The organism is Gluconacetobacter sacchari, assembly GCF_014174255.1.
Lineage (GTDB): Bacteria > Pseudomonadota > Alphaproteobacteria > Acetobacterales > Acetobacteraceae > Gluconacetobacter > Gluconacetobacter sacchari.
This window is the reverse complement of record NZ_JABEQJ010000001.1, coordinates 225,996-283,542: the sequence shown is the minus strand read 5'-3', so window position 1 is coordinate 283,542 and position 57,547 is coordinate 225,996. Positions and strand designations below refer to the sequence as shown.

General features: G+C 67.5%; 50 protein-coding genes and 1 pseudogene (2 of these 51 only partly in view). 30 read left to right on the top strand and 21 right to left on the bottom strand.

The features are described 5' to 3' along the window. On the bottom strand, window positions 1-74 hold the 5' portion of the coding sequence (locus HLH48_RS23485; RefSeq protein WP_182995679.1) for an SDR family oxidoreductase. Its footprint begins 229 nt before the window's first position; 74 of the gene's 303 nt are visible here — the first part of the coding sequence; it begins with the start codon at window positions 72-74; its stop codon lies beyond the left edge, outside the window. Beyond that, complete coding sequence (locus HLH48_RS23480) at window positions 71-490, bottom strand: SDR family NAD(P)-dependent oxidoreductase (RefSeq protein ID WP_182995678.1); 420 nt, start codon at window positions 488-490, stop codon at window positions 71-73. The genes HLH48_RS23485 and HLH48_RS23480 overlap by 4 nt, the downstream gene beginning before the upstream one ends. Window positions 491-587: 97 nt before the next feature. Here HLH48_RS23480 and HLH48_RS01295 point away from each other — a divergent pair, with 97 nt between their 5' ends. Continuing rightward, a complete protein-coding gene (locus tag HLH48_RS01295) occupies window positions 588-1,415 on the top strand; it encodes a helix-turn-helix transcriptional regulator (RefSeq protein ID WP_246386639.1) in 828 nt (275 codons plus the stop codon). A 6-nt stretch (window positions 1,416-1,421) separates the two neighbouring features. On the opposite strand, the gene HLH48_RS01290 is transcribed toward HLH48_RS01295, so the two are convergent. Further along, window positions 1,422-2,117: a TetR/AcrR family transcriptional regulator gene (locus tag HLH48_RS01290; protein ID WP_182995676.1), complete on the bottom strand. Its 696-nt coding sequence runs from the start codon at window positions 2,115-2,117 to the stop codon at window positions 1,422-1,424. Window positions 2,118-2,200: 83 nt separating this feature from the next. Here HLH48_RS01290 and HLH48_RS01285 point away from each other — a divergent pair, with 83 nt between their 5' ends. From HLH48_RS01285 to HLH48_RS01270, 4 genes and pseudogenes are all read left to right on the top strand, one after another. Beyond that, window positions 2,201-3,352 (top strand): FAD-dependent oxidoreductase, encoded by a 1,152-nt coding sequence (locus HLH48_RS01285; protein WP_182995675.1) that lies wholly within the window; start codon window positions 2,201-2,203, stop codon window positions 3,350-3,352. A 62-nt stretch (window positions 3,353-3,414) separates the two neighbouring features. Further along, window positions 3,415-5,001: an FAD-dependent monooxygenase gene (locus HLH48_RS01280; protein ID WP_182995674.1), complete on the top strand. Its 1,587-nt coding sequence runs from the start codon at window positions 3,415-3,417 to the stop codon at window positions 4,999-5,001. A 113-nt stretch (window positions 5,002-5,114) separates the two neighbouring features. After that, window positions 5,115-5,777 (top strand): annotated as a pseudogene (locus HLH48_RS01275) (type IV secretory system conjugative DNA transfer family protein); the annotation flags it as partial. A gap of 40 nt (window positions 5,778-5,817) precedes the next feature. Beyond that, window positions 5,818-6,207, top strand: a complete 390-nt coding sequence (locus HLH48_RS01270) for an aminotransferase class I/II-fold pyridoxal phosphate-dependent enzyme (RefSeq protein WP_246386636.1) — start codon at window positions 5,818-5,820, stop codon at window positions 6,205-6,207. A gap of 36 nt (window positions 6,208-6,243) precedes the next feature. On the opposite strand, the gene HLH48_RS01265 is transcribed toward HLH48_RS01270, so the two are convergent. After that, window positions 6,244-7,503: an MFS transporter gene (locus HLH48_RS01265; protein WP_182995673.1), complete on the bottom strand. Its 1,260-nt coding sequence runs from the start codon at window positions 7,501-7,503 to the stop codon at window positions 6,244-6,246. Between the two features lie 280 nt (window positions 7,504-7,783). On the opposite strand from HLH48_RS01265, the gene glgA reads away from it, so the two are divergent. The 12 genes from glgA (at window position 7,784) to HLH48_RS01205 (ending at window position 28,681) form a co-directional block, all read left to right on the top strand. Beyond that, window positions 7,784-9,427: a glycogen synthase GlgA gene (gene glgA / locus HLH48_RS01260; protein WP_182995672.1), complete on the top strand. Its 1,644-nt coding sequence runs from the start codon at window positions 7,784-7,786 to the stop codon at window positions 9,425-9,427. A gap of 62 nt (window positions 9,428-9,489) precedes the next feature. After that, entirely contained in the window at window positions 9,490-11,712 is a 2,223-nt protein-coding gene (glgB, locus tag HLH48_RS01255; RefSeq protein WP_182995671.1) for a 1,4-alpha-glucan branching protein GlgB, read from the top strand. A gap of 3 nt (window positions 11,713-11,715) precedes the next feature. Beyond that, a complete protein-coding gene (glgX, locus tag HLH48_RS01250; protein ID WP_182995670.1) occupies window positions 11,716-13,845 on the top strand; it encodes a glycogen debranching protein GlgX in 2,130 nt (709 codons plus the stop codon). Beyond that, the gene (gene treZ / locus HLH48_RS01245) at window positions 13,838-15,625 is read left to right on the top strand and encodes a malto-oligosyltrehalose trehalohydrolase (protein ID WP_182995669.1); all 1,788 of its coding nucleotides are present in this window, start codon (window positions 13,838-13,840) and stop codon (window positions 15,623-15,625) included. Before glgX ends, treZ begins: the two co-directional genes overlap by 8 nt. After that, entirely contained in the window at window positions 15,618-17,654 is a 2,037-nt protein-coding gene (gene malQ, locus HLH48_RS01240; protein ID WP_182995668.1) for a 4-alpha-glucanotransferase, read from the top strand. Before treZ ends, malQ begins: the two co-directional genes overlap by 8 nt. Next, window positions 17,651-20,266, top strand: a complete 2,616-nt coding sequence (gene treY / locus HLH48_RS01235) for a malto-oligosyltrehalose synthase (RefSeq protein WP_182995667.1) — start codon at window positions 17,651-17,653, stop codon at window positions 20,264-20,266. Before malQ ends, treY begins: the two co-directional genes overlap by 4 nt. 101 nt (window positions 20,267-20,367) lie before the next feature. After that, window positions 20,368-21,978 (top strand): inorganic phosphate transporter, encoded by a 1,611-nt coding sequence (locus HLH48_RS01230; RefSeq protein ID WP_264812477.1) that lies wholly within the window; start codon window positions 20,368-20,370, stop codon window positions 21,976-21,978. Between the two features lie 9 nt (window positions 21,979-21,987). Continuing rightward, complete coding sequence (locus tag HLH48_RS01225) at window positions 21,988-23,460, top strand: carbohydrate porin (RefSeq protein ID WP_246386633.1); 1,473 nt, start codon at window positions 21,988-21,990, stop codon at window positions 23,458-23,460. A gap of 180 nt (window positions 23,461-23,640) precedes the next feature. Beyond that, window positions 23,641-24,504, top strand: coding sequence for a polyphosphate kinase 2 (gene ppk2, locus HLH48_RS01220; RefSeq protein WP_373320214.1), 864 nt, complete (start codon window positions 23,641-23,643; stop codon window positions 24,502-24,504). A 278-nt stretch (window positions 24,505-24,782) separates the two neighbouring features. Then, window positions 24,783-26,321, top strand: coding sequence for a globin-coupled sensor protein (locus HLH48_RS01215; protein WP_182995665.1), 1,539 nt, complete (start codon window positions 24,783-24,785; stop codon window positions 26,319-26,321). A gap of 356 nt (window positions 26,322-26,677) precedes the next feature. After that, window positions 26,678-26,821, top strand: a complete 144-nt coding sequence (locus tag HLH48_RS01210) for a hypothetical protein (protein WP_182995664.1) — start codon at window positions 26,678-26,680, stop codon at window positions 26,819-26,821. 411 nt (window positions 26,822-27,232) lie between these two features. Beyond that, a complete protein-coding gene (locus tag HLH48_RS01205; RefSeq protein WP_373320213.1) occupies window positions 27,233-28,681 on the top strand; it encodes a peptide MFS transporter in 1,449 nt (482 codons plus the stop codon). 24 nt (window positions 28,682-28,705) lie between these two features. Here HLH48_RS01205 and HLH48_RS01200 read toward each other — a convergent pair whose 3' ends face one another. From HLH48_RS01200 to HLH48_RS01180, 5 genes are all read right to left on the bottom strand, one after another. After that, entirely contained in the window at window positions 28,706-29,425 is a 720-nt protein-coding gene (locus HLH48_RS01200) for an LrgB family protein (protein ID WP_182995662.1), read from the bottom strand. Then, a complete protein-coding gene (locus HLH48_RS01195) occupies window positions 29,422-29,817 on the bottom strand; it encodes a CidA/LrgA family protein (protein ID WP_182995779.1) in 396 nt (131 codons plus the stop codon). The genes HLH48_RS01200 and HLH48_RS01195 overlap by 4 nt, the downstream gene beginning before the upstream one ends. Before the next feature lie 105 nt (window positions 29,818-29,922). Next, a complete protein-coding gene (locus tag HLH48_RS01190; RefSeq protein WP_182995661.1) occupies window positions 29,923-30,462 on the bottom strand; it encodes a hypothetical protein in 540 nt (179 codons plus the stop codon). 674 nt (window positions 30,463-31,136) lie between these two features. Then, window positions 31,137-32,333 carry an MFS transporter gene (locus tag HLH48_RS01185; RefSeq protein WP_182995660.1) on the bottom strand — a complete coding sequence of 399 codons (1,197 nt, stop codon included), beginning with the start codon at window positions 32,331-32,333 and terminating at the stop codon, window positions 31,137-31,139. A gap of 70 nt (window positions 32,334-32,403) precedes the next feature. Then, window positions 32,404-33,384 carry a LysR family transcriptional regulator gene (locus HLH48_RS01180; RefSeq protein ID WP_246386630.1) on the bottom strand — a complete coding sequence of 327 codons (981 nt, stop codon included), beginning with the start codon at window positions 33,382-33,384 and terminating at the stop codon, window positions 32,404-32,406. 91 nt (window positions 33,385-33,475) lie between these two features. Here HLH48_RS01180 and hglS point away from each other — a divergent pair, with 91 nt between their 5' ends. The 3 genes from hglS to amaB are packed head-to-tail and all read left to right on the top strand — an operon-like array spanning window position 33,476 to window position 37,699. Next, window positions 33,476-34,849, top strand: a complete 1,374-nt coding sequence (hglS, locus tag HLH48_RS01175) for a 2-oxoadipate dioxygenase/decarboxylase HglS (RefSeq protein ID WP_182995659.1) — start codon at window positions 33,476-33,478, stop codon at window positions 34,847-34,849. Beyond that, complete coding sequence (locus tag HLH48_RS01170; protein ID WP_182995658.1) at window positions 34,846-36,141, top strand: NAD(P)/FAD-dependent oxidoreductase; 1,296 nt, start codon at window positions 34,846-34,848, stop codon at window positions 36,139-36,141. The genes hglS and HLH48_RS01170 overlap by 4 nt, the downstream gene beginning before the upstream one ends. 37 nt (window positions 36,142-36,178) lie before the next feature. After that, a complete protein-coding gene (gene amaB / locus HLH48_RS01165; RefSeq protein WP_182995657.1) occupies window positions 36,179-37,699 on the top strand; it encodes an L-piperidine-6-carboxylate dehydrogenase in 1,521 nt (506 codons plus the stop codon). Here the strand turns inward: amaB and HLH48_RS01160 are convergent. Further along, complete coding sequence (locus HLH48_RS01160) at window positions 37,644-38,147, bottom strand: NUDIX domain-containing protein (protein ID WP_182995656.1); 504 nt, start codon at window positions 38,145-38,147, stop codon at window positions 37,644-37,646. The two genes, amaB and HLH48_RS01160, sit on opposite strands and share 56 nt — an antisense overlap. A gap of 171 nt (window positions 38,148-38,318) precedes the next feature. Here HLH48_RS01160 and HLH48_RS01155 point away from each other — a divergent pair, with 171 nt between their 5' ends. Together HLH48_RS01155 and HLH48_RS01150 are read left to right on the top strand one after the other, a co-directional pair. After that, a complete protein-coding gene (locus tag HLH48_RS01155) occupies window positions 38,319-38,927 on the top strand; it encodes a YceI family protein (protein ID WP_182995655.1) in 609 nt (202 codons plus the stop codon). A gap of 265 nt (window positions 38,928-39,192) precedes the next feature. Continuing rightward, complete coding sequence (locus tag HLH48_RS01150; protein WP_182995654.1) at window positions 39,193-39,351, top strand: hypothetical protein; 159 nt, start codon at window positions 39,193-39,195, stop codon at window positions 39,349-39,351. Window positions 39,352-39,369: 18 nt separating this feature from the next. Here HLH48_RS01150 and HLH48_RS01145 read toward each other — a convergent pair whose 3' ends face one another. Further along, entirely contained in the window at window positions 39,370-39,621 is a 252-nt protein-coding gene (locus HLH48_RS01145) for a hypothetical protein (RefSeq protein ID WP_182995653.1), read from the bottom strand. Between the two features lie 216 nt (window positions 39,622-39,837). Between HLH48_RS01145 and HLH48_RS01140 the strand changes: the two genes are divergently transcribed. Beyond that, entirely contained in the window at window positions 39,838-40,440 is a 603-nt protein-coding gene (locus HLH48_RS01140) for a DNA-3-methyladenine glycosylase I (RefSeq protein ID WP_182995777.1), read from the top strand. Between the two features lie 49 nt (window positions 40,441-40,489). Here the strand turns inward: HLH48_RS01140 and HLH48_RS01135 are convergent, their stop codons facing one another. Beyond that, entirely contained in the window at window positions 40,490-41,605 is a 1,116-nt protein-coding gene (locus HLH48_RS01135) for a THUMP domain-containing class I SAM-dependent RNA methyltransferase (protein WP_182995652.1), read from the bottom strand. Window positions 41,606-41,746: 141 nt separating this feature from the next. On the opposite strand from HLH48_RS01135, the gene HLH48_RS01130 reads away from it, so the two are divergent. The 4 genes from HLH48_RS01130 (at window position 41,747) to HLH48_RS01115 (ending at window position 45,267) form a co-directional block, all read left to right on the top strand. Continuing rightward, window positions 41,747-43,147, top strand: coding sequence for a sensor histidine kinase (locus tag HLH48_RS01130; protein WP_182995651.1), 1,401 nt, complete (start codon window positions 41,747-41,749; stop codon window positions 43,145-43,147). 85 nt (window positions 43,148-43,232) lie between these two features. Continuing rightward, window positions 43,233-43,724, top strand: a complete 492-nt coding sequence (mntR, locus tag HLH48_RS01125) for a manganese-binding transcriptional regulator MntR (RefSeq protein ID WP_246386627.1) — start codon at window positions 43,233-43,235, stop codon at window positions 43,722-43,724. Next, window positions 43,725-44,474, top strand: coding sequence for a YoaK family protein (locus tag HLH48_RS01120; protein ID WP_182995649.1), 750 nt, complete (start codon window positions 43,725-43,727; stop codon window positions 44,472-44,474). 1 nt (window position 44,475) lies between these two features. Continuing rightward, a complete protein-coding gene (locus tag HLH48_RS01115) occupies window positions 44,476-45,267 on the top strand; it encodes a spermidine synthase (RefSeq protein WP_182995648.1) in 792 nt (263 codons plus the stop codon). Window positions 45,268-45,382: 115 nt separating this feature from the next. Here the strand turns inward: HLH48_RS01115 and HLH48_RS01110 are convergent, their stop codons facing one another. Further along, window positions 45,383-46,279 (bottom strand): fructose bisphosphate aldolase, encoded by an 897-nt coding sequence (locus tag HLH48_RS01110; RefSeq protein WP_182995647.1) that lies wholly within the window; start codon window positions 46,277-46,279, stop codon window positions 45,383-45,385. Between the two features lie 169 nt (window positions 46,280-46,448). Continuing rightward, window positions 46,449-47,429 (bottom strand): glycosyltransferase, encoded by a 981-nt coding sequence (locus HLH48_RS01105; RefSeq protein WP_182995646.1) that lies wholly within the window; start codon window positions 47,427-47,429, stop codon window positions 46,449-46,451. Window positions 47,430-47,767: 338 nt separating this feature from the next. Here HLH48_RS01105 and HLH48_RS01100 point away from each other — a divergent pair, with 338 nt between their 5' ends. Further along, the gene (locus HLH48_RS01100; protein WP_182995645.1) at window positions 47,768-48,922 is read left to right on the top strand and encodes a glycosyltransferase; all 1,155 of its coding nucleotides are present in this window, start codon (window positions 47,768-47,770) and stop codon (window positions 48,920-48,922) included. Window positions 48,923-48,971: 49 nt separating this feature from the next. Beyond that, a complete protein-coding gene (locus HLH48_RS01095) occupies window positions 48,972-49,970 on the top strand; it encodes a radical SAM protein (protein ID WP_182995644.1) in 999 nt (332 codons plus the stop codon). 10 nt (window positions 49,971-49,980) lie between these two features. On the opposite strand, the gene HLH48_RS01090 is transcribed toward HLH48_RS01095, so the two are convergent. The 7 genes from HLH48_RS01090 to HLH48_RS01060 all read right to left on the bottom strand — a co-directional run bounded on the left by HLH48_RS01090 (window position 49,981) and on the right by HLH48_RS01060 (window position 56,833). Beyond that, entirely contained in the window at window positions 49,981-51,276 is a 1,296-nt protein-coding gene (locus HLH48_RS01090) for a lipopolysaccharide biosynthesis protein (RefSeq protein WP_182995643.1), read from the bottom strand. Beyond that, a complete protein-coding gene (locus HLH48_RS01085) occupies window positions 51,276-52,247 on the bottom strand; it encodes a peptidoglycan -binding protein (RefSeq protein WP_182995642.1) in 972 nt (323 codons plus the stop codon). Before HLH48_RS01085 ends, HLH48_RS01090 begins: the two co-directional genes overlap by 1 nt. Before the next feature lie 27 nt (window positions 52,248-52,274). After that, window positions 52,275-53,360: a flagellar motor protein MotA gene (locus HLH48_RS01080; RefSeq protein WP_182995641.1), complete on the bottom strand. Its 1,086-nt coding sequence runs from the start codon at window positions 53,358-53,360 to the stop codon at window positions 52,275-52,277. Continuing rightward, on the bottom strand, window positions 53,357-54,163 hold the full coding sequence (locus HLH48_RS01075) for an OmpA family protein (RefSeq protein ID WP_246386625.1): 807 nt from the start codon (window positions 54,161-54,163) through the stop codon (window positions 53,357-53,359). The genes HLH48_RS01080 and HLH48_RS01075 overlap by 4 nt, the downstream gene beginning before the upstream one ends. 65 nt (window positions 54,164-54,228) lie before the next feature. After that, entirely contained in the window at window positions 54,229-55,059 is an 831-nt protein-coding gene (locus tag HLH48_RS01070; RefSeq protein WP_182995776.1) for an inositol monophosphatase family protein, read from the bottom strand. A 57-nt stretch (window positions 55,060-55,116) separates the two neighbouring features. Beyond that, on the bottom strand, window positions 55,117-55,683 hold the full coding sequence (gene efp, locus HLH48_RS01065) for an elongation factor P (RefSeq protein ID WP_114726285.1): 567 nt from the start codon (window positions 55,681-55,683) through the stop codon (window positions 55,117-55,119). A gap of 40 nt (window positions 55,684-55,723) precedes the next feature. Further along, window positions 55,724-56,833: a lysine-2,3-aminomutase-like protein gene (locus HLH48_RS01060; RefSeq protein ID WP_182995640.1), complete on the bottom strand. Its 1,110-nt coding sequence runs from the start codon at window positions 56,831-56,833 to the stop codon at window positions 55,724-55,726. A gap of 47 nt (window positions 56,834-56,880) precedes the next feature. Here HLH48_RS01060 and epmA point away from each other — a divergent pair, with 47 nt between their 5' ends. Further along, on the top strand, window positions 56,881-57,547 hold the 5' portion of the coding sequence (epmA, locus tag HLH48_RS01055; protein ID WP_182995639.1) for an EF-P lysine aminoacylase EpmA. The gene runs 362 nt beyond the window's last position; 667 of the gene's 1,029 nt are visible here — the first part of the coding sequence; its start codon is at window positions 56,881-56,883; its stop codon lies beyond the right edge, outside the window.

Sequence of the window (57,547 nt, the reverse complement as noted above, 5' to 3'; positions counted from 1 at the left end):
AGATCGACTGCGAGGCCAAGCATCAAGCCCTCCACGGCGCAGGCGCTGGCCGTTATGGTGGGCATGCCCTTCATCGGTCATGCGCCAGCATGCCGTTGGTGATGGTGTAGGAGCCGTCGGGCGGCAGCTTGGCCGCGCCGTGCTTGGCCACAGCGACCGCGCCCCAGAACCGCGTGGTCATCCTTGCTGCCGCTTTGACCAGATCGAGGTTGGCAAGCGCGCCGGGCGCGAAGCCATCCCAATCGCCTGCGGTGAAGGCGATGTGATCGAACGCGCCATTATCCTGGAAAAACCGGGCGACGGTGTTTTCATCGCGCACATCGATGAATGCCGATGATGCGCCGATGGTTTGCGCGGCCTCGGCGATCTTCTTCGCATCGCGCGAGGCGATCACGACCTTCGCGTCTTCTTCCGCGGCGCTCCGCGCCACGCCAAATCCGATGCCGGAGCCACCACCGATCACCAGCACACGTTTGTCTTGTAATGTCATCGTAGAGCGCTCTTCAAAACTCGACGCATATTTTGGCCAATGTGCTATGATGGTAAAGTAGTGAGAATATACTGGTATAATTGCTAACAGGATGGCCATGCCTCCCGCGAATGAAAATCTGCTTGGAACCTATTTGAAGGATCGCCGCGCGAAGCTCGATCCGACAGCGTTCGGTTTTCCATCGGCGCGGCGCCGTACGTCTGGCCTCCGCCGCGAGGAGGTAGCGCAACGCGCCAATGTCAGCGCCACCTGGTACACATGGCTGGAGCAGGGACGAGGCGGCGCGCCATCCGCCGATGTGCTCGATCGCATCTCGCAGGCGATGATGCTGACGGATGCCGAACGTGAGCACCTGTTTCTGCTCGGCTTGGGCCGCCCGCCCGAAGTCCGCTATCGCGCGCCCGAAGGCATCACGCCGCGTTTGCAACGTGTGCTCGACACGCTGGAATACAGTCCTGCTTTCATTCGAACGGCGACATGGGATGTGATCGCATGGAATAAAGCCGCCGCGGCGGTTCTGACCGATTACAGCACACTGCCGGAGGGCCAGCGCAATGTACTTCGCATGATGTTCCATGATCCCCGCATCCGCGCGGCACAGCCCAAGTGGGAAAGCGTTGCACGGTACGTTGTGGCATCATTCCGCGCCGACGTGGCGCGCGCCGGGGCGGCGCGGAACGTGCAATCGCTTGTCGATGAACTCTGCGCAACCAGTCCGGAATTCGCGGCGATGTGGCGGGACAACGATGTACAGGCGCATGGCGAGGGCGTGAAAGTCCTGCATCATCGGACTGCCGGACCACTCTCGATGGAATTTTCGTCTTTCGCCGTAGATGGGCGATCCGATCTCAATATGGTGATTTACAATCCGGCAACGCCCGAAGACGCGGACAAGATCAAGGCACTGCTCAACTCCGCTCCATAGCTGCACCTATGGTGCGCCGAGCTTTTGGATACTTTCCATGCCGGCGAGGATAAGATCGATGCCGGCGAGGAATTGTTCGCGGTCATCGTGCTCGGGCAGTACCTTTGCCACCTGTCGCACGAAGGGATGCTCCGCCGGATCGAGTTCCATCCATTTCGCGGCGACCGCCCCGAGATGGGCTTTGCGGACCTCCGCCCGGTCCGCGTCTCGTGGAAAGAGGCGGGCCCCCGCGGCGTACTGGCCGGCCAGACCGAGCATGAAACTCAGGAGCGCAGTGACGACGTTGAATTGCGCACGCTCCGGAACGCCGAGCGCCTGCACCTGACTACCGATGCCTTCCATCAATCTTAAAACCGCATATTGCCATGGATTGCGGGAAAGCTGCCCCCCAACCCAGGGATGGCCATCGATGGCATCGAACAGGCCGTTGGCCATCGCTCGGATCACGTCCCGTGGACTTGACCCTCTCGCCGCATCCGCCATGACGCGGGCAACGATGTGGTCAGTGGCCGCCGCAAGCAGATAGTCCTTGTCGGCGACGTGCCAATAGATGGCCCCGCTTCCGGTCTCCAGGTGTGCCGCAAGCGCGCGGAACGTCAGGGCGTCCTCGCCATTCTTGTCGAGGATCTCGATCGCCGCCTCCACAATCCGCGCCTTCGAGAGTGCATCTGTTCGCCGTTCGGCCCGGATCTTGGCTGTCATGGGTCTATCTTGACATGGATGGAACAATGTTCCAACCATCCAATGATGGAACGGCATTCCATTCATATGGCGGAAGCTCAGTAATGACCCCTGCGACCATTATCGGCGCAGGCCTCGGTGGCCTCGTCCTCGCCCGCATCCTCCATGTTCGCGGTGTCCCCGTGACGATCTATGAGGCGGAGCCCTCGGCGGATGCCCGGACGCAAGGCGGCCAGCTCGACATCCACGAGCACGATGGACAGGCGGCACTCGCGGCGGCTGGTCTCATCGACGAATTCCGCGCCATCATCCACGGAGGCGCCCAGGCTTCGCGCGTCCTCGACCGGCATGGCAAGGTCCTGCCTGAGGAACCTGACGACGGCACGGGCGAGCGACCCGAGGTCCTTCGGGGCGATTTGCGCCGCATCCTCCTCGGTTCCTTGCCGCCAGGGACGATCCGCTGGGGAAAGAGGCTCAGCAGTGTCGCGGCGCTCGGCGACGGCCGACACGAACTGACCTTCGCCGATGGGTCGACCTCCATCAGCCGGCTCCTCGTCGGCGCCGATGGTGCCTGGTCGAAGGTCCGACCGCTGCTTGCCAGGGCAGAACCTGAATATGTCGGCACATCCTTCGTCGAGACCTATCTCTATGATGTCGACCAGCGGCATCCCGCGGCGGCCGAAGCGGTCGGCCGTGGCGCGATGTCCGCGCTCGCTCCGGGAAAGGGAATCATAGCGCACCGCGAGCCAGGGAACGTTCTTCACACATATGTCGCGCTGAACCGCCCCGCAGCTTGGTTTGCCGCCATCGATTTCAGCGACGCCGACGCCGCAACGGCGACAATCGCGGCCGAGTTCGAAGGATGGGCACCCGCGCTTACCGCGCTCATCACTGAGAGCGAAGTCGCGCCGGTCCTGCGCATGCTCCATGCTCTCCCAACTGGACATCGATGGGACCGTATGCCTGGGATGACGCTCCTTGGCGACGCCGCGCATCTGGCGCCGCCGGCCGGTGAGGGCGCGAACCTCGCGATGCTCGATGGCGCCGAACTTGGAGCGGCGATCGCCGCACACCCGGACGATCCCGAGGCAGCGCTCGCGAGCTACGAGGCGGCGATGTTCCCGCGCAGCGAAGCTGCCGCAGCGGACGCGCACCAGATTCTGACCCTGATGCTTGGCGCGCGCGCACCTTTCAGTTTTGTCGACTTCTTCACCAGCGCTCATCGGGGAAACTTCGACAGCGCCGCCCGACCCTGACACCCAACACCGCTACCCTGCCATCACACGGTCGGCATCGAAGCCGCTTGAGGAGATTGCCAATGACCTATGATGTCGTGATCGCCGGAGCCGGCCCTGTCGGTCTGTTTCTCGCCTGTGAACTGCGCCTTGCCGGCGTTTCCGTCCTTGTGCTGGAACAGGCTGAAGACCGGAGCTCCCCATTGAAGGGGCCTCCCTTTGGTCTGCGCGGTCTTTCATTACCCAGCCTTGAGGCATTTTATCGTCGCGGCCTGCTGGACGAGATTCACGCGATATCGGCCACCAGCCCCCTCATCGAAGCCTTCTATCGGCGTGGCCGGCAAAGCGGCATCGCCGCGCCGCATTGGGCGCAAACGCAACACTCACGCAAGCCCGCTGGCCATTTCGCCGGCATCCAGTTCTTCCAGGACGATATCGACGCCTTGAAATGGACCTGGCGCCTGCCAAGCCCCGCCGGAGCCCGCATGGCGGTGTATATGGAGTCCCTTGAATCCCTCCTGGCCGACCGGGCGGTCGCGATGGGAGTCGAGATCAGGCGCGGTCTCGGCGTCGACGGCTTCGATCAATCGAACGAAGACGTGACCGTTCGCGCCGGTGGCGAAACCTTTCGCGGACGCTGGCTCGTCGGCTGTGACGGCGGCCGCAGCGTGGTGCGCAAAGTTGGCGGCTTCGAATTCGTCGGCACCAATCCCGAATTCACCGGCTATTCCGTCGAGGTCGAGCTGGCCGATCCGGACAAGCTTCAGCCGGGCGCCCACTACACGCAAGCGGGCATGTATACCTATGCCGCGCCGGGGACGATTGCCATGGCCGATTTTGACGGCGGTGCTTTCCATCGGACCCAGCCGATCACGTTGGAGCATGTGCAGGCGGTCCTGCGCCGCGTCTCCGCCACCGATGCTACCGTGACGGCGCTCAAGCTCGTCACCACCTGGACGGACAGAGCCTATCAGGCGACGGCCTATCGCAAAGGGCGGGTGCTGCTCGCCGGCGACGCCGCGCATATCCACTCGCCCTTGGGCGGCCAAGGCCTCAATCTCGGGCTCGGCGATGCGATGAACCTCGGCTGGAAGCTGGCCGCCGCCATCCGTGGCGAGGCGCCGGCCGGTTCGCTCGACAGCTATTTCACCGAACGCCATCCCGTCGGAGCGGCCATTCTCGACTGGTCCCGCGCCCAGGTCGCAATTATGCGGCCAAGCTCGAGTTCGCGCGCGCTCGGAGCGATCATTCGCGATCTGATCGCCACACGCGACGGTGCGACTTACTTCGCCGAGCGTGTTTGGGGCGTTTCCCTGGGCTACGATCTCGGCGATGGCCACCCGCAAGGTGTTCACCCCCTTGTCGGCCGCAGCGTTCCTGACTTCGAGCTGGCCGACGGGCGAGCGACCGGAACGCTCTTCAGTGCGGGGAAAGGCCTGCTTCTGGACTTTGACACCCTTCCCGAACTTGAGGCGCTGGCGAAACGTTGGCCCGACCGGATCGCGTATGTCGCTAGTGACGCTAAGGATCGGTTGGGTTTGAATGCCTTGCTCATACGCCCCGACGGCTTCGTGGCCTGGGCCAGCGAGGGCGTTCCCGACCTCGGGGAGGCCACTCATGCTGCGTCGCGATGGTTCGGTGAGCTGAACAAGGCAAATGAATCTGCCTGATGATTCTGCCTGAGATGGGCAATACTGCACTGGCTCGCCTGCCAGCACGCGGCATGGAGAACGGCAATTCTACGATTCAGTCACCATCGGCACGTATACTACGCTAGGCTTTGATGGCGGGCCGGTATGGCAAAGCCTACCTCAGGCATGACGGGCCAGAGCATGTCCTGACCTTCGCGCCAACGCGCAGTGGCAAGGGCGTGGGCATGGTCATCCCCACACTCCTGACCTGGCCCGGCTCAGCGATCGTCCATGACATCAAGGGCGAGAACTGGGAGCTGACGGCGGGATTTCGCTCTCGCTTCGGGCGCGTCGTGCTGTTCGATCCAACCAATGCGACCTCGTCCGCCTATAACCCGCTGCTGGAAATCCGGCGTGGGGAGTGGGAAGTCCGCGATGCCCAGAACGTCGCCGACATCCTCGTGGATCCGGAAGGCAGTCTGGAGAAGCGCAATCATTGGGAGAAAACCTCGCACTCCCTGCTGGTCGGCGCCATCCTGCATGTCCTCTATGCCGAGCCGGACAAGACCCTGGCCAGTGTCGCCAATTTCCTGTCGGATCCGAAGCGCCCCATCGCCACAACGCTGTCGGCGATGATGCGGACGAAGCATCTTGGCGATGCCGGTGCGCATCCCGTCGTGGCCTCGGCTGCGCGCGAACTTCTGAACAAGTCCCCCAACGAACGATCGGGTGTGCTGTCCACCGCCATGTCCTTTCTCGGCCTCTATCGCGATCCCGTGGTTGCGGAGGTGACGCGGCGCTGCGAATGGCGGCTATGTCGCGGGCCGGAAGGAGCTGATCGACGGGCTCGTCGACATGCAGGTCGCGACCAGTTTCGGCGGCCCGAGCCCGGTCGCCACGGAAATGATCGCGATGATCCTGGAGGGGGGCGGCTATCGCAGGCACATGCAGGAGGTCCGGCGGCGCCTGGAACGATCGCGGAAGATGGTCCTGGGCAGACTGGACGCCTTGGGGATCCATCCGTGGATCGTGCCGAAGGGAGGATTCTACCTGTGGTGCAGGTTGCCCGACGGGCAGGATTCAACGGACATCGCGCTGAAGAGCATGGCGGACAGGATCATTCACGCGCCAGGCAACGTCTTCAGTGCCAGCCGGTCGGCCGCCTCCTTCATGCGCTTCAACGTCACGCACTGCGCGGACGAAAGGGTTTTTCATTCCCTCGCCAGGATTATGGCGCTTTCCTGATCCGACGAACCGTCTCCGCCCGCGGCCGGAAGGCCGCTAGTCCGGCGCCCCCGCCAGATGCGCGTGAAAGCGCGGCCCCGCCAGCGTGGCCAGCAGCGCGATCGCGCCGCCCGCGCATCCCACCACGATCATCAGCGCCGGGGCCAGGTCGCCGCCCATGCCAAGGGCGATCCGGTTCTGGATCAGCCCGGTACTGGCGGCGATCAGGTTGCCGCACTGATAGGCCACGCCGGGAAAGGTGGCGCGGATATCCGGCGGCGACAATTCGTTCAGATAGGCGGGCACCACCCCCCAGGCGCCCTGGATGCAGAACTGGATCAGCACCGCCCCGACGCCGATCCATAGCGGCGTGGTGGACAGCGCCCAGAGCGGCAGCAGTGGTAGGGCCAGCGTCGCGGCCAGCGCGATGGTGCGCGCGCGGCCGATCCGCTCGGACAGCGCCCCGAAGCACAGCCCGCCCGCGATGGCGGCGATGGTGTACGCCACCACGATCGCGGTGATGGCCGGGTGCGGCAGGTGCCGTTGCAGCGCCAGGAAGATCTTCGGAAACAGGTCCTGCGACCCGTGGCTGAAGAAATTGAAGGCCGCCATCAGGCACACGGCATACACCGCCGGTCCGCGATAGCGCCGCAGGGTCGCCAGCATGGGCCGCCGCGCGGCGTCGGGCACGGCCCCCGCTCCCTGCCGGCGGGCCAGCCAGACGGGACTTTCCTTGACGTAGAGCGCGACATAGACGACCGACAGCCCGGTCGAGGCACCCAGGATGAACAATCCCTGCCAGCCCAGCGCCGGCAGCAGCAGGAACATCAGCGACGCCAGCAGGTAGCCCGCCGGGTAGCCCGCCTGCAACAGCCCCGACGCCATGCCGCGCCAGTGCGGCGGCACGGTCTCCATGGTCAGCGAGGTGCCGACCCCCCATTCCCCGCCCAGCGCCACGCCGAACAGCAGCCGCAGCGCCAGGAAGACCGTCAGGTTCGGCGCGAACGCCGACAGCAGTTCGATGAGCGAATAGGTCACGATCGTGGCCATCAGAACCGGCCGGCGCCCATGCCGGTCGGCGGCGCGGCCGAACAGATAGGCCCCGATCGGCCGGCTGATCAGCGTCAGGGTCGGCGCCAGCAGGATCGCCTCCAGCGAGGTCGAGAAACTGCGGGCCACATTGTCGAGCGTGAACAGCACGATGAAGAAGTCGCAGGCATCGAGCGTCCAGCCCAGGAAGCACGCGGCGATGATATGCCGGGCGTCGCTCAGGCTGCGCGACGGCGGGGCGGTGCCGGGCGGGGGCGTGGGGGTCATGGTCGGAACGGTTCCCTGGTTGCTGTCCTCCGTTCTAGCGGCAAGTGGCGCCGATGCCATGGGGGGCGGCGACGCGACGGGAAACGGCCCCGCCGGCGGCGCGCGCCGGTCCGGAAAAGTTCGAATCACAAGTTCGAATCTCTGCGTGCCACGGCAGGATTCTTCCGAATCGATCACTTTCCTGTGATAGTTGTTTTCCGGCCGATCAGCGTCGTTAGATTTTTAGCGGGCGCAAGGCCCGGCATCTTTTCTTTCCTCCTGACCATGAAGGGTACGTGGCATGAACCGTCACCAACTGGAACAGGAGCCGTCGGGTCCGATCCATGTGCTGTCCGTCGCGTCGGAAATGTTTCCCTTCGTCAAGACGGGCGGACTGGGCGACGTGGTCGGGTCGCTGCCGGCGGCGCTGCGCCACGAGGGCGTGCTGGTGACGACGCTGCTGCCGGGTTATCCATCGGTGCTGGACGCGCTGGAAGGTCCGGTGCGCGTGGCCGCGATGTCGCCCCTGCCGGGGGTCGAGGTTTCGCTGCTGGAGGGACATGCGGCCGGTCATCACCTGCTGGTCGTCGATTGCCCGTCCCTGTTCCGCCGCAAGGGCAATCCCTATCTGGCGCCCGACGGTGCCGACTGGCCGGATAACGGGGTGCGCTTCGCCTGCCTGTCGCGCGTCGCGGCCAGCATCGCGCAGGGTCAGGTGCCGGGCCACCGGCCGGACCTGGTGATGGCGCATGACTGGCAGGCCGGGCTGACGGCGGCCTATCTGCATTATGACGGCCGCCCGGCGGCGCCGGTCGTGCAGACCATCCACAACCTGGCCTTCCAGGGCCGCTTCCCGGCGGCCGATCTCCATCGGTTCGGCCTGCCGCCGCACGCTTTCACGATCGAGGGCGTCGAATGCTATGGCGAGATCGGGTTCCTGAAGGCCGGTCTGCTCTTTTCCGCGCGGATCATCACCGTCTCGCCGACCTACGCGCGGGAAATCCAGTCCCCGGAATGGGGCATGGGGCTGGACGGGCTGCTGCGCACCCGCTCGGACCGGCTGGCGGGAATCCTCAACGGCATCGACACCGACGACTGGAATCCCGCGACCGACCCGGCGGTGCTGTTTCCCTACCGGGTCGGCGACATCGTGGCGCGCCGGCCCAACAAGCGCGCCTTCCAGGCCGAATTCGGCCTGCGCCAGGACCCGAACGTCTTTCTGCTGGGGCTGGTCAGCCGCCTGACCGGGCAGAAGGGGGTGGATATCCTGGCCGATATCGTGCCCCGGATCCTCGACGACCGGACGCAGCTCGTCGTCATCGGCAGCGGCGAGGTGGCGATGGAGCGGGAACTCGCCCGCCTGGCGCGCCGCTATCCCGACCGTCTGGCCTGCCATATCGGCTATAGCGAGCAACTGGGCCATCGCGTCCAGGCCTCGGCGGACAGCCTGCTGCTGCCGTCGCGGTTCGAACCCTGCGGCCTGACCCAGCTCTGCGCGGTGCGCTATGGCTGCGTGCCCATCGCATCGCGGGTCGGCGGCCTGGCCGACACCATCATCGACGCCAACGCGGCGGCGATGGCCAGCGACGTCGCGACCGGCTTCCTGTTCTCGCCGGTCGACGGTGAAACGCTGGCCGGCGCGATCCGCCGCGCGGCCGCCCTGTTCCGCCAGCCGGCGCGCTGGGCGGGGCTGCAACGCAACGGCGCGCGCTACGATGTCTCCTGGGGGCACAAGGCGCAGGACTATGCCCGGCTTTTCCGCCGCGTCCTCGGCCACGCCGATGCCGGCGCACCGGTGGCCGACCTGCCGTCGGCGCGGCGTCGTCCGCCGGCCGCCGCTTCGGGCGGCTCCGCGCACGCCACGCGCGGGGCGCGGGCCGCCTGCCACACCGCCCGGCGCGGGCGGGTCCGCGCCAATGACTACATGTCCGGCCGGTCGGGCTGACGGCGGCCCGCCAATCCGTTCGGTCGCCCCTGCCTGCTCCTTGCCTGCCGGAATAACACCTCATGAACGTCGCTTCCAATGACAGCGCCTTTTTCCTTCCTCCCCAGACCGAAGACCTGCTGCGGGGCACCTGCCCCGACCCGTTCGCGATCCTGGGCCGGCAGGCCCACGGACGATCGGATATCGTGCGCGCCTTCTGCCCCGACGCGCGGGCGGTCCGGCTGGTGGTCCAGCGCCCGCGTTCCGCGCCCGTCGAGCGCGCCATGCGCCGGCTGGACGAACGCGGCCTGTATGTCGGCACCGTGCCCGCCGGCGCGCGCTACCACCTGAAGATCGGCTGGGCCGACGGGTGGGAGGAAACCGAGGACCCATATTCCTTCGGCCTGCTGCTGGGCGATCTGGACCTGCATCTGTTCGCGCGCGGCGAGCATCGCGACCTGGACCGGATCATGGGCGCCCAGCCCATGGTGGTGGACGGCGTGGCCGGGGTGCGTTTCGCGGTCTGGGCGCCCAACGCCTACCGGGTCTCGATCATCGGCGATTTCAATGTCTGGGACGGGCGCCGCCATCCGATGCGCCTGCGCCACGCGGCCGGAATCTGGGAGCTGTTCATTCCGCGCATCGGGCCGGGCGAGCGCTACAAATACGAGATCATCGACGCCGGGCACCGGCTGCTGCCGCCCAAGGCCGACCCGTTCGCCCTGGCGGCGGAACAGCCGCCGGCCAACGCCTCGGTGGTGGCCGACACCGCCCCCTTCCCCTGGACGGACGAGGAATGGATGCACGGCCGCGCCGGGCGGCAGAGCTACACCGCCCCGCTGTCGATCTACGAGGTGCATCTGGCGTCCTGGCGCCGGCCGGAAGGCGATCCGCACGGCATCCTGCGTTGGGACGAGCTGGAACGGACGCTGATCCCATACGTTGTCGATATGGGGTTCACCCATATCGAACTGATGCCGGTCATGGAGCATCCTTTTGACGGATCATGGGGGTACCAGACACTGGGGCTCTACGCACCCTCCGCCCGTTTCGGGACACCCGCGCAGTTCGCCGCGTTCGTCGATGCCTGCCATCGGGCGGGGCTGGGCGTGATCCTGGACTGGGTACCGGCGCATTTCCCCGCCGACGCGCACGGCCTGGCGCATTTCGACGGGTCATGCCTGTACGAGCACGCGGACCGGCGCGAGGGCTATCATCCCGACTGGCACACGCTGATCTACAATTTCGGCCGCAACGAGGTCCGGGGCTTCCTGATCGGCAGCGCGCTGACCTGGCTGCGGCGCTACCATGTCGACGGGCTGCGGGTCGATGCCGTGGCCTCGATGCTCTATCGCGACTACAGCCGGCGCGAGGGCGAATGGGTGCCGAACGTCCATGGCGGGCGCGAGAACCTGGAAGCCGTGGCCTTCGTGCGCGACCTCAACGCGACCATCGCCGAACTCTGCCCGCACACGCTGATGATCGCCGAGGAATCGACGGCATGGCCGGGCGTGAGCTGGCCGGTGGCCGACGGGGGCCTGGGCTTTTCCTATAAATGGAACATGGGGTGGATGCACGACACCCTGTCCTATGTCGGGCGCGATCCGATCTGGCGCCGCTACCATCATTCCGAAATCATGTTCGGCATGCATTATGCGTTTTCGGAACGCTTCATCCTGCCGCTGTCGCATGACGAAGTCGTGCATGGCAAGGGCTCGCTGCTGGAGCGCATGCCCGGCGACGACTGGCGCAAACATGCCGGGCTGCGCGCCTATTTCGCCTTCATGTGGGCCCATCCGGGCAAGAAGCTGCTGTTCATGGGGGGCGAACTGGCCCAGCCGCACGAATGGCGCGCGGATGGCGAGGTGGCGTGGTACCGCCTGGCCCAGCCGCAGGGGCGCGGCATGCAGGCGCTGGTCCGCGACCTCAACCGCCTGCATCGCGCCATCCCCGCCCTGCATCGCGCCGACTGCACGCCCGACGGGTTCGACTGGCTGATCGGCGACGATGTCGACAACGCGGTCTTCGCCTGGCTGCGCCGGGCGCCCGACGCGGCCCCCGTCCTGGTGGTGTGCAACATGACGCCGGTACCGCACCCGGCCTATCGCGTGGGCCTGCCCTGCGGCGGATACTGGCGCGAACTGCTCAATTCCGACGGGGGGGAATATGCGGGATCCGGCATGGGAAATGGCGGCGGCGTCCTGGCCGAGCCCGAGCCCGCCCATGGTTTCGGCCAGTCGGGCGTCCTGGTCCTGCCGCCGCTCGCGGTGCTGTACCTGTCCCCGGAAGGCGCGTATGGAACCTAGCGCGTGATGCGTTTTCCCACCCGCCTGATGCGCGGCGCCTCGGCGCCCCTGGGGGCGACCTGGGACGGGCAGGGCGTCAATTTCGCCGTGTTTTCGGCCAACGCGCAGCGGATCGATCTCTGCGTGTTCGACCCGTCGGGCCGGCGCGAGGTCGCGCGGTTCGAACTGCCCGAACGCACGGACGAGGTCTGGCACGGCTACCTGCCCGACGCCCGGCCGGGGCTGCTGTACGGCTATCGCGCCTACGGCCCCTACGAGCCGTTGCGCGGCCACCGCTTCAACCCGCACAAGCTGCTGATCGATCCCTACGCCCGCGCGCTGCACGGCACGCTCAGCTGGTCGGACTCGCTGTTCGGCTACCGCGTCAACTCGCCGCGCGCCGACCTGTCGATCGACCGCCGCGACAGCGCGCCGGCGATGCCGAAAAGCGTGGTCGCCAACGACGCGTTCAACTGGGGCGACGACCGGCTGCCCCGCGTGCCGTGGGAACGCACGGTGATCATGGAGGCCCATCTGCGCGGCCTGTCGATGCGGCGCGGCGACCTGCTTTCGGTCGAGCGCGGCACCTTCCAGGCCCTGTCCGACCCACGCCTGATCGACCACCTGCTGCGCCTGGGCATCACGACGCTGGAACTGATGCCGGTCCACGCCTTCGTGCGGGACCGGTTCCTGCTGGAACGGGGGCTGACGAATTACTGGGGCTACAACACGCTGGCCTTCTTCGCGCCGCACGCCGGCTATCTGGCCGAAGGCTCGCCGCACGAAATCCGCACCGCCGTGCGCCGCCTGCACGCGGCCGGGATCGAGGTGATCCTGGACGTGGTCTACAACCACACGTGCGAGGGCAGCGAACTCGGCCCCACCCTGTGCTATCGCGGGCTGGACAACGCCGTCTACTACCGGCTGGTGCCGGAGGACGAGCGCCACCTGATCAACGACACCGGCTGCGGCAACACGCTCAACCTGTCCCACCCGCGCGTGTTGCAGATGGTCATGGATTCCCTGCGCCACTGGGCGCTCGATTACCATATCGACGGATTCCGCTTCGATCTCTGTTCCACCCTGGGGCGCGAAAGCTACGGTTTCGACCCGTTCTGCGGCTTCTTCGACGTGCTGCGCCAGGACCCGGTACTGTCCACGCGCAAGCTGATCGCCGAACCATGGGACCCGGGGCCCGGCGGCTACCAACTCGGCAACCACCCGCCGGGCTTCGCCGAATGGAACGACCGCTACCGCGACACGGTGCGGCGCTTCTGGCGCGGCGACGCGCTGATGCGCGGCGACCTGGCGGCCCGGCTCAGCGGTTCGGCCGACGTGTTCGACCGGCGCGGGCGGCATCCTTGGGCGTCGATCAATTTCATCACCTCGCATGACGGTTTCACGCTGACGGACGTGGTCAGCTACGACCGCAAGCATAACGACGCGAACGGCGAGGACGGGCAGGACGGCCATTCCGAGAATTTCAGCACCGGCTGGGGCGCCGAGGGCCCGACCGACGATCCGGCGATCCGCGCGGTGCGCGACCGGGTGCGGCGCGCCATGCTGGCGACCCTGTTCCTGTCGCAGGGCACGCCGATGCTGCTGGCGGGCGACGAATTCGGCCAGACCCAGGGCGGCAACAACAACGCCTATTGCCAGGACAACCCCACCACATGGCTGGACTGGCCGCTGGCCGCGACACATGCCGGGCACGCGCTGACCGCCTATGTCGCCCGGCTGGCGGCCCTGCGCGCCGCCCACCCGTCGGTGCGCGGTCGCAACTATCTGTACGGCAAGCGCGAAACCCGGCCGGGCCTTCTCGACATCGCGTGGTACGGTCCCGAGGGCCATCCCATGACGCCCGACGCCTGGAACGACGACCACGGCAGAATATTGGGGCTTCTGCGCTCCTGCGCCGATGACGGCGGCGGCGCCGATACCACCTATCTGCTCATGAACGCGGGCGACGCCGACGCGGACTGTATCCTGCCGCCGGTTCCGGGCAAATGGACGTTGCTGCTCGACAGCACCGATCCGGGCCGGACCGCCACCCTGTCTGACAGGCTGGCACACTGGACGGTCGGCGCGCACGGCGTCGTGCTGCTCGGTTTCACTCCGGACGCGCGACATGCGAAGGAAACGGTCGATGCGTAAGACCCATGCTTTCACCGGCAGTTTCGGCGCGACCCTGCTCGCGCCGCAGGAAACCCGCTTTCGCCTCTGGGCCCCGTCCAGCCGCGCGGCCTCGGTCGAGATCGAGGGGCTGGCCCCCGTGCCGATGGACCGCCAGCCCGACGGCTGGTTCCAGGCGGTGGCCCCCTGCGGCGCCGGGGCGCTCTATCGCTACCGCGTCGCCCCGGACCTCGCGGTGCCCGACCCGGCCTCGCGCGCCCAGCCGCGCGACGTGTCGGGGCCAAGCCAGGTGATCGATCCCCGCGCCTATGACTGGCAGGTCGCGGACTGGCGGGGCCTGCCGTGGGAACAGGCGGTGATCTACGAAATCCATGTCGGCGCGGCCGGCGGGTTTCGCGGCGTGCGCGAGCGGCTGGCGGGCCTGGCGGCATTGGGGATCACGGCGGTCGAGCTGATGCCGCTGTCGGAATTCCCCGGCGGGCGCAACTGGGGCTATGACGGCGTGCTGCCCTACGCGCCGGAATCGTCCTACGGCACGCCGGAGGAGCTGAAGGCGCTGGTCGATCACGCCCACGCGCTGGGCATGATGATCTTTCTCGATGTCGTCTATAATCATTTCGGGCCGGAGGGCAATTTCCTCGGCGCCTACGCCGCCCCGTTCTTCCATGCCGGCCGGCCGACCCCGTGGGGCGACGCCATCGATTTCCGCCAGCCCGCCGTGCAGGCCTATTTCATGGAAAATGCCTTGTACTGGCTCATGGAGTATCGTTTCGACGGGCTGCGGCTCGACGCGGTGCAGGCGATCGGCGAGCGCGACTGGCTGGTCGACCTGGCGGCGCATGTCCGCGCGCGGGTCGAATCCGGCCGCCACGTGCATCTGATCCTGGAGAACGAGAACAACGATTCCGGCCTGCTGCGCGCGGGGTTCGACGCGCAATGGAACGATGACGGGCATAATGCCCTGCATGTGCTGCTGACGGGCGAGAGCGAAGGCTATTACGCCAATTTCGCCGCCGATCCCGCCGGCCGCCTGGCGCGCGTCCTGGCCGAGGGCTTCGCCTTCCAGGGCGAGATGTTTCCCACCCTGGGCCGCCCGCGGGGCATGGAAACGGCCGGCCTGCGGGCCAGCGCCTTCATCCTGTTCCTGCAAAATCACGACCAGATCGGCAATCGGGCGCTGGGCGAGCGGCTGACGGTGCTGGCGCCGCCGCAGGCCCTGCGCGCGGCCTACGGGCTGCTGCTGCTGTCGCCGCAGATCCCGATGCTGTTCATGGGCGAGGAATGGGGCTCGCGCCAGCCGTTCCTGTATTTCACCAGCCACCCGCCCGCGCTGGGGCAGATCGTGCGCGACGGCCGCCGGCGCGAATTCGCCGCCTTCGCGCATTTCCGCGACCCGGTCCGGCGCCAGACGATCCCCGACCCCAACCAGCCCGAGACCTTCACCGCCTCGATTCCCCCGGCGCACGAGGCGGAGCAGGCGGAAGGGCGCGCGTGGCATGGCTTTTTCGCCACCCTGCTGCGGCTGCGCCATGCCCGCATCACGCCGCGCCTGCGCGGCGCGCGCGGGCTGGGCGCGCGGGTGGTGGGGCGGGGCGCGGTGGCCGCGCGCTGGCGGATGGGCGACGGGGCAATCCTGTCGATCGGCCTCAATCTGGGGTCCGGCCCGGTCGACCTGCCGGACTGGGTGGCCGGCCCGGTCCTGTTCCAGGACCCGCCCTCGGCCGACATGGCGCGCCGCCTGCCTCCCCACGCCGTGACCGTCCACCTGGCCGAGGCCGGCGACGGAGCCGCCCATGGATGACCGCACCTTGCGCGCGCGGGCAAGCCAGGCGGGCCTGGCCACCGCGTGGCGCGATGCGCGCGGGGTGTCGCACCGTGTCGGGGTCGATACGCTGCGCGGCCTGCTGCGGGTGCTGGAAAATGGGCCGTCCCTGGCGGAGGACGCGCTGCCGCCGATGGTGGTGGGCCAGGCGGGCGTCGCCACCGTGCTGCCGCTGCCGGCCCGGTCCGACCGGGTGGCGTTCCGGCTGGAATGCGAGGATGGCAGCATGCTCTCCGGCCATGCCGGCCGGTCGCGCGACGGCCGCGTGCGGCTGCCCGCGATCGCGCGGGTGGGCTATCACCGGCTGGAGATCGCGGACCGGTCGACGGTGCTGGCCAACGCGCCGGCCCGCTGCCGCACGGTGGCCGAGGCGACGGACGGCGCGCGCGGCTGGGGGCTCGCGGTGCAGATCCACGGCCTGCGCGCCCGGCATGATGGCGGGATCGGGCATTTCGGGGCGCTGGCCGAGCTCGCGCGCCAGGCGGCGGCAGCCGGTGCCGACGCGCTGGCGATCAGTCCGGTCCATGCCATGTTCAGCGCCCGGCCCACGCAGTTCAGCCCCTATTCGCCCTCCAGCCGGCTGTTCCTGAACGTGCTGCTGGCCGACATGCGCAGTTGGTTCTCCACCCATGATATCGGGGCGGTGATCCGCCGGCTGCGCATCCCGCCGCAGGCCACGCGCGCGCTGGAGGACGCGGCGCTGATCGACTGGCCGCAGGCGGCCGCGCTGCGCCTGCGCCTGCTGCGCGGCCTGTATGACGACCATATCCGCCTCACGCCGCCGGCGGAGATGACGGCGTTCCTGGCCGCGCATGGCCGCGCGCTGCATCATCACGGGGTGTTCGAGGCGTTGCAGGCGCACCAGCTCGGCCGCGGCCCGCGTGGCGGCAACTGGCGGGCCTGGCCCGCCGCCCTGCGCAATCCCGCCAGCCCCGAGGTCGCGCGCTTCGCCGAGGAACGCCATCACGAGGTCGGCTTCCACCTGTTCCTGCAATGGCTGGCGGCGCGCGGCCTCGACGGCGCGGCCCAGGCGGCGCGGGACGCGGGCATGCGGATCGGCCTGATCGCGGACCTGGCGGTGGGGACCGATCCGTCAGGCAGCCAGTGCTGGGCGAACCAGGACGATTTCCTGATCGGCGGGTCGGTCGGCGCGCCGCCCGACCCGCTGGGGCCGCTGGGGCAGAACTGGGGGCTGACGACCTTCTCTCCCGGCGCGCTGCGCGCCCATGGCTACCGCGCCTTCATCGACACGCTGCGCGCGGCGCTGACGCGGCAGGGCGGCGTCCGCATCGACCATGTGATGGGGCTGGAACGGCTGTGGGTGATCCCCGAGGGCGCGTCGGCGGCCGACGGCGCCTACCTGTCCTTTCCGGGGCGGGACCTGATGCGGCTGGTGGCGCTGGAATCGCACCGCCATCAGGCGGTGGTGATCGGCGAGGATCTGGGCACCGTGCCGGCGGGCTTTCGCGCCCGCGCGGCCCGGCGGTCGATCATGGGCATGAACGTGCTGTGGTTTCAGCGCGATGCAAAGGGTGCTTTCCTGTCACCCGACAAATGGGGCACGGGCGACGTCGGCATGACCACCACGCATGATCTTCCTACAGTGGCCGGCTGGTGGCAGGCCACCGATATCGGCTGGCGCAAGGCCCTGCGCCAGTTGCCGCGCGGCACCCGCGTCGAGGACGCCCTCGCCGCCCGCGCGCTCGATCGCGCGTCCCTGTGGGCCGCGCTGCGCCCGGAGGAGGCGCCCGAGCCGCCGCCGGTCACGCCCGCCGGCGCGGCGCGGGTGGTCGATGCGGCGGCCAGCTTCGTCGGCGCCGCCGCGTCGCCGCTGGCGATCCTGCCGCTGGAGGATGCGCTGGGCCTGCCCGAGCAGCCCAACCTGCCCGGCACCACCTCCGGCCACCCCAACTGGCAGCAACGCTACCCGGCCGGCCCGCCCCTGCTGGCCCGGCCCGACGCCGCCCGCCGGCTGGACCTCCTGCGCACCGCCCGGAAGCCGGCATGACCGCGGTACGCGCGACCGTCCGGCTGCAATTCCATGCCGGTTTCACGCTGGACGATGCCATTCCCCTGGTCGAATATTTCGCCGGGCTGGGGATCAGCCATCTCTACGCCTCGCCGCTGCTGACCGCCCGGCCGGGCTCGACCCACGGCTACGACACGCTGGATTACAACCACGTCAACCCCGAACTGGGCGGCCGCGAGGCCCTGGTCCGGCTGGTGGCGCGGCTGCGCGCGCACGGCATGGGGCTGATCGTCGACATCGTGCCCAACCACATGGCGGTGGGCGGCAGCGGCAATGCGTGGTGGGAAGACGTTCTGGCCTGGGGGCGTGCCAGCCGGTATGCCGCGATGTTCGACATCGACTGGGCCCCCGCCGACGACAGCCTGCGCGGCCGCGTGCTGCTGCCCTTCCTGGCCAACCCCTACGGCGACTGCCTGGAAAAGGGGGAGCTGGAACTGCGATACGACGCGACGGACGGATCGTTCGCCTGCTGGCATTACGAGCATCGCTTCCCGATCTGTCCCGACCATTATGCCGACCTGCTGGCGGGCGAGTCCGTCGCGCGCGCGCTGGCGCGGATGGCACCGGACCATCCCGAGGGGCGGGCCAGCCTGCATGCCTTGCTGGAGCGCCAGCATTATCGGCTGGCCTGGTGGCGCACGGCATCCGACCTGGTCAACTGGCGGCGCTTCTTCGACATCACCGGCCTGGCGGGACTGCGGATCGAGGATCCCCACGTGTTCGACGCCGTGCATCGCACGGTCATCGATCTCTATGCCGATGGCCTGATCGACGGCGTGCGCATCGACCATATCGACGGGCTGACCGCGCCCCGCGCCTATACCACCCGGCTGCACCGCGCATTGTGTCACGCCGCCGCCCGGCGGCCACCCGACGTCCCACCGGGTGCCCACCTCTATGTCGAGAAGATTCTGGCGGCGGAGGAAACCCTGCCCGCCGACTGGCCGGTCGACGGCACCACCGGCTACGATTTTCTGGAACAGGCGAATCTGGTGCTGCACGACCAGCGCGGCGCGGACGTTCTGGACGATCTCTGGGTGTGGGGGGCAGGGGGCGCCACCAGCTTTCGCGAGCAGGAACAGGCGGCGCGCCAGGACGTGCTGGACGGCACGCTGGCCGCCGACCTGGCCCGGCTGGTCCACGCCCTGGCCCACCTGGCGCGGCGCGACCCATCCGCGCGCGATTTCACGCCCGCCGCGCTGGAGCGTGTCCTGCGCCGCATCCTGATCCAGTTTCCCGTCTACCGGATCTATGAGGACGATACGGTGCTGCGGACGGTCTGCCAGGCCGTGCGGGGCGGGCTGACACCGGCGCAGCAGCCGGTGCTGGACTGGCTGGAGCGGCAACTGGGGTCCGATGCCCCGCCCGGGGCCGCCGGCGCGATCGCCTGTTTCGCGCATCTGACGGCGCCCCTGGCCGCCAAGGCGGTGGAGGATACGGGCTTCTATCGCTACGGCCGGCTGCTGTCGCGCAACGATGTCGGCACGCATCCCGGCCAGTTCGGCGGCACGGTGGCCGCCTTTCACGCCGCCAACAGCGTGCGGCGGCGCGACTGGCCCCGCGCCATGCTCGCCACCGCCACCCACGATCACAAACGCGGCGAGGATGCGCGCGCCCGCCTGGCCGTATTGTCGGAACTGGCTCAGAAATGGGCGCGCTCCGTCGCGCGCTGGAGCGAGGCCAACGCGCCGCTGCGTCGGCGCATCGCCACGCGGTCGGGCCCATGCCTCGCTCCCGACCGCGCCGACGAACTGATTCTCTACCAGACCCTGCTGGGCGCGTGGCCGGCGGGGGAGGGCCCACTTGAGCACAGGATCACGCCGGACTTCCGCGACCGCGTGGCGGCGTGGCAGGTCAAGGCGCTACGCGAGGCCAAGCGGCAGACAAGCTGGATCGACCCGGAACCAGCCTATGAGGAGGCCTGTGCCGCCTTTCTCGACGGTCTGCTGTCCCTGCACGCCGAAAACCGATTTCCGCGGATGCTGGACGCGTTCGTCAGTCAGGTCGCCCCGGCGGGCGCGCTGAACGGGCTGGCGCAGACGCTGCTGCGCGTGACCAGCCCCGGCGTGCCCGACCTGTATCAGGGCTGCGAATTCTGGGATTTCAGCCTGGTCGATCCCGACAATCGCCGGCCGGTCGATTACGCCTCCCGCGTCGCGGCGCACGATGCGGGGGCGGACGTCGGGTCGCTGCTGCCGCACTGGCGCGACGGACGGGTGAAACAGGCGCTGATCGCGGCGGTATTGCGCTTCCGCGCGGCTCAGCCCGACCTGTTCGCCGAAGGAACCTATCAGCCCATCCGCGTGACGGGCACACGGCGGCAGCATCTGGTGGCCTTTGCCCGCATCATGGCGGGGACGACGATGCTGGTGGTCGCGCCGCGCCTCTCCGCCGCCCTGATGCCGGACCCGGCCGACCTGTCCTGCCCGTCCCTGCTCTGGCGCGGCACGGCGCTGGATTGGGACGAAGCCCCGGCCCTGGCGTGGCGTTCGCTGCTTTACCCCGGCCGCGTGCTCGACCGCGTGGCGGTGCTGGACCTGGCAATGCTGGCCGGCGGCGCGCCGCTGGACGTTCTGGTGTCGACCTCGTAGCCCGTGGTTCCTGCCCTTTCAAAATAACTTCACTGTTTTTTTTGCCGGCTTTCTGCCGAGTGTCGCCACGTCACGGGGCCTTTTGGCCATGGAGGGATGCAGTGTCGGACACAACAGCACCGCGCAGTCACTTTCTGCGCCCGAGAATGGGCGGCGGGGAAGCTCCCGCATTCAAGATCTTCTTTCTAGCCGTGCTGGCGTGCGCGCTGGGCTTCGTCGGCTACAGCGTCCTGGCCGACTTGCAGGCGGCGGGCGAGAATGGGCTGGCCATCGGGGCCTTCGTCCTGCTGGCGCTGGCGCTGCTGATCGCGCTGGGCTTCGAATTCGTCAATGGCTTCCACGACACCGCCAACGCGGTCGCGACCGTGATCTACACCAACAGCCTTCCGCCCATGGTGGCCGTCGTGTGGTCGGGCGTGTGGAACCTTCTCGGCGTGCTGGTCTCGTCTGGGGCCGTCGCCTACAGCATGGTCACGCTGCTGCCGGTCGAACTCATCCTTCAGGTGGGCAGCGGCGCGGGATACGCGATGATCTTCGCCCTGCTGATCGCCGCCATCGTGTGGAACCTCGCGACATGGGCGATGGGTGTGCCCAACAGTTCCTCGCACGCCCTGATCGGCTCGATCATGGGTGTCGGCATCGCCAATCAGCTGATGGCGCCCGCCGGTGCGGCGACTTATGGCGTCGACTGGTCGCAGGTGTCGAAGGTCTTCAGCGCGCTGCTGTTCAGTCCGCTCTGCGGCTTCGTGCTGTCGTTGGCGCTGTTCTGGCTGTTCCGCGTGCTGGTGCGCAACCGGGCGCTGTTCGAAGCGCCGCAAGGCCATGAGCCGCCGCCACTCTGGATTCGCGGCCTGCTGATCGGCACCTGCACCGGCGTTTCCTATTTCCACGGCGGCAATGACGGGCAGAAGGGCATGGGCCTGATCATGCTCATCCTCATCGGTGCCGCACCCACCGCCTATGCGCTGAACCGCGCCATGCCGGAATCCGCCATGCCGGCCTTTGTACAGTCGGCAGGCGAGGCCACGGCCATTTTCCGCCATCACATGGCGGATACCGGCGCCGATGACGTCACGGCGGCCCGTGCGCGTGTCATGGCGGCGTTGCGTGACCGTGCGGTGGCCGATGGCCAGGTCTATGGCGCGCTGGCCGTGCTGTCGGACGATATTGCGAACTCGGTCAAGGGGTATCGCAGCCTGAACGCCATCCCCGCCGCCCAGGTGCCGAACGTTCGTACCGACATGTATCTGGTGTCGGACGCGATCCGAATCCTGGGCAAGACCACCGCCTTCGAGGGCACCGAGGCCGCAGGCCTCAAGCGCTTCATGGGGCAGCTCAATGCAGGCACGCGTTTCATTCCCAGTTGGGTCAAGGTGGCTGTCGCGGTGGCACTGGGCCTGGGCACGATGGTCGGCTGGAAGCGTATCGTCGTCACCGTCGGCGAGAAGATCGGCAAGACCCATCTGAACTACGCCCAGGGCGCCTCGGCGGAACTGGTCGCCATGGGGACGATCGGCCTGGCCGAAGGGTACGGGATGCCGGTCTCGACCACCCACATCCTGTCCAGCGGTGTTGCGGGCACCATGGCGGGGGCGGGGTCGGGCCTGCAATGGCGGACACTGCGCACCATGGCGATGGCCTGGGTGATCACCCTGCCGGCCGCGATGCTGATCAGCGGCGTGCTGTTCTTTATTCTGAGGCATGTCTTCTGATCCGAGGCCATGATGGCCGGATCCCCCCTCCGGCTCTGCGCCGTGTGGTGGGTCTTCTGGCCGTCAGTCATCTGTCCCCTGACGGCCGGTGGCGGCGTTCGGGCCGCCACCACGCCGCAGGTGACCGATGTCCTGCCTTCGGGTGTTCCGCTGCCTCCACCCACACCAGTGGAGGTGACGCCTTTCGATGACCCCAACACCGAGCTTCTGGGCCAGGCCTGGGGGGCACGGTCCTGGCTGGCGCGCCACGGCATCCGGATCAACATGCAGGATGTTGAGGAATTATGGGGCCTGGCCTCGGGCGGCCTGCGTCCCGGCCCCACCTATGACGGCATGACCGCCGTGACTTTGATGTTCGACACCGAGCGTGGCGTCGGCTGGCATGGCGGTTTGTTGAATATCAGCGCGTTACAAATCCGCGGCCGATCCCTCACCGGCGAGCGGCTTGGCGCGCTGAATTCCGTCAGTGGCTATGACGCCGGGCGGTCGACCCGGTTGTTCGAACTCTGGTACGGTCAGGGCTTCTTCGCGAACCGACTGGATGTCCGCGTGGGTTCGATCGACCTCGATACCGAGTTCCTGGTCAGCCAGAATGCTTCTTTCTTTCTCAATGCTAGTTTCGGCTGGCCGCTTTCGACCTCCAGCAACCTGTATTCCGGCGGGCCGTCCTGGCCCTTTTCGGCCCTGGGGGCGCGGGTGAAATGGACGCCGGTCGATTCTCTGGTGCTGATGGGCGCCGTCACCGATGATAATCCGACGCGCGGCCCGTTCTACAGCGATATCGTGCCCACGGAGCGCGATCCGACGGGCACCGTGTTTTCGACCAGCGGTGGGACTTTGTTCGTCGGCGAGGCCCAGGTCTCGGGCGACGTCGCGCGATGGATCGCCGGCAAGGACGCGCGCAGCCTGCCGGGGACGTGGAAGGTCGGCGGTCTCTATGATACCGGTCGGTTTCCTGACCAGAGATATGACAATCACGGCGGCCTGCTGGCATCGGCCGACAGTACGGGTCAGCCGCTCTATCATCATGCCGACTGGATGATGTACGTGGTGGCCGACCAGATGATCTGGCGGGCCGCGAAGGGATCGAACAAGACGATCAACATCTTCGTGCGTGCCACCGTTAATGACGGGTCGCGCAATCGGTTTGCCTCGGAAATACAGGGCGGTGTAACCTTCGACGGGTTGGTCCATGGACGTGGCGACGATACGATCGGCATCGCCTGGGGAACCGGCTTCTACGGCAGCCGGGCGATCGGGAACGCACATGATGCGATGCGCCTGGGCACGAGTCTGGCCGGCGATCTGAAGCCCGAGCAGCATATCGAGGCGACCTATCAGGCGGCCGTGACCCCGTATCTGATCATCCAGCCCGATTTTCAGTATTTCTGGCATGTCGGCGGCACATCGTCCGATCCGGAGACCGGCCGGACGATCGGCAATGGCACCGTGCTGGGCGTGAACATGACCACCACATTCTGAGGGAGCGCTCTTGGTGAGGCGTTTCCTGGCACCGGCTGGTTTCATGAAAATTTCAAGGCGTTTGCCGGTAAGAACCCCTATTCCCGCCCATGTGGCGCATGGTGCGTGGCATGGGAGACAGCGACGATGGACGATGAGGATTTGAAGAGCCTGTCGGCGGAAGAACGGGAGCGCACGCAGATGCGTCGCGAACTCATCGACGATCTAGACGAGGAGTTCGAGCTTTCCCTGGAAGAAGAGGCCATCGGGGGACGGCTCGACGCATCCGACCGTGCGTTCCGCCGTGTCTATTTTCGCGAATTGATCCGCCTTCAAGGCGAATTGATCAAGTTGCAGGATTGGGTGAAGGCGACCGGCCACCGCCTGGTCGTGATTTTTGAGGGGCGGGACGCCGCCGGCAAGGGCGGCGCGATCAAGCGGATTACCCAGCGGCTGAATCCACGGCTGTGCCGCATCGCCGCCCTGCCGGCGCCCAACGACCGCGAGCGCACCCAATGGTATTTCCAGCGCTACGTAGCCCATTTGCCGGCAGCGGGCGAAATCGTCCTGTTCGACCGCAGTTGGTACAACCGCGCCGGCGTTGAACGTGTCATGGGGTTCTGCACCGAGGAAGAATACGAGGAATTCTTTCGTTCGGTGCCCGAGTTCGAACGGATGCTTGTCCGCAGCGGCATCCAGATCGTCAAGTTCTGGTTCTCGATCACCGATGACGAGCAGGAAGCCCGCTTCCGCGCGCGGATCGACGACCCGTTGAAGCAGTGGAAGCTCAGCCCGATGGACCTGGAAAGCCGCCGCCGTTGGGAAGAGTATACCCGTACGAAGGAAACGATGCTCGAACGGTCGAGTATCGACGAGGCACCATGGTGGGTGGTACAAGCAGTTGACAAGAAGCGCGCGCGCCTGAACTGCATTGCCCACCTGCTCTCGCTTGTGCCCTATGGACCGGTGCCGAAGCCGGACGTGGTGCTCCCCGAACGGGTCTATCATCCCGACTACGAACGGCAGCAAACGCCGGAAGCCATGATGGTCCCGGCGCGCTACTGACGCGCTCCGTGATGATGGCTTTCCGCAGTGCCCGTCTTCCTGCGTCCTTTCAGGATGCAGGACAGGGTCTTGAGACCAACGGGTTTTGGAGAGAAGCTTATGGCCCATAACATGGTGTTCCCCGCATAATGGGGGGAGGAGGATGCTTTCCAGAAATAGGAAAAAGCAGGGAGGTAAGAATGAAAACGATTTCCGTTATCTGAATATTAAATTCAAGATAATTGTAATGGAATACCACCTTTCGGTAGCTCTCAGACATATATAAGAGATGATTAATCATGAAAAATAATAATATTTCTGAATTTAAATCGAGGCAAGATTTCATCGAAATGAGCGAGGATGATTTTCGTTCTATTCGCTCCGTTCAAGCTCTCATTGATCGAGAGCTTCCGAACGCGCTTGATAAATTCTATGATCAGGTTCGCCGGACACCGAAAGCACGCGGCTTCTTTTCTTCCGAAACGCAGATCGAGCACGCGAAGCAGGCGCAGCAGGCGCATTGGCAACGGATTTCCGGCGCCCGGTTCGATGGCGAGTATGTTGAGAAAGTCCGCGAGATTGGTTCGGTCCATGCCCGCATCGGACTGGATCCGAGCCTGTATATCGACGGCTATGGGATCCTTCTCAGCCACCTCGTTCATTCCGTCATCGACGACATCCTGTCTGGCGGCGGTTTTCTGTCTCGGATCTCGCCACGGATTGCACGCAATCTAGGGGACGTGATTGGCAGCCTCTGCAAGGCCGTGCTGTTGGAGATCGGCCTGACCGTGTCGTCCTATATGGACGACATCAACGAGGCACGCCTTGCGATGCAGGCGGAACAGGATCACCGCGCGCGAGAGGATCGCGAGGCGATCGAAATCATCGGCAGTGCCTTGACGGCGCTGGCCAATGGCGACCTGACATATCGCATCGAAGACGACCGGATCCCGGAGCGCCTGGATGTTCTGAAACAGCATTTCAATCAGACCGCCGAGACGTTGGAACTCAGTTTGGGCAAGATCGCATTGAATGCGGAAGATATCGTGTCCACCGCCGACGGCATTCGTCAAGGGGCTGAAAACCTGTCCCGCCGTAGCGAACAGCAGGCGGCGACGCAGGAGGAAATGTCGGCGGCTCTGAGCCAGATCACGCAGCGGGTTGCGAAGACTGCGGAGGAAACGCGGAAGGCCAACGAGATGGTTAATATGACGCGCGGCGACGCCGAGCATGCTGGCGGTGTCGTCCAGGGCACGATCGAGGCGATTTCGGCGATCGAGACATCCTCTCGCGAAATCGCGGGTATTATCGGAATTATCAACGACATCGCGTTGCAGACCAATATTCTGGCCCTGAATGCGGGTGTCGAGGCTGCTCGGGCGGGGACTGTCGGCCGCGGTTTTGCCGTGGTAGCCAGCGAGGTCCGTGCCCTGGCGCAGCGTTCGGCCGACGCCGGGCGCGAAATCTCCGCTTTGATCAACCTGTCGGGCGGACAGGTGAAGTCCGGCGTGGCCCTGGTGCATGAGGCCGGAGATGCGTTGCGGCGCATCATGTCGCAGGTGCAGCAAATCAATGATGTCGTGTCGACCATTTCGGCGTCGACACAGCAACAGTCCGCCAGCATCAGCCAGTTGAATAGTGCCATGGGCGGCTTGGAGCAGGCGACCCAGAAAAATGCCGCCGTCGCGGAAGAAAGCGCCTCGGCGGTGCGCAACCTGGTGGCGACATCCGATGAACTGACACAGATGGTCACCGGGTTTACCTTGTCTACAAGGGATGTCCGCCGTTCCAGGTTCCAGCGGGAAAAGCCCAGGCTGGCCCTGATCCGGACAGAGTGAGCGGACCGGCGACAGATCGCGGATATCCCTGCCGGCCGCGAAAGCGAGACGACAGAACCAGGCGGTCAGTCGAGTGGTCGGTCCACCATCGTCCGATGCAGGAAAAGGCCGATCTCGTTCGCCATTACGGGCTGGAAGCCGGCACGGTCAAATCCCGGAGGATCTTGCGACGGTGGAAAATCCGAGCGGATCATATCGGGGGGGAGGGGACGGGGCTGAGGAATGAGAAATGCCCTGCGTTGGGCACGCATCGATAATCGACCAGGGCCGGGTCTCGCACGTCCTGCAACACAATGTCGGCCAGCGCCGACGGGGTGATATGATCCTCGGCTGCCATACGCATCAGGATTGGGCAGTTGATCGCCGCCATTGCCATGGGACAGCACAACCAGCGGGCGGTCGTGCCCCGCCACGACTCCTTCAGCGACGGCCAGGTGATAGGCGCCGAATTGGCGTGGGCGCGGCATGCCGGTGGCGGGGTAGAGAACCGCCAATTCTAGCTTCGCGTCCTGCACTGCGTCATGGATCGTCAGGCCACGATAACCGACTACATGTGGCACCGGTTCCTGTTGGTGAACGTGGTTCTGTTCCATTCCTGACCCTTTCCGCCCTTGTCGGGGTCGTTTCGTCCGCTCGGTGCCACCATGTCGATATAGGGGAGCGCCAGTGACGGGTGCATCGCGTGCGTGCCCATTCGGAATGGCGTCATCCATTCCATTCGACTTCGAAACGTATGGCACGCTAGCCTGATGTGCGTGCCGTGTGGATAGGCTTGCCCATCTAGGTAAATAGTTTATTGAAAATAATAATATATCCACTTTCTTGCCTACGTCGGTGAGAGGCTGTCCGTTCTTTTGTCGTTTGTCAGGAAACACATGTTGTCTGCCATTTCCGCTGTTTCGTCGAGATCGATGCGGTCTTCGTCCTTTGTTGTTGTGGTCGCGATCGAATTGTGGGAGCGGTTCGGGTATTACGGCATGCAGGCGGTGCTGCTGCTGTTCATGGTGCGGCAACTTGGGATGGCGGATGCGCAGGCCAACCTGTTGATGGGGGCTTTTTCCGCCTTGGCCTATGCTCTGCCGGTGGTCGGCGGCTGGGTGGGTGACAGGGTGCTGGGGTCGCGCCGGGCGATGCTGCTTGGGGCCACATGCATGATGTGCGGCTATGCCGTGCTGGCGGTGGCGACGGTCCATATCGAGTTGATGACGCTGGCGATGGCGTTGGTCGCGATTGGAAACGGGTTTTTCAAACCTAATGCCGCCAATCTCGTTCGTCGGATCTATGACGGCGATGATGCGGCGCTCGACGCCGCGTTTACGCTCTATTACATGGCCATCAATGTCGGGTCGACGGCGTCGACGCTGCTGACGCCATGGCTACAGGATCGTTTCGGACCGGCGGTGTCGTTCGCCGCGTGTTCCGCAGGGCTGCTGTTTGGCCTCTGCGCCTATACCGTCCGGCGCAGCAGGCTGCGTCATATCGGCTCGGCACCCGATTTCGCGCCGCTGGCGGCTGGACCGCTGGTCTTCCTGCTGCTGGGGACCGTGGGGGCGATCGGGACCGTGCATCTGGTGCTGGACCGCCCGGCGGTGGCGCGGGTTTGCGTGTGGCTGGCGGCGCTGTCGGTCCTGGCCCTGTGGGCGGTGATCTATCGTCGCGCTGCACCGGCGCAGCGGCCGGGGTTGCGGATGGCCTATATGCTGTCGATCCAGGGTATGCTGTATTTTGTGTTCTATCAGCAGACCGTGACATCGCTGACCCTGTTCGCGCTGCGCGCGGTGTGCGGCGACGTCACGCTGGACGGGGCGACGCTGTTTCACATGTCGGCCGGCCAGTTTCAGGCGCTGAACCCGATCTGGATCATGCTGGCAAGTCCGGTGCTGGCTCTTGTCTATCGGCGTCTTGCCCGGCGGGGAGGCGACCTGCCGATCGCACGGAAATTCGTCGTGGGCTTCAGCCTGGTGACCGTCGCCTTCGTGATCTGGTGGCTGGGGGCGCTGGCGGGCGGCATGGGGCGGATATCGCCCTGGATTATGATCGGCGCCTATGGCGCCCTCTCGGTGGGTGAGTTGCTGGTCGGTGGATTGGGCATGGCGGTGATCGCACGCTATGTACCCGCCGCGATGGGTGGATTCATGATGGGCTCGTACCTGCTGTCGATGGGGGTGGCGATGTATATCGGCAGCATGGTCGCCAATCTGGCCGCTGCCAAATCGTCGCAGCAGGCGCTCGGGGCAGGGGCCTATGCCGGCCTGTTCCTGGTTCTGAGTATTGCCGCCGGCACGATCACCGTCCTGTTCGCCATATTGCTGCCGCTGACGCGGCGGTGGGATCGCCAGCATATGCTGGCGGGGGTGTGACCCATGGGCCGGTTTCGTGCCGTCCTACCGCCAGAGGGCTGCGAGGAGCGGGACCAGCAGGGCGGTCAGCAGACCGTTCAGGCCGATGCCCAATGCCGCGAAGGCAGCCCCGATCTCGTCGATCGCGGCGACCTGGGCCGCCGCGATGCCGCTGCCGGCGACGCCGGCGGCCAAGCCGTGGGCGCGCCAATCGTCGATCTGGAAGCGAGCGAGCATATGCCGGCCAATGATTGCCGCCAGGATGCCCCCGAGGATCGCCAGTGATGCGGTCAGAGCGGGCACGCCGCCGATCTGGTGGGAAACCGCCATGGCGATCGGGGTGGTGACGGCCTTCGGTGCCATGGACAGCGCAACGCTGCGCGAACCGCCCAGCAGCCAGACGATGCCGACGCCGCTGATGACAGATGTCAGCGAACCGGCCAGCAGGGCGAGACCGATGCTGGAGATATGGCGGCGGACCAGCGCGAAATTTTCGGCAAGAGGCACGGCCAGGGCCACCGTGACCGGGCCGAGCAGGAAATGGATGAACTGCGCGCCCGCGAAATAGGTGTCATAGGACGTGCCCGTGCTCACCATGATCGTCCCCACGATCAGGATTGCGATCAGGACCGGGCTGGCAAAGGGGGATCCTCCGCAGGCTCTCTGCATCCAGCGGCCACCGGCATAGGCGGCCAGTGTCACGACCAGCCAGAGTAGCGGCGTGGTGGAGAGTGGCGTCCACAGGTGGCGGATCGTGGCGCTCATGATGCGTCTCCCTGGTGGTCGGGGCTGCTCGTGTGGGGCGTGCGCAGCGTCCAGTGCATCACGAGGGCGGTCACGAGCAGGCTGAGGATCGTGGATCCGGCTACCGCCACGACGATCGGCAGCCATTCCCGGCGGATTACCCCGGCCTCGGCGACGATTCCGACGCCCGCAGGCACGAACAGCAGGCCCATGTTGGCGATCAGCCCTTCGGCCGTCGGCTTTAGCAGCGGCGGCGCCCTGTCATTGCCGGTTCTGTTGGCTCGGATGCCGAGGATCACGGCCAGCAGGAACATGCCGATGACCGGGCCGGGGATGGGGAACTGAAATGCGTTGCGCAGCAACTCGCCCACAAGCTGGCATCCGACAAGAATGAGCATCGCCGACGGCATCATGGTCTCCACTGATACAGGTTCCTCCGGAGGAGCCGATCCGGATGGGATAACAACATGATCGTGAAAACGCGACAGCGGAGGCCACCGCATGCATGCTCCGGCATCTTACGGAACCGGTATTACCATAATCTCGATTTCGGGCTTGGGGCTGCCACTGATCTGGACGATGGCGCGCCCGGCGGGAAGTGGAAAATCGACCATCTTGCCGATGCCGCTACAGGCGGGTCCGCGCCCGTGGTGGGTGGAGCCTATGGAGGCGCCGTCACGCACGACGTCCAGCCACGCGCGGGCATCGAGCATTATCCGATAGGTACCTGCCCTGGGTGCGTTGAAGACCATCATGCCGCCCGAACTGACCGTGCCGCCCCGATCGTCAGGACGTAGCGCGTAGCTGACGTCCGGCGTCGGCCGCAGCGCCGCGAGTACGGCCTGGCCTGGCAGGAGGATGGCATGATCGAGTGCGGAAACGGTGTCGGCGGCTGCGAGGTGGGTCGGGGATGCCCATCCATGCAGGTCATCGGGCAGGATCGGCTTGTCCGGCGCACAGTTTGCCTGCGGTGTGTCCGCCAGTGCTGGGGCGGAGACCGTGATTCCAGCCAGCAGGGCGGCCAGAGACAGGATGACGAATGGATTCGCGGTTGCCATGGTGCCTTTCCGCATTGGGATGCGTGACCGGATTCTATACGGAAGTGGCTGAAAGCAGAAATGAACACCTGTCGGCCGCCGGTTGATGGGTGCCGCTGCCGCGTGCCCGCGATCGGCCGTGCGCACTGAGTCAAGCATGAATCGTCATCAAGCTGTGAATTGTTTTGTCTGATGGACTCGTGCGAACCTGTGACGAAATCACGAATATCGGGTCATGTTGCGCTTGACTGCACAAAAATGGCCGAGAACCGGCATTTTTTCGACAGAGGCGTGTAGTGCAAATCGGATGGTTATGCACAGATTCCGTGGGTACCCTTCTGGATAACTCTGTGGATTGCTTGTCTGGGAACAGGTCCGATCGGGACGAAACACGCTTTTCGTGGTTTGTTCCGCCATGGCGTGCCCGATCCATCGGGTCGACTGGCTGTGAATGATTTGCCGATTCGGACAGTCATAAAACTGACATGGAATCAAGACCCTTTTCATCTGCGGGATGAAATCATGCTGAAAATGGCTGAAAACAGCCATTCCCACGATTCGATCCCGCTCCTGTTCCGGTGATGATTATCCACAGATTCCGGGGATACCCCTCTGGATAACTCTGTGGGCGGTTGCCGGTGAGGCTTGAATCCGAGGGACCTTGTCCTGTTCTTCCCGGTTTGTTCTCCAGGATTTCAGTCGTCTCGCGCGGCAGGAGACAGGGCGTGCGGAAAAGCCGCAGGATTGAAGAAACCAAGCAGAATGCCGCCGAGTGCGATGGCGACGGCGAGCGGGGTGAGCACGCCGAAGCCCATATGCGTCAGTACCTGGCCGCCGGCGGCTGAACCCAGCAGGATGCCGACATTGCTGGCGGCATTGATCGCAGCCCCGGCCACGTCGGGGCGGGTCGCGCGTGCGCGGATCGCACCGGACATGACGAAGGGGATGATGGCCGAATAGCCGATGCACCATAATCCGACGGCACCTACGGCCGCCCAGCCGGACAGGATGTGCCCGTTCATCAGCCCCATGCCGATCAGCATGGCGAGGCCGCCGCCCAGCAGGCCGGTGCCGGGGTTGCGGTCGACAAACTGTCCCGCGCCCCACAGGCCCAGTATGCTGAAGGCGCCCGTCAGCAGCAGGGCGATGCTCAGTGTTCCGGCGGTCAGCCCGTGGTCGAGCAACAGCGGGGTGACATAAGTGTACAACAGGTTGTGCGCGAAGAAGAACACCGCATCGACCGCCACCACGACCAGGAAGATCCGCATGATCCTGCGGGAGGCCACGCCGGGCAGGTGGGTACGGATATCCGGCGGGGATGAGACCGGCGGCAGGAAAAACGCGATGCACAGCGTGAGCGCCAGGGCGAGCGCGGTGACGATGAACATTGCGACCCGCCAGCCCGCAAGGTGCCCCACGGCCGCGGTCCCCGGAACGCCCAGGATCGCGCCCAGCGAGGTGCCGCCATAGACAAACGAGATCGCCCGTCCGGTCATGCTCTGTGGCACCAGGCGCGCCGCATAGGCCGAAACGATCGACATCAGCAGGGCATGGGCCAGCCCTCCGACCAGTCGGCCGACGCACAGCAGCAGGAAGGTGGGGGCAGCCGCCATGACCAGGTTGGACAGCACGTAGCCGGAGAGCGAGACGAGCATCAGCCGTTTGCGATCGATGTGTGCTGTCATGATCGTCAGCGGTACGGCCCCGATCGCAACCATCAGGGCAAAGGCGCTGACGGCCAGTCCCGCCTGGCCTTCCGGGATATGGAAGGTGCGGGCCATGTCGATCAGGATACCGACGGGCGCGACTTCGCTGGTCAGTGCCGTGAAGGTACAGGCAAAGAGCGCCCAGAGACCGATGACGGCATCAGTCGGGAGAGTTTTGAAAAACATGTCGACCTGTTGCGAAGACGGCAATGCGAACCGGCGCCGAGTCCTTGAGACCGTTCTGGCATTCCCTCCATCAGAACGGAATAGACAGTTTGGGCATGGCTGGAACTCGTCCGGCGGTCTTCAGCAGCCAGGCGCGAAAGGTCTGAAGGGGGCCGTATCCCCCGTGATTCTGAGGATAGGCGAGGTAGTAGGCGCCGTCACTGTGGAGAGTCCGGCCCGGCAGTTCGACCAGGCGGCCGCTCTCCAGCAGGTCGGATACCAGGAAGCGCGGCAGCAGGGCGACGCCGGCCCCGGCCGCCGCGGCCTGCGCGATGAAGGTGAACTGATCGCACAGCATGCCGTGGACCTTCTGCGCCTCCAGCCCCTGGGCGGCGAACCATCTCTCCCACGCGTCGGGGCGCGAGACCAGGTGCAGGAGCGGTGCCTCCAGCAGGTCGGCCGGCGTGCGGAATGCGTGGCGGGCCAGCAGCGCCGGGCTACAGGTGGCGACGATCTGTTCGGACATCAGGAAATCCATGTCCGCGCCCGTCCATTCGGCCGCGCCGAAATGGATCGCGGCGTGAAGGGTATCGCCCGAAAAATCGAAGGGTAACGGGCGGGACATCAGGTTGATCGTGATGTCGGGGTGTTCGCCCATGAAATCCGGCAGGCGGGGGGCCAGCCAGTGGGCACCGAAGGTCGGCAATACGCCCAGATTGACGGTACCGCCGGTTGGATTGGCGCGAAAACCCAGGGTGGCGGTAGCGATATGGCGCAGGGCGTCGCGGATTTCGCGGGCATAGGCCGCGCCCGCCAGCGTCAGCCGTACCGTCTGCCGGTCGCGGACGAACAGCTCGGCGCCCAGTTGCTGTTCCAGCGCCCGGATGTGCCGGCTGATCGCGCTCTGGGTCAGGTGCAGTTCCCGTGCCGCGGCGGTGAAGCTTTGCAGGCGGGCTGCCGCCTCGAACGAATGCAGCAGCAGGGTGGGGGGCAGGAAACGTCGCGGGGTCGCCATGTCAGCCGTGGATGCGAAGGAGGAATGGCGCGGCGACGGGTCATTCCGGATCCGCATGATGTCAGTTTCCTTTATCGTTTGAAAGGCGTGATGGTGTTGAGAATGATGGGGCCCGGCGGGGTGGCGGCGTGGCGTGAGGACGACCGGAATGATCAGCGCGGACGAAGTCCGGACCCGTTTCGCACGGGCGATGTCGGAGATGTATCGTCAGGAGGTGCCGCAATATGGCGCGTTGACGGACCTGGTCGGGCGGGTGAACGCCCGGGTGCTGCATGACGACCCGGTTCTGAAGGCACGACTGGAGGCCGCGGGCGGGCTGGAGCGGCTGAATATCGAGCGGCATGGGGCGATCCGGCTGGGCACGGCGGCGGAACTGGCCACCATGCGGCGGCTGTTCGCCGTGATGGGCATGGCGCCGGTCGGGTATTACGATCTGTCGGTCGCGGGCATTCCGGTGCATTCCACGGCGTTCCGGCCGATCGACGAGGCGGCACTGGATCGTAATCCGTTCCGGGTCTTTACCTCGCTGCTGCGGCTGGAACTGATCGCGGATACCGCCCTGCGTGTCGAGGCCGAGCGCATTCTGGCGGCGCGGCGGATTTTTACGCCCGGCGTGCTGGACCTGATCGGGCGGTGGGAGGCCGATGGCGGCCTGACGGCGGCGCAGGCGGATCTGTTCGTGCGCGAGGCGCTGGAGACGTTCCGCTGGCATCGCGCGGCAACGGTCGACGCCGCGACCTATCGCAGCCTGCATGACGCGCATCGGCTGATCGCGGATGTGGTGTGCTTCAAGGGACCGCATATCAATCATCTGACGCCCCGCACGCTGGATATCGACGCCGCGCAGGCCGAGATGCCGTCTTGCGGCATGCGGGCCAAGGATGTGATCGAGGGGCCGCCCCGCCGTGCCTGCCCGATCCTGCTGCGCCAGACCAGTTTCGCGGCGCTGGAGGAACAGATCGTCTTTCGAGGGGACGACGACGAGGGCGCGGCGGGATGCCATACCGCCCGTTTCGGCGAGATCGAGCAGCGCGGCATGGCCCTGACCCCGAAAGGGCGGGCGCTCTATGACCGCCTGCTGGGCGTGGCGCGCGAGGGCGGGCCGGATGAGGGGCCGTATGGCGCGCGGCTGGAGCGCGCCTTCACACAGTTTCCCGACACCGAGGACGATTTGCGCGCGGGTGAACTGGCCTATTTCCGCTACGACCTGGCGGGTGCGGCATCGCTGCCGCCGGGCCTGTCGGCGGATGCGCCGATCGGGGACCTGGTGCGCCGTGGCGTGGTGATGGCGACCCCGATCACGTACGAGGATTTCCTGCCGGTCAGCGCGGCGGGGATTTTTCGGTCCAATCTGGGTGGCGGGGCCGGGGCGGATTATGCCGCCCATGCGGATCGCGCGGGGTTCGAGGCGGCCCTGGGGGCGGAGGTTCTGGACGAATGCGCGCTGTACGAGGCGCTTCAGGCCCGGTCGATCGCCGCGACCCGGCAAAGCCTGGGGGAAGGACACAGGGTACTGCGATGAAGAACGATCCGCGCAGTCATGGATTATGGGAGTTGTCCGCCCCGCCGGCCCCCGTCACGCCGGCGCTGGTCGGGGACATCGATGCCGACGTCGTGATCGTCGGGGCGGGCTATACCGGCCTGTCGGCCGCGCTGCATCTGGCCTCGGCCGGGGTTTCGGCCGTGGTGCTGGAAGCCGTGGAGATCGGGTTCGGCGGGTCCGGCCGCAATGTCGGGCTGGTCAACGCCGGTCTGTGGGTCATGCCGCAGGATGTCATTGCCGGGCTGGGGCCGGTGCATGGTCCGCGCATCCTCCGGCTGCTGGGCGACGCGCCGTCCGTGGTGTTCGATCTGGTCGCCCGCCATGGCATTGCGTGCGAGGCCGAGCCGGCCGGCACGCTGCATTGCGGCGTCGGCAAGGCGGGACTGGCCAGCCTGAAGGAGCGCGAGTGCCAGTGGCGGCATCTGGGCGCGCCGGTCCGGCTGCTGGACCCGGCCGAGACCGCTGAAAAGATCGGCAGCGGCGCGTATGCCGGCGCCCTGCTGGACGCGCGGGCGGGCACGATCCAGCCGCTGGCCTATGCGCGCGGGCTGGCGGCCGCGGCGCTGGCGGCCGGGGCGCGGATTTGCACCGCAAGCCCGGTTGTTTCCGCCCGGCGGGAAGGCGGGCGCTGGCGGCTGCGGACCGGGGCCGGCAGCGTGCGCGCCGCGAAGGTGATCGTGGCGACCAATGCCTATACGACCGCCCATGGTGATGCCCTGTGGCCGGAGGTTCGGGCGGAGTTGATCCATCTGCCCTATTTCAACATCGCCACCGTCCCGCTGGATGCGGCGCAGGTGCGGTCCGTGCTGCCGGGCAGGCAGGGGGCGTGGGATACCAGGGAGGTGCTGACCTCCTTCCGGCTGGACCGGGCCGGGCGGCTGGTGATCGGCAGCGTGGGGGCCCTGCGGGGGGCGGGCGGGCCGGTGCATCGGCAATGGGCGGCGCGCGCGCTGGCGCGGATCTATCCCCAGCTTGCCGGGATCGGGTTCGAGAGTGAATGGTTCGGCAGCATCGGCATGACGGTTGACGACCTGCCCCGCCTGCATCGTCTGGCGGATAATGTCGTATCCATGAGCGGCTATAACGGGCGCGGCATCGCGCCGGGCACCGTGTTCGGCCGCATGCTGGCCGATTTTGCGCGCGGTGTGATATCCGAGGCCGAATTGGCGATGCCGGTGACCGACGCGGTGCCGGCGCGGGCCCGGCGGGCGCGCGAGGCGATGTACGAATATGGCTCGGCCGCCGTGCATCTGCTGACGGCGCGGCTGTAGGGATGTGCCACGCATGAAGCGAGAAAGCGGAGAGACGATGACAAACCTGATAGCTTCCGAGGCGCACGACCTGCTGGTGCGCCTGGGCGTGCCGGCGGCGCGGTTCACGGGGGGGACGCTGGCCGTCCGTTCGCCGGTGACCGGCGAGGAGATCGCGCGGGTGGTCGAGACCGGTGCCGACGAGGCGCGGCGCACGATCGGCGAGGCGGCCGAGGCCTTCAAGGCATGGCGGCGCGTCCCCGCGCCGCGCCGTGGTGAACTGGTACGCCTGCTGGGCGAGGAATTGCGGGCCGGCAAGGACGCGCTGGGCCGGCTGGTGACGCTGGAAGTGGGCAAGGTGGTGTCCGAGGGCCTGGGCGAGGTCCAGGAAATGATCGATATCTGCGACTTCGCGGTGGGGCTGTCGCGCCAGCTTTACGGCCTGACGATCCCGTCGGAGCGGCCCGATCACCGGTTGACGGAACAGTGGCATCCGGCGGGCGTGGTCGGCGTGATCTCGGCCTTCAATTTCCCCGTGGCGGTGTGGTCGTGGAATGCGGCGCTGGCCTTCGTCTGCGGCGACCCGGTGGTGTGGAAGCCGTCGGAGAAGACGCCGCTGACCGCGCTGGCGGTGCAGGCGCTACTGGATCGCGCGGTGGCCCGCTTTGGCGACGACGCGCCGGCGCATCTCGGCACGCTGCTGATCGGCGGGCGGGAGATCGGCGAACTGCTGGTGGACGACCCGCGCGTGCCGGTCGTCTCGGCCACGGGATCGACGCGCATGGGGCGCGTCGTAGGCGAACGCGTGGCGCGGCGTTTCGGCAAGTCGATCCTGGAACTGGGCGGCAACAATGCCTCGATCGTCACGCCCTCGGCCGATCTGGAACTGACGTTGCGCGCCGTGGCCTTCGGCGCGATGGGGACCGCCGGGCAGCGCTGCACGACCCTGCGCCGCCTGATCGTGCATGAAAGCGTCTATGACGCGCTGGTGCCGCGCCTGGCCCAGATCTACCGCTCTATTTCGGTCGGCAGCCCGATCGATAGCGACGCGCTGGTCGGGCCGCTGATCGACGGGGCGGCGTTCGAGGCGATGCAGGCCAGCCTGCGCGACGCGGCGGCGCATGGTGGCGTGGTGCATGGCGGCGGCCGGGTCGATGTGAACGGGGCCGGGTCGTTCTATGCCCGCCCCGCGCTGGTGGAAATGCCGGCCCAGGTGGGGCCGGTGCGCCAGGAGACGTTCGCGCCGATCCTGTATGTGTTGAAATACACCGATCTGGACGAGGCGATCGCGTTGCAGAACGACGTGCCGCAGGGCCTGTCCTCGTCCATCTTCGGCAACGATCTGCGCGAGATCGAGCAGTTCCTGTCGGGTGCGGGCTCGGATTGCGGCATTGCGAACGTCAATATGGGCCCATCGGGGGCCGAGATCGGCGGTGCTTTCGGCGGCGAGAAGGAAACCGGCGGCGGGCGTGAATCCGGCTCGGATGCCTGGCGGGCCTATATGCGGCGGCAGACCAATGCGATCAATTACGGCCGTACCCTGCCGCTGGCGCAGGGGGTGCGGTTCGATATCGGCTGAGCGGGCCGGGCGTCAGCGCGGCCAGTGCCTGGCGGGTGGCCTCGGTCAGCGGCGCGGGGAGTGCCGTGAGCGGGAACCAGCCCCAGTCGGCGAGAGCGTCGGGTTCCTGGATCGCGGGTGCGCCGTCGCGGATGGCGGCCAGGAAGACCGGAGCGACCCAGTGCGTGGAGCGGGCGCGGTCGATCTGGTCGACCACGCAGAGCAGGCGCGTGAGCGTGATGGCGATGCCCAGTTCCTCGGCGATTTCGCGGATCGTGGCGTCCGCTACCGTCTCGTACGGGTCGAGCTTGCCGCCGGGAAGGCCCCAGTGGTCGGCCTCGGGGTTCCGCCGGCGCAGGACGAGCAGCAACCTGTCCGCGTGCAGGATCGCGGCGCCGCATCCGACGCGGGGTAGGAGGGGGGTATCGGAGCGGGGCGAGGGAGAAGGCGGGGGGGAACTGGCAGGCATCGAGATCGGTCCGGAGGCGTGGCTGGCGGGGTAAATGAGCGTAAAATTGGAAATGATCCATTTCCATCATTTTTATCATTTCCTCCAGGTGTCTCGGTTATGTCTGGATGGGGCAGAACGGTCCTGTCCGGCCATTCTGCGTGATTCGTCCCGATTCTGGAGTTCGTCCACATGACGCGTAGCGCCTGTTCGCTTTTCACGATCCTTGCCATCGCCGCCAGCCTGCCCGCCGCCGCTCAGACGGCGACCAGCCCGGCGCAGGTCCAGCCGGGCCATTATGCGGTCGAGCCCGGCCATACGCAGGTCGGCTTCTCGGTCCTGCATTTCGGCTTTACCCATTATGCCGGTGTGTTCTCATCCGTGTCCGGCACGCTGGAATTGAATGCGAAGACGCCCGCGGCCTCTCGCCTGTCGGTGACGATCCCTGTCGGCTCGGTGCAGACCACCAGCGACGTGCTGAATGGCGAACTGAAGAGCGCCGACTGGTTCGATGCCGGAAAATTCCCGAATGCCACCTTCGTCTCGACCCGCGTGACGCCGACCGGCGGGAGCGACGCCGTCGTTGCCGGTACCCTGACGATCCGTGGCGTGAGCAAGCCCGAGACCCTGATGGTGCATTTCATCGGCGCGGGCGTGAACCCGATCGACAAGAAATACACCGTCGGATTCGAGGCCACGGGCACCATCCGGCGCAGTGACTTCGGCGTGAACAAATATGTTCCCTATGTCAGCGACGATGTCGGCCTGCGTATCGCCGGTGCGTTCGAGAAGCAGGATTGACGGGCGTCGCGTCGTTTGTTGTCGACATATCCGGCCGGCTTCGCGCAGTTTTTCGCGATACGCGTTGTCGGTGGCGCTTCTTTCCGGGTGTGTCGGCAGATTGAAGCAAAGGGCTGCGACGTTTGTGCCGCGAAACGGCACAGTGACACAGGCTTGACGGGCCGTGGAAGAGCGTTCGATATCGTCGTGGCTCCATCCCGGCCACAGAATGGTGCCATCCGGAAAAGGGGTATCGGGCATGCGGCGTGGCGATAGGGATGGCATCGTGTCGGAAGCGGCTACGCTTCTGGCCGAAATCCAGTCTGACGTGGAGCGGCTGAATGTGCGCGCGCAATCCGTCCCGCAGATGCCCGATGCCCTGCGCCAGGGCATTGCCGCCCTGGCCGACAAGATCGATGCGCTTTGTGATTTGAGCCGACGATAGCAGGGGTGGCCAGGTGGCTCATTTTGCCTCCGCCGCGCAGGCGTCTTTTGCCAGCGCGAGTTGCTGGTCGGGTGACACGTCGATATCCGCGCTGCCCGTGCCGATGAAGACGGGCATCGGCAGTTTCAGCGTCGCGTATTTCATGACGGCCCCCGAGACTTCGTTCGGCGAGGTTCCGTCCACTCCGTTGGTCGAACGATACAGAATGGCGTAGGCCTTTCCCTGATCGGGAATGCCGTTCGCCTGGGGCAGGGCTTCGACGTGGAGCATTTCGCCGGCTGGGCGACGGAGATCATGCAGCGCCAGCCGGGTATCGTCACAAGGCCATATATGCTCGAAGGTCTTGAAAAAAGGACATTGGCCAAATTCGTTCTCGACGTCATGCTGGATGTTTCAATCGGAAAGCTTAAGATCAGATAAAAGTTTTTTGGTTCCTTTTTTTCAAAGGAGAACGCTCTTCCCGTGAGCGGATGCTATATGGCCGGAATGGATAACGAAGATCTTCCCGAAACGGTCGCGCGCTGTCGCTGGGCGCGGACGGACCCGTTGCTGCGTGCCTATCACGACGAGGAGTGGGGGGTGCCGATCCGCGACGGCCGGATGTTGTGGGAGATGCTGTGCCTGGAGGGGTTTCAGGCCGGACTGTCCTGGCTGGTCGTGCTGCGCCGCCGCGAGGGCTTGCGCCGGGCGTTCGCGGAGTTCGACCCCGAGCGGGTCGCGCGTTTCGGGGCGGCGGATGTGGAGCGGCTGATGGCGGATGCGGGGATTATCCGGGCGCGCGCCAAGATCGAGGCGACGATCGGCAATGCGCGGGCCTATCTGGCCATGCAGGCGCGGGGCGAGGATTTCGCGGCCTTCGCCTGGGGCATGGTGCCCGATGCGCCCGTGCGGAACAGGACCGGCGCGGTGCTGGCGCGCTCGCCGCTGTCTGAGGCGATGGCGAAGGCGTTGAAGGCGCGGGGGTTCCGGTTTGTCGGGCCGGTGATCGTGTATGCCTGGATGCAGGCCGTGGGGATGATCGACGATCATGACCCCGGGTGCTTTCGCCATGGCGTGGCCGATGCGCGGGGTGGGGCGCTGGAGTGTTGAAGCTGGTGGTCCCGTCAGAATTTTTCGTGAAGTGGCATCGGCTTGCGTGTCAGGCCAGCGGGGCGGTCTGGAACAGCGTCACGCGCAGGCCGCCATGTGGGATCGGTGCGGCGGGGGGGAGGAACGGCAGGCCGGTGGCGTGGGCCAGGGTGGGTTCGGTGGTGACGAGGCCGACGCGCCAGCCGGTGAAATGGGCGGCCAGGGTTCGCCCGAGCGCGCGGTAGAGCGGGACCAGCGCCGCCCGGTCGCCGATCCGGGTGCCGTAGGGCGGGTTGACGATCACCAGTCCTGGCTGGTCGCAGGGGGGGCGGATGTCGCTGATCGGCGTCTGTTGGAAGCTGGTATAGGCGGTGACACCCGCGCGCTCGGCGTTCGCGCGGCTCATGGCGATGGCGCCGGCGTCGCGGTCGCTGCCGTAATAATGGGCCGTGGGGGCGCGCGTGCTCCGGGTCTCGCGCAGTTTCCGCCAGGTGGCCTCGTCGAAATTGGCCAGCAGTTCGAACGCGAAGTGGCGCGAGCGGCCGGGGTTGAGCCGGGCCGCGATCTCGGCCGCCTCGATGACGAAGGTGCCCGAGCCGCACATCGGGTCGAAGACCGGCTCGTTGCCGGCATAGCCGCATTGCAGCAGGAACAGCGACGCCATGGTCTCGCGCATCGGCGCGCGGTTGACGGCCTGCTTGTGGCCGCGCCGGTGCAGCAGGTCGCCCGAGCTGTCGATGCTGATGGTGCAGAGATCGTGGTCGATGCGGGCCCGGACGACGATCGCGGCGTCGGGCGCGCAGGGGGCGCGGACGGTCCTGCGGATCGCCTTTTCGATCCGCTCGGCGGCGGCGCCGGCGTGGTAGATGCGCGAGCCGGTGCAGGAGGCCTCGACCCGGAAGGCGATGTCGGGGCGCAGGACCGTCGCCCAGGGCACGAGTCGCGCGCGGTGGTCGAGCTGGGCGAGATGGGTGACGCGGAAGGCGTCGATCCGCGCCAGGACGCGGTTGGCGCCCCGGACCCACAGATTGGCGCGGTAGACCTCCGGCCAGCCGCCCCGGATGACGACGCCGCCGGGAACGGCCTGGGGCTGCCTGAAGCCTTTCAGCCGGATTTCACCATATAGCGCGGCTTCCTGGCCCGGCGCGGTGGCGAGGAAAATCTCGAAATCCCGGTCCTGCATCATGCGGCCTGCATGACAGGAAGCTGGCGCGGCGGCAACACACGCGTGGACGGAGCGCCGGCGGGGCCGTGGAACGCGGGATTTCATTGTCCGTTCCGCCCTTTGATCGCCATAACGGGAGCGCACGGACAGTCGGATGGATGCATGCCGCAAGACGTAAACAGCCTTTCCGACACGGGCTATCAGGCCCTCGACCTGATCGCGGACATGGTCTGCGTGGGCGGACGCGACGGGTCTGTCGCGTATTTCAACCGGGCGTGGCGGGATTATGGGCCGGGGTTCGCCGCGCCGCGATGGATGGACTGGATCGCCCCCGCCGAGCGGCCGCGGGTCGCGCTTGAGGTGCGGAATGCGGTCGGGTCGGGGGAGCGGTTCGAGACCGACCTGCCGCTTGTGCATCCGGCCGGCGGCGCGCGCTGGTTTCTGCTGCGGGTGCGGCCGCTGACGCTGCCGGACGGGGCGGCGGCTGCGCCGCGCTGGCTGCTGAGCCTGACGGATATCGATGCCAGGAAGCGGCGCGAGCTGGACCTGCTGCGCGATACCAGGATCCAGGCGGAGATGCTCAATGCCAGTATCGATTGCATCAAGCTCGTGCGGCCCGACGGGACCCTGTCGCATTTGAACAAGGCCGGTTGCGCCGCGCTGAACGTCGCCGAGGACGGCGGATTCGGCATGGAATGGCTGGGGCTGCTGCCCCGGGAGGCGCATCAGGCAGGATGGCGGGCGCTCCAGAAGGCGCGGCGGGGAGAGAATGCGCGTTTCCTCGGCGTGAGCCAGGTGCCGGGCCAGGATCCGCGCTACTGGGACAATATGCTGACGCCGCTGAAGAATGGCGGGGAGCAGGTCGAGGCCATTCTGTGCGTGTCGCGCGACGTGACCGCGCAGCGGGCGAGCGAGCGCCGGATCGCGGCGCTGCTGCATGAGGTGACGCATCGGTCGAAGAACATGCTTGCCATCGTCCTGGCGTTGATCCGGCGCACCGTGCCGGACGCGCAGGCGCCCTTCGTCGCGATCCTGGGCCAGCGCATCGCGGCGATCGCGCGCAACCAGGACCTGCTGATCAACGGGCAGTGGTCGGGCATCACGGTCGAGACGCTGCTGGCCTCGCAGACCGCGGTGATGGGCGACGTGAACCGGGCGCGCCTGCTGCTGCACGGGGCGGCGGGGCTGCGGCTGCTGCCGGAAACGGCGGAACGGGTCGGGCTCGCGATCCATGAACTGACGACCAACGCCATCAAATACGGCGCGCTGTCGAACGATGGCGGGACGGTGGCGATCGACTGGGGGGTCGAGGCGCGGCGCGCGGGCGATGTGTTTCGCCTGGTCTGGCGGGAGAGTGGCGGGCCCCCGGTGCGGGAACCCGCCGCCCAGGGGTTCGGCACCGCCGTGATCGAACGCAATCCGCGGGCTCTTCCGGGCGCGTCGGTCGTCTATCGCTACGAGCCGGATGGCGTGACGTGGATGTTCGAGGCCCCGGTATCCAGCGTCGTGGACGATGTGGCGTCGAGACGGGGGGCGGTATCGGACGTGGCGCGCATGGACTGAAGCGACGGAATGTTTTATGCTTTGCGGAATATTGTCGGGCTGCGGGGAAACCATTCACTGCGAGGGAACGATTGAGGGGAAACCGTTGAACAGGCAGGCGGCGGTCGCCAAGGCGCCGCGGATCGTGGATGCGAAGGTGCAGTCCGAGGGGTTCCGGGCGAACCGGGCGGCGCGGCGCAACGTGCTGGTCGAGGATTATGTCGAGCTGATCGCCGACCTGCTCGGCGAGGGGATGGAAGCCCGGCAGGTCGATATCGCGGCGCGGCTGGGCGTGTCCCAGCCCACGGTGGCGAAGATGCTGGCCCGGCTGGCCAATGAGGGGCTGGTCACGCAGAAACCCTATCGCGGGGTGTTCCTGACCCCTGCCGGCGATGCGCTGGCGGCGGATGCGCGCCGGCGGCACGGCATCGTCGAAGCCTTTCTGGCCGCGCTGGGGATCAGCGCCGACAATGTCCGGATCGATGCCGAAGGGATCGAGCATTATGCCGGCGAGGAGACGCTCGCCGCCTTCGAGCGCGCGCTGAATGCCGGGTTGCAGGCCTTCATGATGGCCGATCGCGCGAAACGGGGTGGGTAGATGCTGCTGCGCGAGGGGGACGCCCGGACGTTCGTCATGGACCGCCGGCTGGGCTGTTCGCTGGCGGCGGTCGCCGGTGCGGTCAACGCGGCGGGCTTTCTGGCGGTCGGCTATTATTCGGCCAACATGACGGGCAACCTGTCCAGCCTGTCCATGGGCCTGCGCGCGGCCGACCTGCCGCTGGCGTTGTCCTGCCTGGGGCTGATAGGCGCCTTCGTCTCGGGCGCGGTGCTGTCGGCCTGGCTGGTCAATGCCGGGCGGCATCGCCGGCGCCGGGCCATCTATGCCTATGGTATCCTGCTGGAGGCGGCGCTGCTGGGGGGGCTGGGGGCGTCGGACCTGCTGTTGTGGGCCGGGGTGCGCGGGCTGGTGCTGGCCTATGGGCTGAGTTTCCTGATGGGATTGCAGAATGCGACCGTCACGCGCATTTCCGGCGCGCGGGTGCGGACGACGCACATGACCGGCATGCTGACCGATTTCGGGATCGAACTCGCGGACTGGCTGGAGGCGGTGCGCCGGCCGGGCGATCCGGCCCGTATTGCGCAGGTGCGCCAGCGCCTGGCACTGCATGGCGGGATCGTCCTGTCCTTCGCCTGCGGCGGGGCGGCGGGGGCCATGGCCTATGGCTGGTGGCGGGCGGGCGCGTTGCTGGGACTGGCGCCGGTCCTGGCCTGGCTGGCGCTGCCGGGCGCGCTGGCCGATGCCCGGGACCGGATGGCGGGGCGGGCGCCGCGCGGGCCGGTTGCCTGAGATGCCCGCCGCCTTCATCCCGGCCGACCACGACGTGCTGGCCCATTATATCAGCGATCATGGCGATATCTGGATCAGCGAGGATATCCGCACCGAAAGCCGCGTCTACTGGCAGGGGCGGTTCTGCCAGAGCGAGAGCGATGCCGACGGGGTGAGCTATGCGCCCTATGTCCATGCGCTGTTCGGCTTCCTGTTGCAGACGCCGGCGGGGACCCGGCCCGACGAGCCGGTGCTGGTGATCGGCTGTGGTGGCGGGTCGCTGGCCACGATGCTGGACCGGGCGGAGCGGGCGGTCGAACTGGTCGACGTGAATCCGCTGGCCTTTCCCATCGCCCGCCAGCATTTCGGCCTGCCCCCCTGGATTCCGTGCCATCTGACGGATGGGGCGGCTTTTCTGCGCGGATTGCCCGCCACCCGGCGGTTCGGCGCCATCGTCGTCGATGCGTTTCACGGCGATGTCGTGCCCGGCCATCTGCTGGAGGCGCGATTCCTGGCCGATGCCGCCTGGCGGCTGGCGGAGAACGGGTTTCTCGCGATGAACCTGTTCGAGCCGCCCGAACGGCCGGACCTGGCCGCGCGGACCCTGGCCATCGCCGGGCGCGCGGTGGCGCCGGGGGGCGATGCGCGCCTGTTCGAGGAGACCGAGGGGCGGGAGGGCAATATCCTGCTGCTGGCGGGCGCCGTGGCCGGCCTGACCGATCCCGACTTCCTGCTGCCGCCCCGGACCATGATCGCCGAGACGCGCCGGTCGCTGGAGAGGATGCGCTTTCGGTTGATCGACGGGGTGGGGTGAAGCCGGAGCGCGTCGGGCGTGGCGCAAGGCCAGGGCGCCGCCCTGGACCCGATTGTCTGATGAGGGGAGGAAACGCGCGCCGGCTCGCCACCAGCGCGCATTCACAGCCAGGTTTTCAGGATTTGATGGTGGAGGCTTTGTAGATCTTGTCGATGGCGGTCGCCAGGGTGGCGTCGAATTCGGCGTCGGTCATCGAGACTTTCAGATCGCCGACCAGGGCGCGGGAGAAGCTGGCGATCATGCCGTGATTGGCGGCCAGCCGCGTGCAGGCATCGTCCAGCGTGTAGCCGCCGGACAGCGCCACGACGCGCTGCACGCGCGGATGGCGGATCAGATCCAGATACAGGTCCGGCGTGTCCGGGATCGTCAGTTTCAGCATCACCGGATAGTCACCGGGCAGCGCGTCCAGGCCGCGCGCCAGCTCGTCGCGCAGGATGGCCTCGGCGGCGGCTTTCTGCGGGCTCTTGATCAGGACTTCCGGCTCCAGGATCGGCACCAGGCCGTGGGCGGCGACCTGGCGGGCCACGTCGAACTGCTGCGCCGCGATGGCGGCGATGCCCTCGGGATCGGCCAGGTTGATGACCGAACGTTCCTTGGTGCCGTAGACGCCCAGCTTCGCCGCGCGCGCCAGCAGCGGGTCCAGCCCGGGGATCGGCTTCATCAGCCGTACGCCGGCCGCCTCGGCCTCCAGCCCCTTGTCGATCTTCAGGAACGGGACGACGCCGCGATCTTCCCACAGGTAGGACGGGACCGGCTTGTCGCCGACCAGGCCGTCCATCGTGCGCTCGAACAGGATGGCCGCGATCACCTTGTCGCCGGTGAAGCTGGGCGCCGTGATGATGCGCACGCGCATCTCATGCATCAGGCGGAACATCTCGTCGTCGCCGCTATAGGCGCTTTCGGGAATCCCGTAATGGCTCAGGGCGCCGGGCGTGGAACCCCCGCTTTGGTCCAGGGCCGCGATAAAGCCCGGTTTACCAGAGAGTTGTGACTTCATGCTCTCGATCGACATGATTGTGTTTCCCCCGCTTGGTGCAGATGCGTGTCCGGGCCTCGCCGGGACGGTGGTCGCGAAACCGCCTCCCGGGCGATTGCCCGTTTCTGGAGATTGCCGGTTTTGCCGTCAATGGTGAAGAGGCGGGGGTGAAGAGGCGGGGGTGAAAAGACGGGCCGGCGGAATGTCAGCCGGGGTCGCCGTCGGCCGGCAGGTCGGGGATCGTGGCGCGGACCAGGGCGCTGTAATATTCCCGCCCGCAATGGGCCCGGACATGGGCCGGCGTGAGTCGCGGTATCCGCGCGCGCGTGCGGACGGATGCGTACCAATGGACGACGCGGGTCCCGGGCAGCAGGATGTCCTCGGCCCGGATCCGCCGGTTGGCGCGGAAGATATGTTCCGAGATTTCGGGGGGGACCGGGTAGAACACGGCGGGATCGTGGACGGTCAGGCCGTCCGTGCCCATCTGCTCCGCCACCCGTTGCAGCAGATGGGGGCCCAGGGCGTAGGGCCGCAGCCGCTCCTGGGGCGACAGGGCCAGCATGGCGCGCAGGCAGGCATGCAGCCAGGGCGCGCCGGCGGGGGCGCCCATCACGGCGTTGTTCAGCCCCAGCGGGTAGAGGAAATCGATGCGCCGGAACCCCCGCCAGCCGCCGGGCACGACGCGGCAGGCCTGGCGGAGCAGCGACAGCCCGATATGCCGCGCCCGCAATGTGGGCGAGCGCGTGGCCCTGACATGCGCCGGCCAGACGATGCGCTCGGTCCCGACGAAGGGGCCGGACGCCAGCAGCGGGCGCAGCGAGGCGGTGGTGAGGGTGTCCATGTCCAGATACACGCCGCCGTCGCGATAGAGGATCGCGGCGCGCAGGATATCCGCGCGCTGGACCGGCGTGCGGACGCCCTCATAGAGCGCGACCAGGCTGTCCGCCGGCAGGCCGGCGGCCTGTTCCACCGCCGCCAGGTCGCGGCGCGGGTCGACGCGGGAGAGGATGACGCCGGGCGCGGCCTCCAGCGCCCGCTTCTGCGGGCCGTCCTCGAGCGTGTCGGTGTGGTGCAGGATGACCGCGTCCATGCCGCCCGTCGCGGCGGCCGACAGGACGGCGAAGGCATAGGCCCAGGGCAGGCGCGGACCGATCCAGCAGAAATGGATGTGGGCGGGAATGGTCATGGAATCCTGTGTCCGTCGCGCGACAGTAGGGGAGGGGCATCATCCTGATCGATAAAAAATGTAGTCGTATGTTACAATACATTTCCAGACAATACGCGTTTATCGAATAAGTGCTCTTGTACAGAAGAACGTAAAAAGTGGCGGAATGATGATGGAGGCGGGTTTGCCGATCGCCTGTCCGGCCAAGGTCGCGGGATGAACGGTCGGCCGGCATTTCTGGCCGATCATCTTTCGTCCGATCCGCCGGGGCGCCTTTATAGTCATATTGATCGCGTTTATAGGATAGCCGCTGCGTGGGGGAGCGCCCCTGAAAACCTTTGAGCCGCGGGTGCCTCCTTTTGCGCGACGTCGTCATCTTCCGCCAGAACCAGTTCCGGGTTTCCGAGATTTTCATCGCCCAGCAGGCGGAGGCCCTGCGCCGGTACGCGCCGCTCTATCTGGGGCGCATGCGATTCGGGGCGGGGCCGGACGGCGCGCGGACGCTGCTGCTGCGCGACCTGTGGGGGCGTGCCGGCTGGCCCCGGATGGGCGCGCAGATGCTGACGCGCGACCCCGCCCCCTACCAGCGCCTGCTGGCGGGGCGCCGGCCGGCGCTGGTCCATGCCCATTTCGGGACCGACGGCGTCTATGCCCTGGCGCTGGCGCGCCGGCTGGGCGTGCCGCTGGTCACGACGTTCCATGGCTTCGACCTTACGCTGTCCGACCGGTATTTCCTGCGGTCGCCCGCGTGGGTGAACTATCCGCTGCACCGGCGCGCGCTGGCGCGGGAGGGGCGGTTGTTCCTGTGCAATTCCCGCTTCCTGCACGGCAAGGCGCTGGAGCGCGGCTTTCCGGCCGAGCGGACGCGGGTGCATTATATCGGGGTCGACTGCGCCGCGTACCGGCCCCGGGCGCCGGAAGAGGAGACGCCGGTCATCCTGCATGTCGCCCGGCTGGTGGAACTGAAGGGCACGGACGACCTGCTGCGGGCCTTTGCCCGGATGGCGGCGGGGCACGCGGACCTGCGGCTGGTCATTATCGGGGATGGGCCGATGCGCGCGCGGCTGGAGAAGATGGCCGGCGCGCTGGGCGTGGGGGAGCGGGTGCTGTTTCTGGGCGCGCGGCCGCATGCGGTGGTCATGGCGTGGATGCGGCGGGCGATGATGCTGGTGCTGCCCAGCGTGCAGACCGCCAGCGGGCGCGTCGAGGGGCTGGGCATGGTGATGCTGGAGGCGGCGGCCTGCGGCGTGCCGGTGGTCGCGACGCGGGTGGGGGGCATTCCCGAGGGGGTGGACGAGGGGCGCAGCGGCCTGATCGTGCCGCCGCGCGATGTCGAGTCGCTGGCCGGGGCGATGGGCGCGCTGGCGGCCGACCGGGAGCGGCGGGCGGCGATGGGGCAGGCGGGGCGGGCCTTCGTCGCCGGGCGTTTCGACCTGCGGCGGCAGACGGCGATCCTGGAAAGCTGGTATGACGCGCTGGTCCGGGCTATCGCGCCGGACGGGGCGTCCCTATGATCTGCCCCCTTTTCCGGTTTCCGCCGGTTCCTCGGACGATATGGCAACGATGAACGATATTCCCCTGGCCCGCCGCATCAGCAACCTGGGCGCCGCGGCGCGCTTCGCGGCCAAGGCCATCGCCACGCGCTATACGCCGCTGCTGGCGCAGGTGGTGGTGACGCGGCGCTGCAACCTGGCATGCGGCTATTGCAACGAATATGACGATTTCTCGGCCCCGGTGCCCTTCGCGGACCTGAAGGCGCGGGTCGATCATCTGGCGAAGCTCGGCACCGCCTCGATCACCTTTACCGGCGGCGAGCCGCTGCTGCATCCCGAACTGGACCGGATCGTGCGCGTGGCCCGCGACCATGGCATGATCGTCACCACCATCACCAACGGCTTCCGCCTGTCGCGCGCCTGGATCGACCGGCTGAACGCGGCGGGCCTGCAAGGGATGCAGGTAAGCATCGACAATATCACGCCCGACGACATCTCGATGAAGAGCCTGTCGTCGGTGGAGGGCAGGCTGGCGCTGCTGTCCGAGCATGCCCGCTTCAAGGTCAATGTGAATTCGGTGCTGGGCGTGACCGGCGAGCGGACCCAGGACGTGGTGACGATCGCCGAGACGGCGGCGCGCTATGGCTTGCAGCATTCGGTGGGCGTGCTGCACGACCACCAGGGCGGGCTGAAGGCGCTGAGCGACGAGCAGATGCGGGCCTATCGGCGGGTGACCGAGATCTCGCCCTCGCTGGTCCATACGCTGAACTACCGGCTGTTCCAGAAGAACCTGATGCATGGCAGGCCGAACGACTGGAAATGCCGCGCCGGGGCCCGGTACCTGTACGTGACCGAGGATGGCCGGGTGCATTGGTGTTCGCAGCAGCGCGGGTATCCGGCGATTCCGCTGCTGGACTATGGTCACGAGGACCTGAAGCGCGAATATCATACCGAGAAATCGTGCAGCCCGACCTGCACCCTGAGCTGCGTGCATCAGATGAGCATGTTCGACCGCTATCGCGGCGCCCAGCACCCCACCGACCCGGCGGCGTTGCCCGCCGAGGCCTGAGAGCGGCGGTTCAGGGCGCGCGCAGGCGCAGGAACGGGATCACGCGGGTGGACAGGATCAGCGCTTCCACCAGCAGGGTCGCGAGGCCGGCGCCGTCCACCCCCCACAGGCGCGCCAGGCCGTACAGCACCGGCAGGCACAGCATGGTGGCGGCGATGCGGCCGGTGAACAGGCGGTGGGCGTAGCCCAGCGAGACCAGAAACGGCTCCAGCGGCACGTCCCACAGGTCCAGGATCGCCGCCGAGGTCAGCAGCATCAGCAGCGCCAGGTCGTGCGTGCGCACCGCCAGCAGGGTCTGGAACACCCAGGGGCCGACCGTGGCCGCCACCAGCAGCGCGAGGAGGGAAAAGAGGCCCAGCGCCTGGAAGATGCGCCCCATGATGCGCCGCATGCCCGCCCGGTCGCCCTGGTCGCGCAGCCGGATCAGTTCGGGATACAGCGCCGGGGTCAGCAGTTGCGCGGGCTGGGCCAGGGCGTCGCAGACATGCCAGGTGACGCTGTAGACCGCCGCCGCCGCCGGGTTGGTCGCCGCCCCCACCAGCAGCACCGTGAGGCGCGAGGTCAGGGCCGAGAGCGCCTGGTTGCCGCTGGTCGACAGGGTCAGCCGCCAGATGCCCGGGAAGCCCCTGCCCCAGGCCGCGCCCGCCAGGCGGAAGCCCCGCAGGCCCGGGGCGTGGCGGATCGCCCGCCAGGCCGTGCCGCAATTGGCGAGGAACGACATGACCGTGCCCAGGTACCAGACGGCCATGAAGCCCCCCAGATGCCAGTGCAGGCCCAGGCCCAGCAGGGTGCCCGCCAGGCGGGTCGTGTTGATCGACAGGTCGGCCAGGGCGGTCTGCCGGAAGCGGTCGGTGAGGCGCAGCACGCCCAGCGCCCAGCAGGTGTTCATGAACAGGACCGAGGTCATGTAGAGCAGCGCCGGCCCCTGGGCCGTGGCCTGCCAGCCGAGGGCCCGGCCGAAGACGGTGACCCCGGCCAGCGCCAGGACGGTGCCGGCCACCGCCCCGAGCGCGTCCAGCAGGATGCAATGGCGCAGCAGGGCCTGGAAGCGCGGGCGCTCGCCGCTCGCGAACAGGCTGTTGCCGAAATGCAGCAGCGGCTGCCAGGACTGGAAGCGCGTGCCGACCGAGCAGGACGAGGCGCAGGCATGGACCAGCAGCAGCGTGCCGTAGCCGCCCAGCCCCAGCGCCCGCACCGCCAGCGCGGTGGTGAGGAAGCCCAGCACCCCCGCCATCCCCTTGCCGCCCAGCAGGTAACCGGTATTGCGAAAGATCCGGGCGAGCAGCCCGTGCGTATGCGAGGACACTACCGATCGGTCAGCCGGAATTCGATGCGCCGGTTGCGGGCGTAGGCCGTCGGGGTATCGTGGCTGTCCAGGGGCTGGAAATCGGCGAAGCCGGTCGCGGCCAGGTGGCGGGGGCTGATGCCCTCGGCGATCAGCAGCTTGACCACGGTGATCGCGCGCGCCGACGAGAGTTCCCAGTTGCTGGCGAAGGCGCTGTGGATCGGCTGCCGGTCGGCGTGGCCGTCCACCCGCAGGATCCAGGGGATCGAGGCCGGGATCTGGCCGGAGACCTGGTGGAAGGTGCGGGCCAGGGTGCGGATCTCGGCCACGCCCTTGGGCGACAGGTCGGCGCTGCCGGGCGGGAACAGGACCTCGCTCTGGAACACGAAGCGGTCGCCGACGATCTGCACGCCGTCCTGGTCCTTCAGGATGTCGCGCAGGCGGCCGAAGAATTCCGACCGGTAGCGCTGCAACTGCTCGACCTTGTCGGCCAGCGCCACGTTCAGCTTCTGCCCCAGATCGTCGATCTTGTGATCGCGGTCGTGGACCTGCTGCTGCGAGATGTCGAGCATCGTCATCGCGGCGCCGAGCTGGCGGCGCAGTTCGTCGAGCTGCGCGCCCAGTGCCGCCACCTGCTGCCGGCTGGCCTGGGTCAACGTGTCGCGCTCGGCCGCGAGCTGCGACACCTGGGCGGTCAGCGACGTTTCCATCGCGACGTCCTTGTCGTGCGCGGCGCGCAGCGAGGCGACCGAAAGCTGGAGCGTGTGGGTGCGGTCGTGTTCCAGCGCCAGCATGTCGTTCAGCTTGCCGACCTGCTGGGTCAACTGTTCCATCGCCTGCTGGCGCTTGGACAGCACCACGGACAGGAAGGCCTGGCCCAGCACGAAGACCAGCAGGACGAAGATCACGACCATCAGCAGGGTGGACAGCGCGTCCACATAGCCTGGCCAGGCGTCCAGCCCGGCATGGGTCTGGCGGCGGCGGCGTGCCATGGCGTTACCTCGGGGTCCGGGGGGCGATCAGGGCGCGCGCGCGGCGGCGGGGGTGGCGGCGGCGATGGTGCGCGTGAGCAGGCGCAGGTCGCCGCGGATGTCGGTGGCGATCTGCGTCCGGCCCTGTTCCATGTCCGACAGGATGCGGGTCAACTGGGCTTCGATGCCGCGCAACTGCTGCTGGCCCGAATCCTCGACCATGCGCTGCATCAGGCCGTGGCTGGCGCGCATCGTCTCGGTCATGACGCCGATCCGGTCGTTCAGGCTGACCAGGAGGGCCTGCTGCTGGTGCCGCCCTTCCTCGCCGCGCGCGATCAGGGCCTGCAATTTTTCCAGGTTCTCGGCCGTCTGTTCCAGCAGGGCCTGGACATAGACGGGAATGCCGGCATCGGTGCCGTCGCCCGTGCCCAGGGCGGAGCCGATGCGGGTCAGGCCGGCCAGCCATTCCTCCAGCTCGTTGAAGAAGCGGTTCTGCGCCTGGCCGGCCGTCAGGTCCAGGAAGCCCAGCACCAGCGCGCTCGCCAGGCCGAACATCGAGCCCGAGAAGGCGGTGCCCATGCCGTGCAGCGGCTTGGCCAGGCCGGTCTTGAGCTGGTCGAACATCGCGTTCAGGTCGCCCGAGCCGACCGACAGGCTGCCGATCACGTCGGCGATCGACCCGACCGTCAGGAGCAGGCCGTAGAACGTGCCCAGCAGGCCCAGGAAGATCAGCAGGCCGGTCATGTAGCGCGACAGTTCCCGCCCCTCGTCCAGGCGGGAGGACAGGCTGTCGAGCATCGACTGCATCGCGGGCGTGGACAGGACCAGCCGGTCGGCGCGGTTGCGGGTGGCCAGCATCGACGCCATCGGCGCCAGCAGGCGCGGGGGCGTGGGCTGGGCCAGGCCGTCGCGCGGCTGGCGCAGGGTTTCCACCCAGCGGACCTCGGGGATCAGCCGCAGGACCATGCGGATGTTCCACGCGATGCCGAAGGCCAGGATCGCCAGGATCAGCCCGTCCAGGACCGGGTTGTTGAAGAAGGCGGCATACAGCATGGGCCCGAGGAAGCCTGCCACCAGCACGACGGCCGTGAGGAACAGGACGATACGCAGAAGATAGGTCGTCGGCTGGGTCACGGTGCGGGACGCGGCTCCGAAGGGGCTGGGGAAGGGGACGGTGCAGAGGCCACCATATCGGACCGGGTCACGTCAACATGATCCGGCGGCGGGCCGTTCGCCGGGGCGGCGCCGGGGGCTGCCCCGGGAGGCGGCACGCCGATCGCGCGGACATAGATCCGCGTCGAGGCGATGCCGGCATGCATCAGGATCGAGCGGACCGCCAGGCCGCGCATCAGCGACAGGCGCCGGGGGGTGGACACGTCGTCGGCCGCGCCCGATGCCGTCGCGTCGATCTCGGCCCGGGCATAGGGGGCCTGCATCAGGATCGCCGCGAAGCCCTTTACCCGGTCGATCATCGCCGCGTTCATGTCCGCGCTGCCGGGCGCGAAGGTCAGGCGCAGGCCGGCCGGCAGGTCGGTGGCCCGGCCCACCGCATCGGCCTTGACCGGGACTTCCGGCGGCGGGGCGGGAGGGTGCAGCGGGACGTCGACCACCGGGGGACGGATGATCGGCGGGGGCGGCGGCGCGGCGGGAATGGTGGGCGGTGGCGCCGGATGAGCCGCGCCGGCTTTCGGTGCCGTGGGGGCGGCCTGTTTGGCGGCCTGCCTGGCGGGAGACCGGGCCGGGGCGGGGCGATTGGCGCGCGGCTTCGGCGCGCCGGCCGCCGGCAGGGCCGACAGCGCGCTGTCGTCGGTCGTGACCTGCGCGTGGGCGGGGGCCAGCGCCAGGCCGCCCAGGAGGGACAGCGCCGCCAGCAGGGGGCGGGGCCCGGCCGGGCGGCGGCGTGCGGACGATGGGTGGGCGGGACGGATATCCGGCATGATCGGGCAGCCTAGACCAGAACGCCCATGGGCAGGGGCGGAATGCGAACGGGCGCGCCGGCGGCTCAGGGCCGTGCGGTCAGGCTCTCGGCCACCAGTTCGCGCAATTTTCCGTGCAAATGGACGTTGCCGGCCACGATGTCGACCGAATCGCCCATGTCGTTCAGCTCGACGCCCTCGGGGTCGGTCGCGTAGCCCCCGGCCTCGCGCACCAGCAGCAGGCCGGCGGCGCAATCCCAGGGTTTCAGGCCCAGTTCCCAGAAGCCCTCGTAGCGGCCGGCGGCCACCCAGGCCAGGTCGAGCGCCGCCGCGCCGAAGCGGCGGATGCCCGCCACCTGCGGCATCAGCGCGCCCAGGGTGCGGGCGAAGGGCAGGCGGCGCCGCGCCGGGACCTTGGCGAAGGGAATGCCGGTGGCGAACAGGGCCTCGTGCATGTCGCGGCGGGCGGAGACGCGGAGGCGGCGCTCGTTCAGGTACGCGCCCACGCCCTTCTCGGCCCAGAACATCTCGTTGGCGGCCGGGTTGTAGACCAGCCCCGCCACCAGTTCGACCGTGCCGTCGGGCAGGCGGCGTTGCAGGCCGATCGAGATCGCCCAGTGCGGGATGCCGTGCAGGAAGTTGGTGGTGCCGTCGAGCGGATCGACGATCCAGCGCCAGGTCCAGTTGTCACTGCCCGAGGCGCCGCTTTCCTCCATCAGGAAGGCGTAGCCGGGGCGGGCGCGCTCCAGCTCCTCGCGGATCGCGGCTTCGGCGCGCAGGTCGGCCTGGGAGACGAAATCGCCCGGGCCCTTGATGCTGACCTGGAGCTGCTCGACCTCGTTGAAGTCGCGCAGCAGGCGCCGCGCGGCTTTCTGCGCCGCGTTCTGCATCACCGTCATATGGGGAGAGAGTCGCATGGCCACGTCGGTCGGTCCTGATCTGGCGGGAAGCGGGGCGGGGATGCGCGGCGGGCCTCAGCCCTTCGCGCGTTCCACGTAGCTGGCGTCCTCGGTGCGGACGACGATGCGCTCGCCGGCCTCGATGAAGGGGGGTACCATGGTCTTGACGCCGTTCGACAGCTTGGCCGGCTTGTAGGACGAGCTGGCGGTCTGGCCCTTCACCACCGGATCGGCCTCGACGATTTCCAGCGTCACCTGCGCGGGGAGCTGCACGCCCACCGGGTCGCCTTCGACCAGGTTGATCACCAGCGTCATGTTGTCCTGCAGGAACGGTGCCTGGTCGCCCAGCAGGTCCAGCGGGATCAGCGTCTGCTCGAACGTCTCGGGGTCCATCAGCACGACGTTGTCGCCGTCCATGTAGGAATAGGTATATTCCTTTTCCTCGGTCATCAGGCGTTCGACCGTGTCGGCGGTGCGCCAGCGCTCGTTGGTCTTGTTGCCGGTCTTGAGGTCGCGCATTTCCACCTGGATGAAGGCGCCGCCCTTGCCGGGGGTGATGATCTGCTGCTTCAGGACGGTCCAGCGACGGCCTTCGTGCTCGATGACCTGTCCGGCACGGATCAGGTTCGCCTGCTGTTTCATGGTGGGCCCTGTCTGACTATGGGGTATGGAAGGCGGGCTTCTAACGCTCTCGGGCGCCGAGGGCAAGGTTCGGCGCGGAATCCGGCGCGAGTTTGTGCCGCCCGCCCGCCGGATCGCGGACCACGGGACCGTCTTCCCCGGCTTCGAGATAGTCCGGGCCCAGCGGCACCTTGCCGTGGCCGCCGGGGATGTCGAGCGTGTAGGTGGGCCAGGCCAGGCCGGTCACCCGGCCGCGCAGCCCCGCCAGCAGGCGCCGGCCCTCGGCGATCGGCACATGGAAGCGTGCGGTGCCGGGGGCGGGGTCGAGCTGGTGCAGGTAGTAGGGCTTCACCCGGGCCTCGACCATCGCGCGGAACAGCCCCTCCAGCGCCGCCACGCTGTCGTTGACGCCGCGCAGCAGCACCGACTGGCCCAGCACCGGGATCGCCCTGGCCTGGACGCGCCGCAGCGCCGCGCGGGCGGCGGGCGTGAATTCGCGCGCGTGGTTGGCGTGCATGACCAGCCACATGGCGCGGTCGGTCCGCATCGCGTCGGCCAGCGCGTCGGTCAGCCGGTCCGGGTCGGCGACCGGCACGCGGCTGTGGATGCGGATGGTCGTGACATGGGGCATGGCGTCCAGGGCGCGGACGATCGCGCCCAGCCGGCGGGGCGAGAGCATCAGCGGGTCGCCGCCGGTCAGGATCACCTCGCGGATCGCGGGGTGGGCGCGCAGCCAGTCCAGCGCGCGGTCCAGCGCCGCCTCGTCCAGCACGCCGCCATCGGGGCCGACATGCTCGCGCCGGAAGCAGAAGCGGCAATAGAGCGGGCAGACCAGCAGGGGTTTCAGCAGCGCGCGGTCGGCATAGCGGTGGACGATGCCCGGCACCGGCGACAGGGCGTCGTCGCCGATCGGGTCGGCCCGCTCGTGCGGCGCCACCGTCCGTTCGGCCGCGTCGGGGATGACCTGCAAGCCGATCGGGTCGTCCGGCCGGTCGATCAGCGCGGCGAAGGCGGGGGGGATGGCGGTGGCGTATCGAAGGGCCACATCTTCCAGCGCCGGGGCCGCGTCCGGCGGTACCAGCCCCGCGGCGACCAGGGAAGGGATGTCGCGCAACGTGCGGCCCGGAGCGGGGAGGAAATCGTCCGGGAGATGGTTGACCGAGGGGGGCATCGGCTGGCTCTACTCGACCGGTCTTGGTCCCGCAACAGGAGTCGTACATGACCGATCGCGGTGGTGCGGTCCCCGATCCCGACCGTATCGCGGAACGCCTGCCGCTGCTGCGGCGGCGGGGCCTGGTGGCGCGCGGCGTGCGGGCCTTTTTCGACGCGCGCGGCTATCTGGAGGTCGAGACCCCCTATGCGGTGCCGACCCCGGGCGAGGAGGTGCATCTGAAAGTGTTCCGCACCGAGCGGCGGCACCATGACGGCACCGGCGAGGCGCTGTTCCTGCATACCAGTCCGGAATTCGCCATGAAGCGGATCGTCGCCGCCACGGGGCTGCCGGTCTTTCAACTGGCCCGCGTCTGGCGCAACGAGGAAGGCAGCGCGCTGCATGCGTGCGAATTCACCATGCTGGAATGGTATCGCCCCGGGGCGGGGCTGGCCGCGCTGATGGACGAGACCGAATCGCTGCTGCGCGCGGTGCTGCCGCCGGTCGTCGCGTGGCCCGGCGGACCGGGGAATGCCGGGCCGCTGCGGGTGGACGGGCCGTTCGAGCGCCTGACGATGGCGGAGGCCTTCGCCCGGCATGCCGGGGTGGACCTGCTGCCGACCGAAGGGGATGTCGCCGCGCTGGCGGCGGCGGCGGGATGCGCCCCGCGTGACGGCGAGACGTGGGAGGATCTGTTCTTTCGCCTGCTGATGGAGCGCGTGGAACCGGCGATCG

Coding starts and splice junctions, on each gene's coding strand:
- HLH48_RS23480 (WP_182995678.1), bottom strand. CDS start 490: ATGACATTACAAGACAAACGTGTGCTGGTGATCGGTGGTGGCTCCGGC.
- HLH48_RS01295 (WP_246386639.1), top strand. CDS start 588: ATGCCTCCCGCGAATGAAAATCTGCTTGGAACCTATTTGAAGGATCGC.
- HLH48_RS01290 (WP_182995676.1), bottom strand. CDS start 2,117: ATGACAGCCAAGATCCGGGCCGAACGGCGAACAGATGCACTCTCGAAG.
- HLH48_RS01285 (WP_182995675.1), top strand. CDS start 2,201: ATGACCCCTGCGACCATTATCGGCGCAGGCCTCGGTGGCCTCGTCCTC.
- HLH48_RS01280 (WP_182995674.1), top strand. CDS start 3,415: ATGACCTATGATGTCGTGATCGCCGGAGCCGGCCCTGTCGGTCTGTTT.
- HLH48_RS01270 (WP_246386636.1), top strand. CDS start 5,818: ATGCAGGTCGCGACCAGTTTCGGCGGCCCGAGCCCGGTCGCCACGGAA.
- HLH48_RS01265 (WP_182995673.1), bottom strand. CDS start 7,503: ATGACCCCCACGCCCCCGCCCGGCACCGCCCCGCCGTCGCGCAGCCTG.
- glgA (WP_182995672.1), top strand. CDS start 7,784: ATGAACCGTCACCAACTGGAACAGGAGCCGTCGGGTCCGATCCATGTG.
- glgB (WP_182995671.1), top strand. CDS start 9,490: ATGAACGTCGCTTCCAATGACAGCGCCTTTTTCCTTCCTCCCCAGACC.
- treZ (WP_182995669.1), top strand. CDS start 13,838: ATGCGTAAGACCCATGCTTTCACCGGCAGTTTCGGCGCGACCCTGCTC.
- malQ (WP_182995668.1), top strand. CDS start 15,618: ATGGATGACCGCACCTTGCGCGCGCGGGCAAGCCAGGCGGGCCTGGCC.
- treY (WP_182995667.1), top strand. CDS start 17,651: ATGACCGCGGTACGCGCGACCGTCCGGCTGCAATTCCATGCCGGTTTC.
- HLH48_RS01225 (WP_246386633.1), top strand. CDS start 21,988: ATGATGGCCGGATCCCCCCTCCGGCTCTGCGCCGTGTGGTGGGTCTTC.
- ppk2 (WP_373320214.1), top strand. CDS start 23,641: ATGCGTCGCGAACTCATCGACGATCTAGACGAGGAGTTCGAGCTTTCC.
- HLH48_RS01215 (WP_182995665.1), top strand. CDS start 24,783: ATGAAAAATAATAATATTTCTGAATTTAAATCGAGGCAAGATTTCATC.
- HLH48_RS01205 (WP_373320213.1), top strand. CDS start 27,233: ATGCGGTCTTCGTCCTTTGTTGTTGTGGTCGCGATCGAATTGTGGGAG.
- HLH48_RS01200 (WP_182995662.1), bottom strand. CDS start 29,425: ATGAGCGCCACGATCCGCCACCTGTGGACGCCACTCTCCACCACGCCG.
- HLH48_RS01195 (WP_182995779.1), bottom strand. CDS start 29,817: ATGATGCCGTCGGCGATGCTCATTCTTGTCGGATGCCAGCTTGTGGGC.
- HLH48_RS01190 (WP_182995661.1), bottom strand. CDS start 30,462: ATGGCAACCGCGAATCCATTCGTCATCCTGTCTCTGGCCGCCCTGCTG.
- HLH48_RS01185 (WP_182995660.1), bottom strand. CDS start 32,333: ATGTTTTTCAAAACTCTCCCGACTGATGCCGTCATCGGTCTCTGGGCG.
- HLH48_RS01180 (WP_246386630.1), bottom strand. CDS start 33,384: ATGCGGATCCGGAATGACCCGTCGCCGCGCCATTCCTCCTTCGCATCC.
- hglS (WP_182995659.1), top strand. CDS start 33,476: ATGATCAGCGCGGACGAAGTCCGGACCCGTTTCGCACGGGCGATGTCG.
- HLH48_RS01170 (WP_182995658.1), top strand. CDS start 34,846: ATGAAGAACGATCCGCGCAGTCATGGATTATGGGAGTTGTCCGCCCCG.
- amaB (WP_182995657.1), top strand. CDS start 36,179: ATGACAAACCTGATAGCTTCCGAGGCGCACGACCTGCTGGTGCGCCTG.
- HLH48_RS01160 (WP_182995656.1), bottom strand. CDS start 38,147: ATGCCTGCCAGTTCCCCCCCGCCTTCTCCCTCGCCCCGCTCCGATACC.
- HLH48_RS01155 (WP_182995655.1), top strand. CDS start 38,319: ATGACGCGTAGCGCCTGTTCGCTTTTCACGATCCTTGCCATCGCCGCC.
- HLH48_RS01145 (WP_182995653.1), bottom strand. CDS start 39,621: ATGCTCCACGTCGAAGCCCTGCCCCAGGCGAACGGCATTCCCGATCAG.
- HLH48_RS01140 (WP_182995777.1), top strand. CDS start 39,838: ATGGATAACGAAGATCTTCCCGAAACGGTCGCGCGCTGTCGCTGGGCG.
- HLH48_RS01135 (WP_182995652.1), bottom strand. CDS start 41,605: ATGATGCAGGACCGGGATTTCGAGATTTTCCTCGCCACCGCGCCGGGC.
- HLH48_RS01130 (WP_182995651.1), top strand. CDS start 41,747: ATGCCGCAAGACGTAAACAGCCTTTCCGACACGGGCTATCAGGCCCTC.
- HLH48_RS01120 (WP_182995649.1), top strand. CDS start 43,725: ATGCTGCTGCGCGAGGGGGACGCCCGGACGTTCGTCATGGACCGCCGG.
- HLH48_RS01115 (WP_182995648.1), top strand. CDS start 44,476: ATGCCCGCCGCCTTCATCCCGGCCGACCACGACGTGCTGGCCCATTAT.
- HLH48_RS01110 (WP_182995647.1), bottom strand. CDS start 46,279: ATGTCGATCGAGAGCATGAAGTCACAACTCTCTGGTAAACCGGGCTTT.
- HLH48_RS01105 (WP_182995646.1), bottom strand. CDS start 47,429: ATGACCATTCCCGCCCACATCCATTTCTGCTGGATCGGTCCGCGCCTG.
- HLH48_RS01095 (WP_182995644.1), top strand. CDS start 48,972: ATGAACGATATTCCCCTGGCCCGCCGCATCAGCAACCTGGGCGCCGCG.
- HLH48_RS01085 (WP_182995642.1), bottom strand. CDS start 52,247: ATGGCACGCCGCCGCCGCCAGACCCATGCCGGGCTGGACGCCTGGCCA.
- HLH48_RS01075 (WP_246386625.1), bottom strand. CDS start 54,163: ATGCCGGATATCCGTCCCGCCCACCCATCGTCCGCACGCCGCCGCCCG.
- HLH48_RS01070 (WP_182995776.1), bottom strand. CDS start 55,059: ATGCGACTCTCTCCCCATATGACGGTGATGCAGAACGCGGCGCAGAAA.
- efp (WP_114726285.1), bottom strand. CDS start 55,683: ATGAAACAGCAGGCGAACCTGATCCGTGCCGGACAGGTCATCGAGCAC.
- HLH48_RS01060 (WP_182995640.1), bottom strand. CDS start 56,833: ATGCCCCCCTCGGTCAACCATCTCCCGGACGATTTCCTCCCCGCTCCG.